This window comes from Blautia difficilis, from assembly GCF_014297245.1.
Taxonomy (GTDB): Bacteria; Bacillota; Clostridia; order Lachnospirales; family Lachnospiraceae; genus Blautia_A; species Blautia_A difficilis.
In genome coordinates this window covers 1-53,946 of the sequence record NZ_JACOQG010000024.1, presented here as the reverse complement: position 1 = coordinate 53,946, position 53,946 = coordinate 1, and the positions used below count along the sequence as shown (strand labels likewise).

Genomic DNA, 53,946 nt, shown 5'->3' with positions numbered 1-53,946 from the left:
TGGCCGTGGAATAAATGTTTCATAAACATAAATACCCGCCACATCAAATCAGACATGGCGGATACATTTAGAAATTCATTTTGAATATTTTGCTTGTCTACTTGACAAGGGGCAGATCAAAGCAGGTGCTTTTTGTTTTCAATATTTTATTGAGAAAAGCCTGAGAAAAGTTTAAAATAGGAAATAATAAAAAATAAACGAAAGGAGTTTTTATCATGAATAAACGAACAGAGAGAATGAGCCGGAGTGCAGCTGAGAGAATTAACCGCAAAGATACAATGATCAGACAGAATAATGCAGAACTTGAGGAGCTGAGGAGTCAGTATGAGAATCTGGATATCTGTGAGGAGGATAAGCAGGTGATTGATGATTATATTGCCTGCAAAGATGCCAGAGCTGACAGGATGGCAGAGAAGCTCTATGAAAAGGGAAGAAAAGATGTAAAGAGATGTATCCGTATTCGAAAACTGATCCGCAGATGCATAATTCTGTCTGCCATTGTTACGGTGGTGCTGGTCCAGTATAATAAGAATGAAAAGCTGAGAGAAAGTATGGAGGAGCTGCTGAAAAGGTTACGGGATGGAGTGTCTGGTGAAGATTTATAACTGATATAAATAATGCAGATAAAAATGTACTCTCGGAATCTTTTTACAAAAGCAAATACAAGGAAGACTCCGAGAGTGCATAAACGAAAAGGAGCAAGACAGCATGGAAACACAAAGATATTCAATTTTGTACAGCAGTAAAACAGGGAACACAAAGAAGCTTGCGGAGAAGATCAGGGAGGTACTGCCTGAGGAAAACTGTGACTATTTTGGAACAGAAGGAGCAAAGGCTCTCTCTTCCGACATATTATACATTGGATTCTGGACAGATATAGGGAATGCAGATCCTGCAACACTTGAACTGTTAAAGAGTCTGAAAAACAAGAAGATCTTTCTGTTTGGAACAGCAGGTTTCGGAGGCAGTGAAGCCTATTTCCAGCAGGTTCTCGGGAAAGTTAAAGAATCTGTGGATGAGAGTAATACAGTGATGGGAGAATTTATGTGTCAGGGGAAAATGCCCCAGTCAGTCAGGGACAGATACGTAATGATGAAGGAGAAGCCGAATCATGCGCCGAACCTGGATGAACTGATCCAGAATTTTGACAGGGCGTTGTCTCACCCTGACAATGAGGATCTGGACAGACTGGAAGAAATAATCAGAAGAGACCTGAAAAAATAATTAAGTCTTGACTAACAGAGGGAACTGCGGTATAGTGCTCGTTACTAAAAAAGGTAATTCATAAATTTTTATAGATTTTCGCGAAAGAGAGGTAACGAGATATGACATTTTATCAGGAATTACAATTGAGTTCGACCGGCTCCAAACAGCTGATCAGAAGCACCACAGACCCAAAAGAGAAAAGACGACACATTTTAATCTATAATTTTAAAGTGTATCTGGTCATGGCTTTTTGCGTAGCAGTGGTGAGCATGTACAGCAAGCTTACAGGAAGCAGCAACAGTGTAGTTGGTGTTACTGTTCTACTGGCAGTGCTTGTGCTGCGACAGGCAGATTTCGGGATCAGGACGACACATGGACTGCTTTCCATTGCAGGGATCTTCGGTATACTTATGGCAGGCCCCCGTCTGGCAAATATGGTGCCTCCGTTAGCTGCGTTTGCAGTGAATGTTGTGTGTATTTTATTGCTGATGATACTGGGCTGTCACAATGTGATTATGTACAATCATTCCACCTTTGTGCTGGGATATCTGCTGCTTCTGGGCTATGATGTGACAGGAAGGGAATACACCTTCCGTGTGATCGGGCTGCTGGTGGGAATGGTGATCTGTATGATCGTATTCTATAAGAATCAGAGAAACAGAGCTTATCGAAGAACCTTCCTGGATCTGTTCCGGGAATTTGATCTTAAGTCAGCAAGAAGCAGATGGTATGTGAAACTGACACTGATCGTATCCAGCGCAATGCTGTTTATGAATCTTCTGGGACTTCCCAGAGCAATGTGGGCAGGAATCGCCTGTATGTCCGTATGTCTGCCTTTTACAGAGGACTGTATCCCAAGGTCTGTGAGCAGAGGAATGTTTAATGTTGTGGGCTGTCTGCTGTTTATTGTGCTGTATCTGGTACTTCCGGAATCCATGTATCCGTACATTGGAATGATCGGAGGAATCGGAGTTGGATATTCAGCAGGATATCCGTGGCAGACTGCATTTAATACATTTGGAGCGTTGTCTATTGCAGCAGGAATCTTCGGAATGCCGGCAGCAGTAGCACTTCGTATAGGTGCCAATGTTCTGGGAGCAGCCTATACGGTGATCTGCAATAAAGTGACAGATAAAGTAGCAGAATACATAGGTGCAAACAGATGCACAGAAAGTCTCCAGGGATAAAGGGAACATTAATATATAATTAGCAGAGGGAGGAGAAAGAACATGAAACAGAATACCCTGGAAGGCAGGGCGAAAACGAAAAATGGTGTAAAACGATTATGCTTTTCTGTAGTATGTATTTTATTGGAAGCAGCTTTTATCATTGCTATGCTTACAAAGCTGAATCAATATGCGGAGATTGTCAATCTGATGACAAGACTTCTGGCAGGTGTGCTGGTTCTTAAGCTGTATGCATCAGACCAGACCTCATCTATGAAAATGCCCTGGGTTATTTTGATCCTTGTATTCCCCATTATGGGAGTAGGATTGTACTTACTGATCGGTCTCAACGGCGGCACTCATAAAATGCGGGAGCGCTATGACCAGATTGACAGGGAACTTCTGCCGCTGCTTCCTGATGACAGTGAGTGCAGAGAAACGCTTGGCAGGAAGATTCCAAAGGCAGGCAATATCGCTGATTACATACAGAGAAATGCCTTCTATCCGGTCTATCAGAATACAGATGTTATTTATTATGATGAGGCAGTTAAAGGGCTGGAGGCTCAGCTTGCAGACTTGGCAAAGGCAGAGAAATTTATTTTTATAGAATATCATGCCATTGAGGATGCACAGGCTTGGCATAAAATCCAGAGGGTTCTGGAAGACCGCGTAAAGGCGGGAGTGGAAGTCAGAGTGTTTTATGACGACATGGGTTCCATTGGATTTATCAATACAGACTTTATTAAGAAAATGGAAAATGTGGGAATCCACTGCAGAGTGTTCAATCCTTTTACTCCGGGTCTGAATGTGTTTCTGAATAACCGGGATCACCGCAAGATCACAGTAATCGATGGAAAAGTAGGATTTACCGGCGGTTATAACCTTGCTAATGAATATTTTAATTTCACACATCCTTATGGACAGTGGAAGGACACAGGTATCCGTCTGGAGGGGGAGGCTGTCCGTTCTCTGACAGTAACATTCCTGGAGATGTGGAATGCTGTCAGTGATAAGGATAAAAATGACAGTGATTTTACCGAATTTCTGGTTCAGACAGATTATCAGGCAAAGCAGACAGGATTTATCCAACCCTATGCGGACAGTCCTATGGATCATGAACAGGTAGGTGAAGAAGTGTATATCAGTATGGTGAATAAAGCGGAAAAATATTGCTGGTTTATGACTCCGTACCTGATCATCACAGATGAAATGACCCATGCTCTGTGTCTGGCAGCCAAGCGAGGGGTAGATGTAAGGATCGTTACACCTGGTATTCCGGATAAAAAGATGATCTACAATATCACACGATCCTTTTACCATGGACTGGTAAAGCATGGAGTGCGTATTTACGAATGGACACCTGGTTTCTGTCACGCAAAGATGAGTGTGGCAGATGATTGTATGGCAACCTGCGGAACCATAAATCTGGATTACCGAAGTCTGTATCATCATTTTGAAAACGGCTGCTTTATGGCAGACTGTCAGGCAGTTCTGGATATCCGAAATGATCTTGCAGCAACCATGGATGAATGCCGTGAAGTGACAGAACAGTACAGTACCGGACGTAGCGCGTATCTGCGCCTGGGACAGCTGTTTATGAGATTATTTGCGGGATTGTTATAACGTTACTGCTTACTCCGTTCACAGTAACATTATAACACTTGGAAAAAAGCAGAATATCGTGTACAATGGAATGAGTAATAGCAAAACTATTAAAATATGGGAGGAATTTTAACTATGGATCTTTCAACCTTAGTAAAAATGTCAAATACTTATGGAAGCAACCCTGCTTATGTTCTTGCAGGCGGTGGTAATACTTCAGTAAAAGACGACACCACACTGTATGTAAAAGGCTCTGGTACACAGCTTGCCACAATCAAGGCAGAGGAATTTGTGGAAATGAGCAGAGCACGTTTGAATGAGATCATGAAGACAGATTATCCTGAAGATGATGTCAAACGTGAATCACTGTATCTTGCAGATGTTATGGCTGCAGTAACAGATGCTGACAAAACAAAACGTCCAAGTGTGGAAGCACTGCTTCACAACTTATTTGCTTATACTTATGTACTGCATGTTCATCCTACACTTGTCAACGGACTGACCTGCGGAAAAGGCGCAAAGGAACTCAGCGAACAGCTCCTTGGAAAAGATGTACTCTGGATCGATATCTGCAAACCAGGTTATACACTTGCGCGTATCTGTTATGAGAAAATGAATGCTTATAAAGAAGAATTCGGAAAAGATGTTCAGGTTCTTCTGCTTCAGAATCACGGAATTTTCGTTGCAGCAAATACTGTAGAGGAAATTGGAGTTTTATTTGACGATGTAATTGGCAAGTTGGAGAAACAGGTGAAGAGAACTGCTGATGTCAGTGATGCTGTTACACCTGAAAAAGAGCAGGCAGCAGAGAAGCTTTCCCAGTTACTGGGACATGCAGTAGAAGTGGTACCTGTAGCAGAAGCTGATCATTTTGTAAAAGATAAAGCAGCGGCTGCACCCCTTCTGAAACCATTTACACCGGATCACATTGTATACTGTGGACCATATCCGTTATTTGTAGAAAATATTGATCAGGCAAAAGATGCGCTGGACACATTTATGAAAGAGAATGACAAAGAGCCAAGACTGATCCTGGTACAGGGAGTTGGCGCCTTTATTATGGAAGATGATAAGGGAAAAGCTGCAAAAGCACAGCTTCTTGTAAAAGATGCGATCAAGCTTGCAGTATATGCAGAAAGCTTTGGCGGACCGCTTCACATGACAGATGATATTACATACTTTATCACACATTGGGAAGCAGAAGCATACCGCAGTAAGAAATGATATAATAAGGGAGTGTGAAAATTTTTTCACACTCCCTTTTAAATTATTTTCAGGCTTTTCTGAAAGCTGCTCTCTTACGTTCTCTGGAATCCAGCAGTCTCTTACGGATACGGAGAGACTCCGGTGTAACCTCCAGAAGTTCATCCTGGTCGATGAAGTCGATAGCCTGCTCCAGGCTGAGAACTCTAGGCGGGGTTAATTTCAGCGCATCATCAGCGGAAGAAGAACGTGTGTTGGTCAGATGCTTTGTTTTACATACGTTCAACTCAATATCTTCAGCTTTGCCATTCTGTCCGATAACCATACCACTGTAAACCTTTGCTCCAGGTCCTATGAATAAAGTACCACGCTCCTGAGCTGCGAACAGACCATAAGTAACAGCTTCGCCAGCCTCGAATGCGATCAGAGATCCCTGTTTTCTGTACTGGAAATCTCCCTTATAAGGAGCATATCCGTCAAACATAGTATTGATAATACCGGTACCCTTGGTGGAAGTAAGGAATTCACCGCGGAATCCGATCAGTCCACGTGAAGGGATGTGGAATTCCAGACGGACAGTACCATCACTGGCGGTACTCATACCCTGCAGTTCACCCTTACGTTCGCTGAGCTTCTGGATTACAGTACCGGAAAATTCTTCCGGAACATCTACATAAGCAATTTCCATTGGCTCAAGCTTTTTGCCACGCTCGTCTGTTTTGTACAGAACCTCCGGTTTACTTACTGCGAATTCATAACCTTCACGTCTCATGTTCTCGATCAGGACAGACAGATGAAGTTCACCACGTCCGGAAACCTTGAATGCTTCTGTTGTCTCAGTATCTTCTACTCTCAGGCTGACATCAGTGTTCAGCTCGCGGTAGAGACGGTCACGGAGATGACGGGATGTGATGTATTTACCTTCCTGGCCTGCCAGAGGACTATCATTTACGATGAAGTTCATGGCAATGGTAGGCTCGGAAATCTTCTGGAAAGGAATTGCTTCAGGGTTCTCTCCACCGCAGAGAGTATCACCGATGTGGATATCTGCGATACCGGAAATAGCAACGATGGAACCAATCGTAGCTTCCTTTACTTCAACCTTGTTCAGACCGTCAAACTCATAAAGCTTGCTGATCTTAACTTTCTTACGTTTGTCCAGATCATGATGGTTTAACAGAGTCAGCTCCTGATTTACTGCAATTGTACCATTCTCAACTTTACCTACACCGATACGTCCAACATATTCGTTGTAGTCAATGGTACTGATCAGAACCTGAGTATCTGCATCAGGATCTCCCTCCGGAGCCGGGATATATTTCAGGATAGCGTCAAACAGCGGAGCCATATCCTTAGGAGTATCATTTAAGTCGATCACAGCATGACCTGCTTTTGCAGAAGCATACAGGAACGGACAGTCAAGCTGCTCATCAGAAGCACCAAGATCCATAAGAAGTTCCAGAACTTCATCTACAACCTCGTCAGGACGAGCCTCCGGACGATCGATCTTGTTGATACAAACGATTACATGGAGATCAAGTTCAAGGGCTTTCTTAAGAACGAATTTAGTCTGAGGCATAGCACCTTCGAAAGCATCAACGAGAAGAATAACACCGTCTACCATCTTAAGTACACGTTCTACCTCGCCACCGAAATCAGCATGTCCTGGTGTGTCGATAATGTTGATCTTTGTATCTTTGTAATGAATAGCTGTATTCTTGGATAAAATAGTGATGCCACGTTCACGTTCGATGTCATTGGAGTCCATGACACGTTCCTGAACTTCCTGGTTCTCACGGAATACACCGCTCTGCTTCAGAAGCTGGTCAACCAGAGTTGTTTTACCGTGGTCAACGTGTGCGATAATGGCTACGTTACGGACGTCTTCACGTTTTGTTCTCATAAAATGATTTCCTTTCCTCTTTAAATCTGAATGATTGGTAATGTATTTATTCCTATTATATGTGTTTTTTTCTTCAATAAGTTACCCGATTTTCCAGTTTACCACATTTTCCACAGATTACAAGGTGTTAAAATAATTTTTTTTATTTTTACCGATTCTGGTTCTAAACAAGAAAGCCTGTACATAACCTTATAAAGAACAATATAAGGTACGCCAGGGCAGGAGAACTGAAACTGCAGTCTGTCCTGAGAGGAAGGAGAACAAATTATGGCAGATAAAATTATTGAAAACAATCAGGTATCAATGATGGGCAAGATTGCAGCAGGATTCACCTTCAGTCATCAGGTGTTTGGTGAAGGCTTTTATATGACAGAGCTTATGGTAAAAAGGCTCAGTGATTCAGAGGACAGGATTCCGGTAATGGTTTCGGAACGGCTGATCGATGTGACACAGGATTATATTGGAGAGTATGTAGAGATTCACGGACAGTTTCGTTCCTATAACAGGCATGAGGAGAAACATAACCGTCTGGTGCTTTCTGTGTTTACCAGAGAACTGAAATTTGTAGAGGAAGAAGATGATACAGTTCCGGTAAACCAGATTTTTCTGGATGGCTATATCTGTAAACCTCCGGTATATCGGAAAACTCCTCTGGGACGGGAGATTGCGGATCTGCTTCTGGCTGTGAACAGACCTTATGGAAAATCTGATTACATACCTTGCATCTGCTGGGGCAGAAATGCCCGATATGCTTCTGCCTTTGAGGTGGGCGGCCATGTACTGATCTGGGGCAGAATCCAGAGCAGGGAATATATGAAACGGACAGGAGAAAATGAGACAGAGAAAAGAGTGGCTTATGAGGTATCTGTGAGCAAATTGGAATATATAGAATAAAAAAGAGGTTTTGTGAACAGCGCCGGGAAATAACATTTACTTGCAATTATTCAGAAACTGAGGTAATATAAGCGTATTCAAAAACAATTCAGGTCAGAGGCAGATACCTTTTGACTCTGACCTTATTTTATTAGATTAAGAGGAATTGTCTGTCATGGAAAAGGAATTTACAGAAGTTTACTGTGGAAGTGGGAAAGGCAAGACTACTCTGGCAGTTGGCCAGTGCCTGAGAGCTTCTGCCAACGGTAAGAGTGTGATCATTATTCAGTTTCTGAAAGGTAAGGAGCGGCGAGAACTGGATTTTCTGGAGGAGCTGGAGAATCAGGATATCAAGATTTTCCGGTTTGAAAAGATGGAGAAATGCTATGAGCAGCTTAATGACCAGGAAAAAGAGGAAGAAAATAATAATATCCTGAATGCATTGAATTTTGCGAGAAAGGTAATCGCTACTCAGGAGTGTGATTTTCTGCTGCTGGATGAGATTCTCGGACTGCTGGATTATGGAATTGCCACAGAGGAGGCACTGGAGGAGATCCTGAAGCTGAAGGATGACAGTATGCATATTATTCTTACAGGAAGAGTTTTACCGGAGGGACTGCGTAAATATGCAGACAGTGTAACCACGCTGACTACAGAACTTCTGCATTGCGAAGCGGGGTGCTGGGAACGGAGTGAACAGTAACGTAAAAAGGCTATTGAGACAGAAAGTCGATAATAAAAATAATAGATACAGAAGAACAAGGAGGAAAGCAAATGGCAATTTTTAAAGGTGCGGGCGTTGCGATTGTAACCCCTATGTATGAGGATGGTAAGGTTAATTATGATAAGCTGGAGGAGCTTCTGGAGTTCCAGATCGCCAACAGTACAGATGCCATTATCATCTGTGGAACTACAGGTGAATCATCTACTATGACTCATGGAGAACATCTTAAAACAATCAAATTTGCAATTGACAAAGTAAATAAAAGAGTGCCTGTTATTGCAGGTACAGGTTCCAACTGTACAGAAACTGCGATCATGATGTCAAAAGAGGCTGCTTCCTATGGTGCAGATGCACTGCTGGTGGTAACTCCTTATTATAATAAGGCAACACAGAAGGGCCTGATCGCCCATTATACAGCTATCGCTGAGGCTGTACCGGAAACTCCGATCATTATGTATAATGTACCAAGCCGTACCGGATGTAACATTCAGCCTGCAACAGCAGTAGCTCTTGCAAAGAACGTAAAGAACATCGTTGGTATCAAGGCTGCAAGCGGAGATCTGTCACAGATCGCAACGATGATGTCCATGGCTGACGGATGCATTGAACTGTATTCCGGAAATGATGACCAGGTACTGCCGATCCTTTCCCTTGGCGGACTTGGAGTGATTTCCGTACTTTCTAACGTGGCTCCAAAGGAAACTCATGATATGGTCATGAAATTCCTGGAAGGAGATATCAAGGGTGCGGCTGAGATCCAGTTAAAGGCAATCCCACTGATCCATGCATTATTCAGCGAAGTAAATCCTATTCCTGTAAAAGCAGCCCTGAACCTGATGGGTAAGGAAGCAGGCCCGCTTCGTATGCCGCTGACAGAAATGGATGATGCAAATAAAGCAGTTCTGGCACAGGCTATGAAGGACTTCGGTATCAAACTGGCATAAGGAACAGGACAACGGAATTTGAAAGGAAATTACAAATGGTAAAGATTATTATGCATGGCTGCAACGGCCACATGGGGCAGGTGATTTCCGGACTTGTAGCACAGGATCCGGATGCGGAGATCGTAGCTGGTATTGATGTAGCAGACCAGGGTAAGAACAGCTATCCTGTTTACACAAATATGAAAGAATGTCAGGTAGAAGCAGATGCTCTGATCGATTTTTCTTCTGCCAAAGCGACAGATGCACTTTTGGATTATTGTGCAGAACGTAAGCTTCCGGTAGTTTTATGTACTACGGGATTAAGCGAGGAGCAGCTTGCGAAGGTGGAAGAGACAGCGAAGAAAGTAGCTGTTCTGAAATCTGCCAATATGTCTCTGGGTATTAATACATTAATGAAACTGCTCCAGGATGCGGCAAAAGTTCTGGCTACAGCAGGTTTCGATATGGAGATCGTGGAGAAACATCATCGTCTGAAACTGGATGCACCCAGCGGAACAGCACTGGCTCTGGCAGACAGCCTGAATGAGGCTATGGATAACCAGTATCATTATACTTATGACCGCAGCCAGAGACGTCAGATGCGTGATGATAAAGAAATCGGTATTTCTGCTGTACGAGGCGGTACGATCGTGGGAGAGCATGAAGTGATCTTTGCAGGTCCCGATGAAGTGATCGAGTTTAAGCATACTGCATATTCCAAGGCCGTATTTGGCAAGGGAGCAGTTGAAGCAGCCAAGTTCCTGGCAGGTAAACCGGCAGGACGTTATGAAATGAGCGATGTGATCAGCGCTAAATAATACAAAAGAGGAAATACATTTATGTTATCTGTAAATGTATTTCCTCTTTTTTTATTAATTTTTATTTTTGGCAAGAGCACGAAAAAGTAAGTTTTTCCAGTATAGTACAAATTTTTTTGCACATATTAAACATACAAAGGTTACTGTTCACTCTGTGATCGGTAACGTACAATATTAATTCCGGAAGAATCTGTCCTGTCAGGGTGGAAGACCCGGAGAAAGGGAGAAAAATATGAGAAAAAATGCAAAAAAAATTTTAGTGGGCGCTGTGCTGATTCTGACTCTGGCCATTTTTACAGCCTGTGGGAGCAGTAATAATAATGCGGACGAGGTGGAAAAAGAGAATAACAAGACAACAGAGGAAAATATGGCAGAAAATGAGAGTGTAGATAAGAAGGATACAGACAGCAGTGAAAAAGATGAGAAGGGTACAGATGAGAAGCCTTCAGATGACAGGGAAACAGGTGAGAATGGGGAAGAACAAAAGAAAGAAGACAGCAACAATGATGGCACCGTATCCGGTGAGCTTGGAAACAGTGTAAAGGATCTGGGCGAAGGCGTGGGAAATGCTGTTGAGGATGTGGGAGATGCAGTGGGAAATGCCACGGAAGGAAGGTAAGCCCTAAGCTTTTTGGAACGGTAGTGCGGATTTATGGGATGGGATCGTTGCTGGGAACGAAGTGAACAGTAACACAATAAATCCGCACTGTAAGTCCCGGGTTGCGGTATTGAGATAATTTATGGTATTATCATGATAAAGTGTAAGGCGGCAGCCACTGCAGATAAAAATATACGGAGGTAGAAAAGAATATGAGATTTCGCCCATGTATTGATATACATAATGGAAAAGTAAAGCAAATAGTAGGAGGAAGCCTGACAGATGTGCAGGACCAGGCAGAGGAGAATTTTGTGTCAGAGCAAGATGGGGCATTTTATTCCAGGTTATACAGGGAAGCCGGCTTAAGCGGTGGGCATGTGATCCTTCTTAACAGCCAGGATTCCCCATATTATGAGGCAACCAGGGCACAGGCATTTCTGGCGCTGAAGGCTTATCCCGGAGGTCTGCAGCTTGGAGGTGGGGTGAATCCTCAAAATGCAGGTGTTTATCTGGATGCAGGAGCCAGCCATGTGATCGTTACCTCTTATGTATTCAGGGATGGCAGGATTTCCTGGGAAAAACTGGAGGAAATGGAGCAGGCTGCAGGACGGGAACATCTTGTCCTGGATCTAAGCTGCAGAAAAAAGGAAAACAGCTATTATATAGTTACAGACCGCTGGCAGAAATTCACAGATGTACCGGTAACTCTGGAGACTATGGAAGAGCTGGGTGAACACTGTGATGAGTTCCTGGTACATGCAGTGGATGTAGAAGGAAAAGCCCATGGAGTAGAGACGGAGCTGGCGGAGCTCCTCAGCGGATATACAAAGCGGCCGGTTACCTATGCCGGAGGTGTTGGTTCTATGGCTGATATTGAACTGCTGAGAAAATATGGGAAAAATAATCTGGATGTTACGGTAGGTAGTGCACTGGATCTTTTTGGAGGGAAAATCCCGTTCAGAGAGCTTGCAGAACTGCGCTAAAAGGTATACTGAATCTGCATGACCTTTATAATTGCGGCAGGAATTAGAGAATACATAGGAAAATAACAGAAAAAATGTGAAATTTTTATAAAATGATGTTAAAATTCGGAAAGGTGTGTTATAATAGGTTCATCAAACAGCAAAGGGGATGGAAGCATGAAATTTATCATCAGCGGAAAAAATATAGCAGTTACCGAGGGACTGAGAACGGCGGTAGAGGATAAGCTCGGCAAACTGGAAAGGTATTTCACTCCTGACACCGAGGTTGTAGTAACTTTAAGTGTTGAAAAAGAAAGACAGAAAATTGAAGTGACAATTCCTGTAAAAGGCAACATCATCCGTTCTGAGCAGATCAGCAATGATATGTATGTATCTATTGATCTTGTGGAAGAGGTCATTGAACGTCAGCTTCGCAAATACAAAAATAAACTGGTAGACAAACAGCAGGCAGCAGCCAATTTCCAGAAAGCATATCTGGACAAGGATTACGAGGAAGACGAAGAAGTTAAGATCATCCGTACCAAGAAATTCGGCATCAAGCCAATGTATCCGGAGGATGCATGTGTACAGATGGAGCTTCTGGGACATAATTTCTTTGTATTCTATAATGCAGAGACAGATCAGGTAAATGTAGTGTACAAACGTAAAGGTAATACTTACGGATTGATCGAGCCGGAATTCTAGAAATTTTACAAGATTATAAAAATTCAGCCAGGTTTGGAAAGGGAAATTTCCCAGGTTCCGGCCTGGCTGTTTTTATTTATCTGTGAGTTTTGACGTAGTATGGAAAATATGATAAAATGTAAGGAAATTGCAGCTGTGAAAATGGGTAGCTGCAAAAATCCTGAAAAGAAAAGAGGAACATAACATTATGAGAGAAGCCGGAGTATTAATGCCAGTTTCCGCACTCCCATCCCGTGTAGGTGCAGGAGAGCTTGGCGAAGCAGCATTTCATTTTATAGAATTGTTAAAGAGAAATCATGTCAGGATCTGGCAGATTCTTCCCTTGAACCCTGTAGGGTATGGAAATTCTCCCTATCAGCCATATTCTTCCTGCGCAGGAGATGATATTTATATCAGTCTGGATACTCTGGCAGAGGAGGGGTTGCTCAAAAAATCACCAATGCCTTTTTTGGAAAAGTGTAAAAAAGTGGATTATGAAAGAGTACGTCAGTACAGAGAGCCCTATCTGAGAGCGGCATTTATGGCTTTTGTGGAGCAAAAGGGCTATGAGAAACCAGAGTATAAAGAGTTTGCTGCTCAATCCTGGGTCTATGAATATGGTGTCTTCCGTGCATTAAAGGAAGCAAACAACGGAGCCTGCTGGAATGAATGGCCAGAGGAAGACCGTACCTGGCCTGAGAAGAGACACGTACTGGGTACAGAGGCAGAAGCAGAAGCAAGATACCAGATGTTCCTTCAGTATATTTTTTATACCCAGTGGATGAAAGTAAAGAAAGCTGCCAATGAAGCAGGAATCCAGATTATGGGAGATGTTCCTTTCTATGTGGGACAGGACTCTGTGGATGTGTGGGGCGGAAAGGATAATTTCCTTCTGGACACAGATGGACGTCCGATTTTTATTGCAGGGGTACCACCGGATTATTTCAGCGCAGTAGGACAGAGATGGGGAAATCCAATCTATGATTGGGAGCATATGAAAGAGCAAGGCTATCAGTTCTGGATAGACAGGATCGGATATAGTAATAAACTTTTTGATATTATCCGTATTGACCATTTCCGTGCATTTGACACATACTGGAAGATTCCTGCTTCCTGCCCTACTGCCATTGAAGGGGAGTGGATCGAGGCACCGGGTTATGAGGTTATTGATATTCTGCAGGAGAAGATTCCGGGACTGAACCTGGTGGCTGAGGATCTGGGAGATCTTCGCCCGGAAGTACTTACCCTGAAGGATCATTACCATCTGAAGGGAATGAAGGTCTTCCTTTTCTCTGTTGAAACAGGTGGAAAATATGCCCGAGATATTTTCCATGATGTGGAAAATATGATCTTCTATACAGGAACTCATGATAATGATACAGTGATGGAATGGTATGGCAGACTTAGCACAGCAGCCAAGAGAAAATTCCGCAAATTCCTGAAGCGCAACGGAGCAAAACAGGGATCTGTAAAGGACAGAGTGCTGGCTTATACTCTGGGTAATCAGGCAGAATATGCTATTATTCCGCTGGCGGATATTCTTGGACTTGGAAAAGAGGGCCATATTAATACACCTGGAACTATCGGTTCCCCTAACTGGGAATGGCACCTGCCGGATTTTGTACAGGCAGAGAAGGAACTGGCTTCTTATGGCCGTCTGATTGTAAAGACAGGCAGAAGTTAAGTCCCTGGCTTGTGGTTTTGTTCTTGGTTTGTTCATGAAATATTTATTGTGTTCCACCATGGAAAGTGTTAAAATGGTCATTGTTGTGTATTAAATGAGATAGTGTATGCTCTAAAAAAGATAAACAGGAGTTAAATTTATGAATATGTTTTCAAAAGTATTCGGGAGCCGCAGCCAGCGAGAGGTAAAGCGTATTATGCCGCTGGTGGACAAGATTGAAAGTCTGCGCCCGGAGATGCAGAAGTTAAGTGATGAGGAACTGAAAGGAAAGACCAGAGAGTTTAAGAAACGTCTGGAAGAGGGAGAGACATTGGATGATCTTCTTCCGGAGGCATTCGCAGTTGTCCGTGAGGCCGGCAAGCGTGTTCTGGGCATGGAGCATTTCCGTGTACAGCTTATCGGTGGTATTATTCTCCACCAGGGTCGTATCGCAGAGATGAGAACCGGTGAAGGTAAAACTCTGGTAGCTACTCTTCCCTCTTACCTGAATGCCCTGGAGGGCAAAGGTGTGCATGTCGTAACTGTCAATGATTACCTGGCAAAGCGTGATGCAGATGAGATGGGACAGATCCACAGATTCCTGGGACTGACAGTAGGCGTTGTACTGAATGATATGAAGCAGGACGAGCGTCGTGCTGCATATAACTGTGATATTACTTATGTCACCAATAATGAGCTTGGTTTCGATTATCTGCGTGACAACATGGTTATCTATAAAGAACAGCTGGTTCAGAGAGATCTGCACTACTGTATCATCGATGAGGTGGACTCTATTCTCATCGACGAGGCACGTACCCCGCTGATCATTTCCGGACAGAGCGGTAAGTCAACCAAGTTATACGAGGCTTGCGATATTCTTGCACAGCAGTTAGAGCGTGGTGAAGCCAGCCATGAGATGACCAAGATGGCAGCTATTATGGGCGAGGAGGTTATCGAGACCGGTGACTTCGTTGTAAATGAGAAGGATAAGATCGTCAATCTGACAGAGCAGGGTGTTCATAAGGTTGAGAATTTCTTCCATATTGAGAACCTGGCTGATCCGGAAAATCTGGAGATCCAGCACAATATCACTCTTGCACTTCGTGCACATAACCTGATGCACAAAGATCAGGATTATGTTGTAAAGGATGATGAGATCCTGATCGTTGATGAATTTACCGGACGTATCATGCCGGGCCGTCGTTATTCCGATGGACTTCATCAGGCGATTGAAGCAAAAGAGCATGTTAAGATTAAACGTGAGAGTAAGACTCTGGCAACTATTACCTTCCAGAACTTCTTTAATAAATATGACAAGAAGGGCGGTATGACAGGTACAGCTATCACAGAGGAGAAAGAGTTCCGTGATATCTATGCAATGGACGTTGTAGAGATCCCGACTAACAGACCGGTTATCCGTGTTGATCATGAAGATGCTGTTTATATGACAAAGAAAGAGAAATTCAATGCAGTTGTCAATGCTGTAGTGGAGGCTCATGCAAAACAGCAGCCTGTACTGGTTGGTACAATTACAATCGAAACTTCTGAATTACTCAGCCGCATGCTGAAGAGACAGGGAATCAAGCATAATGTATTGAATGCCAAGTTCCATGAACTGGAGGCAGAGATCGTAGCACAGGCAGGTCAGGCAGGGGCAGTTACCATCGCCACTAACATGGCTGGTCGTGGTACGGATATTAAGCTGGATGATGTGGCAAGAAATGCCGGTGGCCTGATGATCATCGGTACAGAGCGTCATGAATCCAGACGTATTGACAATCAGCTCCGTGGACGTTCCGGTCGACAGGGAGACCCGGGTGAATCCCGTTTCTATATCTCTCTGGAGGATGACCTGATGCGTCTGTTTGGTTCTGAGAGATTGATGAAGATCTTTACTTCTCTGGGCGTTGCCGAGAATGAGCAGATCGAGCATAAGATGCTTTCCAATGCTATTGAGAAAGCACAGGAGAAGATTGAGTTTAATAACTTTGGTATTCGTAAAAATCTTCTGGATTATGACCAGGTTAATAATGAACAGCGTGAGATCATTTACAAAGAGCGTCGTCAGGTGCTGGATGGTGAGAACATGCGGGATGCTATTTACAATATGATCCAGGATACAGTAGACAGCTATGTGGATATGTGCTTCTCTGATGATGTAGATTCTGAAGAGTGGGATCTGAATGAATTCAACGGAGCTATCAGCCCGATCATTCCTCTCAAACCTCTGACACCGGAGAGTGTAAAAGGCAAGAGAAGAAATGAGATCAAGCATGAACTGAAGGAAGAGGCTGTGAAGCTTTATGAAGCAAAAGAAGCTGAGTTCCCGGAACCGGAGCAGCTTCGTGAGCTGGAGCGTGTAGTTCTGCTGAAGAGCATTGACAGCAAATGGATGGATCATATTGATGATATGGAAATCCTTCGTCAGGGTATTGGACTGGCAGCTTATGGACAGAGAGATCCGGTTGTTGAGTACAAGATGAATGCCTTTGATATGTTTAATGAAATGATCAATTCTATCCAGGAGGATACTCTCCGTATGCTGTATCATGTACATGTAGAGCAGAAGATAGAGAGAGAGCAGGTTGCCAAGGTTACCGGAACCAATAAGGATGACAGTGGTGTGAAGAAGCCGGTTCAGAGAAAAGAAATCAAGGTATACCCAAATGATCCGTGTCCATGTGGAAGCGGAAAGAAATATAAACAGTGCTGCGGACGCAAGAAACCAGCCTGATGCTGATGTGTTAAATCATATCAACAGGGGGAAATTATTATGAAAAGAGAGTCTTTTGGCTCCCGCCTTGGCTTTATCCTGGTGTCTGCAGGATGTGCCATTGGTATAGGAAACGTGTGGAAGTTTCCATATATATGTGGAGCATATGGCGGAGCGGCCTTTATTCTGATCTACTTGTGTTTTCTGGTGATCCTGGGAATTCCGGTGTTGGTGTCAGAGTTCGCTGTAGGCCGTGGAAGCCATGTCAGTGTTGCAAAATGTTTTGACAGGCTGGCACCGGAGGGAACCTGCTGGAAACCTCTGAAATACATAGGCATTATCGGCTGCTATATGCTGATGATGTTTTACACTACTGTAGGCGGATGGATGTTGTATTACTGCTTTAAAAGCCTGCGGGGAGATTTTGTGGGAGCGGATACCGAGGCTGTTACAGGGGCTTTTTCCAATATGATGGGAGATGCACCTACCATGGTTCTGTGGATGGTGATCGTCTGTGTAATAGGCTTTATCGTCTGCTTCATGGGATTGCAGAATGGTATTGAGAAAATTACCAAGGTAATGATGAGCGCTCTGCTGATCATTATGCTGGTTCTGGCAGTTCATTCTGTAATGATGGACGGAGCCGGTGAGGGAATTAAATTCTACCTGATTCCTGATTTTCAGAAAATCAGAGATGCAGGATTGGGAAATGTGATCTTTGCGGCATTGAGCCAGTCGTTCTTTACTCTGTCCATAGGCATCGGTGCCATGCTGATCTTCGGAAGCTATCTGGATAAATCCAGAAGTCTGACAGGGGAGGCTGTAAGCATTACAGTGCTGGATACCTTTGTGGCACTGACAGCAGGATTTATTATTATCCCGGCATGCTTTTCTTATGGAATCCAGCCGGATGCAGGCCCAAGCCTGATCTTTATCACTTTGCCCAATATTTTTGCGAAAATGAGCGGAGGGGCGCTGTGGGGAAGCCTGTTTTTCCTTTTCCTCAGTTTTGCAGCGATTTCAACGATCATTGCTGTATTTGAGAATCTGATCGCATTTAATATGGAGCTGTTTGGATGGAATCGTAAGAAAAGTGTATTGGTGTGTGCGGTTCTGGTAATATTGTTAAGTCTTCCATGTGTGCTGGGATTCAATGTATGGTCTGGCATTCAGCCTTTGGGAGAGGGAAGCACCATTATGGATCTGGAGGATTTTATTGTCTCCAATAACCTTCTGCCACTGGGCAGTCTGGGATATCTTTTGTTCTGTACCAGAAAAAATGGCTGGGGATGGGATAATTTTATTGCAGAAGTCAATGCAGGTGAAGGAATGAAATTTCCCAAGAGCCTGAGAGGTTATGTAGCTTATGGCATTCCCGCTATTGTAATCGTCATTTATCTGAAGGGATATTATGATAAATTTGCAGGTATGGGAACAGGAGTGCTGACTGGCTGGATGATCGTAGCACTGGCACTGCTTGGTTTTGTGTTTTACTGTGCATTTGGTACAGGTAAAAGGAAAAGATAAGATAAATAAGTGTAAGAAAAAAGCAGCAGATCACTCTGGGATTACTCAGAGAGTCTGCTGCTTTTTAGATGCTCCGGGAGACTGCTGAAATTGTTTGCGATAGGCTCTGGAAAAAGTACTGTATTCTGCAAACCCGCTTTCCTGGGCAGCCTTGATCACAGGCATTCCCTGGTCAATAAGGGACCTGGCCATGAGAAGTCGTTTGTTTACGATGTAGTTGTGAAGGGTATATCCGGTTTCTTCTTTAAATTTGCGCATAAGATGATATTTACTCACATAATATCTGGCAGCAAGCTTTTCCACAGACAGGTCTGCCTGCAGATTGTGATTGATATACTGAAGAATGCTGGCAATCTGTGAGTCGTAGGAATAGGACTTCTTGTCATAAATATATTGTTTTTCCAGAAAAATCCGGTTGAGATATACCATAAATTCCTGAAATAGCGCCTGGGTCAGGATCTCCTGTCCGAAGGCCTGGGTTCTGGCAGAATCCTCAAGCTGGAAGAGAGTTTCCTTTAATTTTTCCTGGAGATCGGAGCTCAGGCGGATAAGGTTGTAGCTGCGGTCTCTGGCCTTCTGGAAGCAGCTGAGTAGTTCCTGATGGGGAAGATCATTCTGGATCCAGAGGATAAAGCGTTCATAAGGAACAGAAGAATCTATCTCCGGTCTGTGAATGGCATGTCTGTCTACAAGAAGAATATCCCAGGGCTTCAGAGGGTAAGACCTGCCTTCAATATGGTAGGTGGCTTTGCCGGAGAGAAAGATCACTACTTTATGAAAATCATGATAATGCCAGGAAAACTCTCGGCTGGTCTGATCCCTGAGATGAAAAAGGCGGAAGGCTTCGTTGAGATATCCTGTTTTTTCGGATGGTTCATTTTGATCTGTGAAAAACATTTATCAATCCTCCTTTCCATATCATATCATTTGCCCTTGTAATACTGCAAGAGTAAGATGAAAAAATATGCTATAAAAATATTGACATTAGATAAAGATAATAGTATCATAAAAACACAAAGTTAATAGAAAAGCTTTGTAACTATTTCGAATGGGTAAAGAAATAGAAAACTGAATAGGCAGGTGATGCGTATGGGAAAGACTGTGATATCAGGAAGTTGGTATGGCAGTCTTTTTTTGTGCTATTACAGCACTATTTGCAATATAAAGCGCAGTTTAATCTATATACATAGTAAAAAATTAAATATATAATAATAGAAAATAAAACTGGATGCAAAATATTTTTTGACTTTTTTTTCATTGTTAAGGCAAAGGGGAATAAAATTATGAATCATACAATTATTATGAGTAAATATCAAGGACTTGGAAATGATTATCTGATCCTGGATCCAAAGAAAAATAAAGTAGAGCTTCAGGGGAAAAAAGTGGCACTTCTCTGCCAGAGAGGTTTCGGACTTGGCGCAGATGGTGTGTTGTATGGACCGGTGGAGATGGAAGGAAAGCTGGGTGTCCGCATTTATAATGCAGATGGAAGTGAATCTGCGATCAGTGGCAACGGAGTCCGCATTTTTGCCAAATATCTGATGGATCAGGGATATGTGACAGAGAAAAAATTTGATATTGAAACTCTGTCAGGAACCATTCATGTTGAATGTCTGAATGGCCGTGCCACGGAATTCAGGGTAAATATGGGAAAGGCTTCCTTTGTTTCCAGGGAAATTCCTGTAACAGGGGAAATGCGAGAAGTGATTAATGAATCCTTTATTTTTAATAAGAAGGAATATAAGGCTACCTGCCTGACAGTAGGAAATCCCCACTGTATTATTTTTACAGATCAGGTCAGTAAAGATCAGGTAAAGAACCTGGGACCTTATGTAGAAAATGCAGATGAATTTCCGGAGAGAATGAATCTGCAGATCTGCCATCAGATTGATAAAGGAAATCTGGATATTGAGATCTGGGAGAGGGGCTCCGGATATACCAAGGCATCCGGTACCGGAAGCTGTGCGGCGGCAATGGCAGCCTATAAGCTGGGACTGGTAGAATCCAGGATTAATGTAAACCAGCCTGGCGGTATGATACAGATCGACATTGCAGAGGATGAGACCATCTATATGACAGGAACTGTAGGGTACATTGCAGATGTCAGTGTGGCAGAAAGCTTTTTCTCATAAGGATTGATATTTTCCATACAGATTTCATTTGTATTTTTTTCAATGGTATGCTATTATCTTTGGAGAGTTACCACCAGAGAGTGAGTAAATTGAAATAAAATAAGAAAGTGGGTGAAGCTGTGGTTGAATTAGATCAGTTCAAGAGCATTCTTGCAACATACACAGAACCATTAGTGGAAGTGAGGGATTCACTTTGACCTGGCTAATAAAGAGCAGAAGGTCGAAGAATTAGAGCGTGAGATGGAAGCGCCGGATTTCTGGGATGATGCAGAAGTTTCCCAGAAGAAGATGAAAGAATTAAAAGATATGAAGGATGACATGGAGACCTATCAGAGTCTGGTAACGCAGATGGAGGATATGGAAACCATGATTGAAATGGGTTATGAGGAGAACGATCCGGAATTGATTCCTGAGATCCAGGAAATGCTGGATGAATTCCAGAGGAACTTTGACAGTATCCGGATCAAGACGCTTCTTTCCGGAGAGTATGACAGTGAGAATGCCATTATCAAGCTGAATGCCGGAGCAGGTGGTACAGAGGCCTGTGACTGGTGTAGTATGCTTTACCGTATGTATTGCCGTTGGGCAGATAAGAAGGGATTTTCTATGGAGGTACTGGATTATCTGGACGGAGATGAGGCTGGTATTAAGTCAGTAACCTTCCAGGTGAACGGAACCAATGCCTATGGATATCTGAAATCTGAGAAGGGTGTACATCGTCTGGTACGTATTTCTCCTTTTAATGCTGCAGGTAAGCGTCAGACTTCTTTTGTATCCTGTGATGTTATGCCGGATATTGAGAAGGATCTGGATGTGGAGATCAATGATGAGGATATCCGTATTGATACCTACCGAAGCAGTGGCGCCGGCGGTCAGCATATCAACAAAACGTCTTCTGCTATCCGTATTACACATTTTCCTACAGGAATTGTGGTACAGTGTCAGAATGAACGTTCCCAGCATATGAATAAGGACAAAGCCATGCAGATGCTGAAAGCCAAACTGTATCTTCTCAAACAGCAGGAAGCGGAAGCAAAGCTTTCCGGTATCCGTGGAGAAGTGACAGATATCGGCTGGGGCAACCAGATCCGTTCTTACGTTATGCAGCCATATACTATGGTCAAGGATCATCGTACCAACGAGGAAACCGGAAACGTGGATGCAGTGCTGGATGGAGGCATTGATCTTTTCATCAATGCATATCTGAAATGGATCGCACTGAAAAAATAAGCGCATTTAGAGATTGAGTGTCTGAAGCTGCTGTCAATGTGTCTGTTGCGGCAGCTTCTTTTATTTATAAAATGATTGCAGATTTAAGTTGTGTATGGTAACATATCCAGTGTATAAAAACAAATGTCTTTAAGAAACAGACAGGAGAGAGATATGTCAAAAACTCCAGCAGAAAAGAAGAAATATTATGTAGTGAGGGAGCGGGCAGTGCCTGAAGTCCTTCTGAAAGTAGTAGAGGCGAAAAAGCTTCTGGATTCCGGCAAAGTCAGCACAGTTCAGGACGCAGCAGAGCAGACCGATATCAGCAGGAGCTCCTTTTACAAATATAAGGATGATATATTCCCTTTCCATGAGGAAACCAAGGGAAAAACCATCACATTTATCATCCAGATGGATGATGAGCCCGGACTTTTGTCCGTTGTCCTGCAGACAATTGCCCGGTTTCATGGAAATATCCTTACCATTCATCAGAGTATTCCCATTAATGGAGTGGCAACACTTACGTTGAGTGTGGATATTCTTCCGGGCGAGGGAGATGCAGAGGGAATGGTGGATACCATTGAGCATAGTGAGGGAATTCACTATCTGAAAATATTAGGCAGGGAGTAAAAAAATGATCAATGTAGCAGTTTTGGGATACGGCACAGTAGGTAGCGGTGTGGTAGAGGTTATCAATACAAACCACGAGAGTATTAACAAACGTGCCGGACAGGAAATCAATGTTAAATATGTTCTTGATCTGAGGGATTTTCCGGGAGACCCGGTGGAGAAAATCCTGGTTCACGATTACGAACAGATTGTTAATGATCCGGAAGTGGATATTGTTGTGGAAGTAATGGGAGGCGTGGAGCCTGCGTATACTTTTGTCAAAAAAGCACTTCTGGCAGGGAAAAATGTCTGCACCTCCAATAAGGCACTGGTTGCAGACAAGGGACGGGAGTTGATGGAGATTGCCAGAGAGAAGAGCATTAACTTCTTATTTGAGGCAAGCTGCGGCGGCGGTATTCCGATTATCCGTGTGATCAATTCTTCTCTTACCGGAGATGAGATCGATGAGGTAACAGGTATCCTTAATGGTACTACGAATTATATGCTTTATAAAATGAGTACAGAGGGATGCGAGTTTGATACTGTTTTGAAGGAAGCACAGCAGAAGGGCTACGCGGAGGCAGATCCTACAGCAGATGTGGAGGGCTATGATGCATGCCGCAAAATAGCAATCCTGTCTTCTCTGGCATACAGTGAATATTTTGATTATAAGGATATTTACACAGAGGGCATCACTAAAATTACACCTGAGGATATGGAGTATGCTGCAAAGCTGGGCAGAACCATTAAGCTTCTGGGTACAAGCCGCAGAAATGAGGATGATACCTGCTATGCAATGGTAGCTCCTTTCCTGATTGGCAGGGACAGTCCTCTTTACAGTGTGAATGATGTATTTAATGCAGTCTTTGTACATGGAAATATGCTGGGAGATGCCATGTTCTATGGAAGTGGTGCAGGTAAGCTTCCTACTGCAAGCGCAGTAGTGGGAGATATTGTAGACGCTGCCAAGCATCTCCATACTAATATTTTTACCAACTGGAACAGTACTCCTGCAAAGCTGAGACCACTGGATCAGGTATCCGGAAGATTTTTTGTAAGAGTCAAAAGAGAAGCTGCAGAGGAAGCGAAGGAAGTATTTGAAAATGCAGAGATGATCTGTCTGGATCAGCTGCCGGAGGAATGTGCTTTTATTACAACGGACATGACACAGGGAGAATTTTGTGCGAAGGCTGAAAAGCTGGGGGATAAAGTCCTTGCAAAAATCAGAGTGAAAGACTGATATAGGGATAATGGAGGAAGTAAGAAATAATGTTGATTGTCAAGAAATTTGGCGGAACTTCTGTTGCAAATAAAGAACGTATTTTCAATGTGGCTGCCCGCTGCGTGGAAGAGTACAGGAAGGGAAACGATGTGGTGGTAGTTCTGTCTGCAATGGGAAAATATACAGATGAACTGATCACTATGGCAAAGGATGTAAATGAGAAACCTCCTAAAAGAGAGATGGATATGCTTTTTACCATCGGAGAGCAGATGTCTGTGGCATTGATGGCTATGGCACTGGACAAACTGGGAATTCCCGCTGTATCCCTGAATGCTTTTCAGGTTTCCATGCATACTACCAGTACCCATGGGAATGCAAGACTGAAAAGAATTGATACAGAACGTATTAAAAGAGAACTGGAAAACAGGAAAATTGTAGTTGTCACCGGTTTTCAGGGAGTCAATAAATATGATGACTATACTACTCTGGGAAGAGGCGGTTCCGATACAACAGCAGTAGCTCTGGCAGCAGCACTCCATGCAGATGCCTGCGAGATCTATACGGATGTGGATGGTGTATACACTGCAGACCCGCGTAAGGTTCCAAAGGCGAGAAAGCTTAAGGAGATCACTTATGATGAGATGCTGGATCTGGCAACTCTTGGTGCAGGGGTACTTCATAACCGTTCCGTGGAAATGGCCAAAAAATATGGAGTGCCGCTGGTTGTGCGCTCCAGCCTGAATAACAGCGAGGGAACTGTAGTAAAGGAGGAAGTTACAGTGGAAAGAATGTTGATCAGCGGTGTGGCGCTGGATACAGATGCAGTGCGGATCGCAGTAATCGGATTGAAGGACACCCCCGGTGTTGCTTTTAAATTATTTGATACACTTGCAAAAAAGAATATCAATGTAGATGTAATCCTGCAGTCTATCGGACGTGCGGGTACCAAGGATATCTCCTTTACGGTCAATGAGAATGATCTGGATGATGCCATGGCAGTGCTGGAAGCAAATCAGGCACGTCTGGGATATGTGGAGCTCCATGCAGAGAGAAATATCGCCAAGCTTTCTATCGTAGGTGCGGGGATGATGAGTAATCCCGGTGTTGCCGCAAAAATGTTTGAAAGCCTTTATAATGAGGGCGTGAATATTAATATGATCTCCACCTCTGAGATCCGTGTAACTGTGCTGATCAGTGAGAAGGATGGAGTACGTGCCATGAATGCTGTACATGATGCATTTAATCTGGCAGACTGACAGAACTGAATCAGGCAAATAGCGAAGCGGATGATTTTATCCGCTGATGATAAGAATCCTGCAAAACCTGCGGCGTTATAAAGATTATGACATCGCAGGTTAGTTATTGAAGAGGAGTTTTTCATGACACCAACAAAAGAATTAAAGAAACGTGCCCGGGAGGCATTGGCGGAAAAGATGGGAACCGTGATCCTGGCATTTGTTGTATTGATCATTTTAAGTTTTGGAAGCGGATGGATTTCCAGCGTATTATTTCCGGAAAATTCTAAGCTGAATGTAGCTTTGGGATATGTATTCAGTTTTATTATCAGTATTCTGATCAATGTGATTTCGGCAGGAATGATCTATATGTACTTGAACATTGCCAGAAACAAAGAGTATTCACTGAATGATCTGTTTTATTTCTTTAAGAAATATCCGGACAGAGTGATCACAGCAACCTTTGTGCTGGCATTTATCAATGTGCTGACCATGCTTCCGTATACGATTTATGAATATTCACTTCCTACAGATATCCCAGATATGAATCTGCTGATGGAGATGGCTGCGAAAAGTGGGGTGCTGATGATCATCGGAACTGTTGTTTATGAGATCATTACGATTCCGCTGGAAATGACCTATTATATTCTGGCCGATAATCCTCAGACAAAGGGGATGGATGCACTGAAGGAAAGCATAGAGATGATGAGAGGAAATTTCTGGAGATATTTTCTGCTGAAGCTTAGCTTTGTTCCACTTATGTTCCTTTCTGTTTTTACATTTTATATTGCACTTTTATGGATCCTGCCTTATATGACTATGACAGAGACCATGTTCTACCGTGATCTGAAAGGGGAATTGAAGAAACCGGGAGAAACTGAGTCTTCGACTTATGGTTATCAGCCGGAACCATACTTTAAATCCGTGGATACAGAGGCAGATGCAGTTGTAAATTCAGAGGCAGACCAGGACAACAGAGCTGAGAAGGCAGACTTATGGAATATACAGCCGGATCCTGAACCTCAGGAAAGTGCGGATAACGAAAGCACAGAACAGCCACAGGCAGCAGAGAAAATTCAGGAGGAAAAGAAACCTCAGGAAGAACAACCGGAGGAAGAGGACAACGAGCCAAAACCCTGGGATGAATACTTTAACCGAATCAAGTAAGCATTATACAGTAAACCGATAAGAGGAGAATAGAAGAAACTATATGGATATTATTCAGGTAATTACACAGGAATTAAAAGTAGAAAAATGGCAGGTGGAAGCTGCAGTTAAGCTGATTGACGAGGGAAACACGATCCCCTTTATTTCACGATATAGAAAAGAGGCCACAGGTTCTCTGAATGATGAGCAGCTCCGTACCCTTTATGAGAGGCTGTCTTATCTGAGAAATCTGGAGGATAAGAAGAATCAGGTATTAAAGAGCATTGAGGATCAGGGTAAACTGACAGCTGAGCTGAAGAAACAGATTTTGGATGCCCAGACCCTGGTAGTGGTAGAGGATCTTTATCGTCCATACCGTCCGAAACGCCGCACCCGTGCTACCATTGCAAAAGAGAAGGGACTGGAGCCTCTGGCTGATATTATCCTGCAGCAGATGACAGACAAGACAGTGGAAGAGGAAGCAGAAGCCTATGTTTCTGAAGAAAAGGGCGTTAAGAATGTAAAAGAGGCTTTAAACGGCGCAAAAGATATTATTGCAGAGCGTATTTCCGATGAGGCAGATTACCGTATTTATATCCGTAATCTGACAGCGAAAAACGGAAGCATTTCCTCCACAGCCAAGGATCCGGAAGCGCAATCTGTATATGAAATGTATTATGATTTCGAAGAGCCGGTGAAAAAGCTTGCAGGTCACAGAATTCTGGCATTAAACAGAGGAGAAAAGGAAAAATTTATCACTGTAAAGGTGAACGCACCGGAGGAGGATATTCTCCGCTATCTGAACAAAAGAGTGATCACCGGTGATAATCCTAATACTACCCCGATTCTGAAGGAAGTGACAGAGGACAGCTATAAGCGTCTTATTGGTCCGGCAATTGAGAGAGAAATCCGCAGTGATCTTACAGACAAGGCAGAGGATGGTGCTATCCATGTATTTGGCAAAAATCTGGAGCAGCTTCTCATGCAGCCTCCAATTGCAGGGAAAGTTGTGCTGGGCTGGGACCCTGCATTCCGTACAGGCTGCAAGCTGGCTGTTGTAGATGCAACCGGAAAGGTTCTGGATACTACAGTGGTATATCCTACAGCGCCTACCACAGAGAAGAAAATCCGCGCTGCCAAAGATACGGTAGAGAAAATGATTGATAAATATGGGGTTTCCCTGATCTCTGTAGGTAACGGAACTGCCTGCCGTGAATCTGAGCAGGTGATCGTAGATATGCTCAAGGAGATTCCGGAGAAGAAGGTACAGTATGTGATCACTAACGAGGCAGGGGCTTCTGTATATTCTGCAAGTAAGCTTGCCACAGAGGAATTCCCTAACTTTGATGTGGGACAGAGAAGTGCAGCTTCCATTGCCAGACGAGTACAGGATCCGCTGGCTGAGCTGGTAAAGATCGACCCAAAATCCATTGGTGTAGGCCAGTATCAGCATGATATGAACCAGAAAAAGCTGGATGAGGCTTTGAGCGGTGTGGTAGAAGACAGCGTAAATAAGGTTGGCGTTGATTTGAATACAGCGTCTGCTTCCCTGCTGGAGTATATTTCAGGTATCAGTAAGGTGATCGCAAAGAATATTGTAGCTTACAGAGAGGAAAATGGACAGTTTACAGACCGAAAAGAGCTTCTCAAGGTTGCTAAATTAGGACCAAAGGCATATGAACAGTGTGCCGGTTTCATGCGTATTTCAGGAGGAAAGAATCCGCTGGATGCTACCAGCGTACATCCTGAAAGCTATGCGGCTGCAGGTGCACTTCTGGATAAGCTGGGCTACAAGACAAAGGATGTTGCAGCAGGAAATCTGCTGGGGCTTTCACTTCTGGTAAGGGATTATAAGAAGATGGCCAAAGAACTTGGAATCGGTGAGATCACCCTCAGGGATATTGTGAAGGAGCTGGAGAAGCCGGCCCGTGACCCTCGTGAGGATATGCCCAAGCCAATTCTCCGCTCTGATGTGCTGGAAATGAAAGACCTGAAGGAAGGAATGATTCTGAAGGGAACCGTCCGTAATGTTATTGATTTCGGTGCTTTCGTAGATATTGGCGTACATCAGGACGGTTTGGTACATATTTCCCAGATGACAGAGAGATTCATCAAGCACCCACTGGAAGCAGTGAGCGTGGGAGATGTTGTGGATGTAAAGGTAATTGGCGTGGACCTGAAGAAGAAACGTATCAGCCTGTCTATGAAGGGGCTGAATGAATAAAAGCTTTGCTACCTGTGTATTTGTTATTCTGCCTTTTCACGGTGTGAGGTAAGGTGCTCTTCCAGGCAGCGGGCAGCAATACTCTGGGGACGTTTTACATTGCGGATCAGACAGATTTTTCGTTCGGGCAGAGCTTCCAGAAGTGGAATCTGCACAACTTTTCCCATGGCAATATGTTCGGCAGCCAGAGCCTCCGGAAAAAAGCCAATGCCCAGGTTGTGCTGGATCAGGGGGAATACCTGATCCGTGGTGGCAACCTCCATATCCGGTGAAAAAGGCAGATTGTGACGCATAAAAAATTGAGTATAGAGCTCATGAGTGCTGGTACCGGGACCGATTCCCACCAGAGGGATATCCTGGAGATCTGCCAGGTGATGAGGAGTGGAGGCTATATCTGCAAATTCCGGTCCTCCCAGCAGAACCTCGCGGAAAGAAAAGAGGGGGATTCTCTGCAGTGGCTTTTTCAATGCGATAGGTGTGGTGATCACTGCAAAATCCACCAGACCATTTTCCAAAGCCTGTATTGCCTGTGGGGTAGAGTGGTTGGAGATGCGCAGCTTTACATGGGGATACTGGTGATGAAAGGATTCCAGCTCTGTCAGCAGGATCAGGCGGAGGGCAGTTTCGCTGGCTCCGATATTTACCAGACCGCTTTCCAGCCCCTTTTCTTTCAGAAGTTCATTTTCTCCGGCCACAAGCTGCTCCATGGCGATGGACACATGGTTATGAAGGCGTTCTCCTTCTACTGTAAGCTGGACACCTCTGTTGGAGCGGATGAACAGTTTGCAGCCCAGCTCATTTTCCAGAATGTTCATACAGCGGGTAATATTGGGCTGATTATTTCCCATTACCTCCGCAGCTTTGGAAAAGCTTTTATACTGAGCAACATAGTAAAAAATACGATAATAATCAAGGATCATGCGTGATAAACTCCTTCTTAAATATATAAATTTGCGATAACTGATATAGAAATTTTATGTTGGTATTCAGATGTGGTAACAAGTATAATACCACGTGGACGAAAAAGCAACAAAAAAGTATAAGATCAGGAGATTATGAAATATGAAAGAGACAAACAAAATGATCAGGATCAATGATGTGGAAGAAGCAAAGAAGCTGGTAAGTGCGGCAATGAAATGTCCCTTTGATATTGATATTGTAGCAAAAGGAAAGTTTTTTATTGATGCCAAGTCTATCCTGGGCGTGTTAAGTCTGGGTGTGGAAGAGCCTCTGGAACTGAAATACGACGGTTTTGACGAGAATTTTGAGGCAGTTGTCCTGAGCCTGCAGAGCTGACGGAAACTGTTCGGACAGGAGGGATTATGACAGGAATAACAGTAGCACAGCCAATCTGGGTGTATCTGATCGCTGTTAATATCTGTACGTTTTTGGTCTATGGTATAGATAAGCAGAGGGCGAGATCGGGCAGATGGCGCATTCCTGAATCCCGGCTACTGCTTCTGGCAGCAGTAGGAGGTTCCCTGGGAGCCTGGATGGGAATGTATATTTTTCACCACAAAACAAGAAAAGCAAAATTTTATCTGGGTATCCCCCTGATACTGGTTATCCAATGTGCATTAACATTTATATTGGAGAGATAGAGAGTGAATCCCCCGCCGGGCTGGCGGGGATTTTCTCTCTTCAGATTATTTCAGTACAGGTTCCCGAACAGAAATAAATTCTTGTTACATAGTATGGTCCGTGTTATGCTATCATATTGGAATCAAAAGTTGGCTGATTTTGAAGAACAGGAAAGGGGAGTAGATCGTTTGGAACAGGAAGTGCAGCAGGCAGTTAATACATTAGATAATTACAGACAATATTTTACGGATTATATGCCTGAGCTTACGAAATTTGGACTGAAGGTTGTAGCTGCGATCCTAATTTTTATAGGAGGCAGGAAAGTGATCCAATGGATCATCTATCTGATCAAGGCCTCTATGGAAAAGGCTTCTGTAGACAAAGGAGTTGTGCAGTTTATCGGCTCTCTGCTGAGGGTTTGCCTCTATATTCTGTTGGTATTTACCATTGCTACGCATTTTGGAGTGAAAGAGTCCTCAGTGGCGGCCCTTCTGGGTACTGCCGGTGTAACTGTAGGTCTGGCTTTGCAGGGTGGACTGGCAAATATTGCAGGCGGTATCCTTCTTCTTACGTTTAAGCCATTTCAGATAGGAGATTATATTATCATTGCCCAGCAGAATGGATGTGAGGGTACCGTATATAAAATTGAAATCTGTTATACTACTCTGATTTCTATTGATAATAAGCATATTGTGATCCCAAATGGAACCCTGTCAAGCAGTATTATTACCAATGTGACTGCCAGGGATCTGCGAAAGCTGGAGATTAAGGTTGGAATTTCCTATGATGCAGATATCCATAAAGCAAAAGAGCTTCTGGAGGATATTCTCCACAATGATGAAGATACTAAGGATGACAAAGGAATGGTGGTATTTGTGGATGAGCTGGGAGAAAGTGCTGTGATCATGGGATTACGGGTGTGGGTGGCCACAGATAAATACTGGCCGGCAAAATGGCGCCTGAATGAGCTGATCAAGGAATCCTTTGACGCAAATGGTATTGAGATTCCCTATAATCAGCTGCAGATTCATGTTAAAAAACAGAAAACAGAAGAATAAGATGATGGATAATCATTAACAACGGTTTCTTTTATTTACAAAGTAGTTCAGGATGCCTCCGCCTATTATGATCACCAATGCCACTGCAACCACTCTCTTGGCTGCTTCCTGGGGCATCTGGCTTTTGGAGCCGATGGAGGCAGAGTAGAAGGTAAGAGTATACTGGATTTCCCTGGGAGCACCCATAGCTACAGTGTCTGCAATCACCGGCATTTCCTCATCTACAGCCAGGATCGGTATTTCAAAAACAGAATTTCCGCCATCCTCATTGACAGGCAGATATTTCTCACCGTCTACGATCATATAATCATAATTAGAGCTGCTCCACTGGATTCTGGCGGTGGCAGCTTTATTTTTTACAGTAATAAGAGTGGGAGAGGTGACGCTGGCCTTGCCACTGCCGCCCTCCAGCTCCACTTCTATAGAATATTCACCATCATCCTTGTCGAATTCTATTCCCTTTGCTTCGGAAGCGCCAAAGCACAGGCTCGATGAGATCAGAATATAAAAAAATATGGAAGCCATACACAGTATGGAGTAGAATTTATGGGATCTTTTGATCATTTTTTAATTCCTCTTTTCTTTGTATTTCAGATTTTCAGATTCCGGACTGTAAGAAAATTGCCGGAAGCCGTGGTGCTTTCTACTATAACATACCTGAATGGTTATGTAAATGTTACTGTGAACGGAGTGAACAGCAATATATTTGGAAATATATAGAGAAAAACGGGTGCCTTATTGAAAAAAAACTGCTGTTTTAGTATAATGGAGAATACGTGCGAATATGAAAACTGAAAACACAGGAGGAAAAGATAGATGAGAGGAATTTTATATGGTGTAGGAGTTGGCCCTGGAGATCCGGAACTTATGACATTGAAGGCAGTCCGTATGATCAGGGAAAATGAGGTGATTGCAGTTCCGGGTGCAGATGTGAAGGAAACAGTGGCATACAAGATCGCAGTCCAGGCAGTACCGGAGCTTGCAGACAAGGAACTTCTGCCCATTTATATGCCAATGACTCATGACAGACAGGAGCTTGAAATCAATCATGAGAAGGGAGCCAAAGCTCTGGAGGCTGTTCTGGATACAGGAAAGAATGTGGTATTTCTGACTCTTGGGGATCCTACCATTTATTCCACATTTACTTATGTACAGAAGAGAGTAGAAGCTGATGGCTATGAGACCGGACTTGTGAGCGGCATTACTTCTTTCTGTGCCACAGCAGCCAGACTGAATATTCCTCTCACAGAGTGGAATCAGCCATTACATGTACAGCCGGCAGTACACCGTCTGGATAGTGAGCTGGATCAGCCGGGTACCTATGTGCTGATGAAATCAGGTAAAAAGATGAATCAGGTAAAGGAAATTCTGGCAAAAAGCGGACGCAATATCCGTATGGTGGAGAACTGTGGAATGCCGGATGAGCATATTTACAACAGTGTAGAAGAAATTCCGGATGATGCAGGCTATTATTCCCTGATCATTGCAAAGGAACAGGATGGAGGATTATGATCGAGACCAGAGATCTGACAAAAACCTTTGACAATTTTACAGCCGTGGATTCTTTGAACCTGAAAATTGAAAAAGGGGAGTTTTTTGGTCTTCTCGGGCCGAACGGAGCAGGCAAGACAACGACCATCAGCCTGCTGTCAACCCTTCTTCTTCCGACAAAGGGAGAAATCCTTATAGACGGTCAGCAGCTTACAAGAAAACGTCCTGATCTGAAGAGAAAGATCAGTGTGATCACCCAGGAATATTCCATGCGTCAGGATATGAATATGGATGAGATCATGGAATACCAGGGACGGCTCTATTTTATGCCGCGGAAGCAGATAAAAGAAAGAACAGAAGAACTTCTGGAGTTCTGCGATCTTCTGAAGTTCCGCAAACGTACAGTCCGCAAGCTTTCCGGTGGAATGAAGCGTAAGCTGATGGTCTGCCGGGCATTACTGACAGATCCGGAGATCCTGCTTCTGGATGAACCCACAGCAGGTATGGATGCTCTTTCCAGAAGACAGATGTGGAATCTTCTGCGAAAACTGAATGAGAAAAACCTGACCATTCTGCTGACTACGCATTACATGGAAGAAGCACAGAGTCTCTGCAATCGTGTGGCACTGATGGATCATGGTAAGCTGGAGGAGGTAAGTACTCCGTCAGCACTGATCGAGAGTCTTGGTGCTTATGCAGTGGACGAAATGACAGCGGATGGAACACAGAATCACTATTTCCATACACGACAGGATGCTATCCGGTATTTGGAGGGACTTACAGGGCAGGCTTCTCTTCGTGAGACCACATTGGAAGACGTCTTTGTAGAAAGAGCCGGGAAGCATTTGAATACAAAATAACCGGAGAGAAAGAACATGGGAATTATAACAATATTATGGGAGAAGTGGGTAGAATTCCGCCGGGATTTCTATAAGATCACACTGGCGGCAATGATCGCACCGTTAATGTATCTGATCGTATTCGGAATGGGAATCCAGACCACTTCTCATGGACAGCCATACCTGAACTTTCTGATTCCGGGTGTGGTATCTCTGACAACTATGAATGGAAGCTTTAATGCCATTGCGCAGAACCTGAATGTGCAGAGACTGTATGAGAAGGCTTTTGATCAGGTGATGATCTCCCCCACACCCTTATGGCAGTTTATCGCAGGCCAGATTATCGGAGGAAGTCTGCGTGGACTGTATGCAGGAGGAATTATCCTGCTCCTTACAGCACCAATCGAGACAGGCCTGATCTTCAACGGCTGGTCATTTCTTGTGATGTTCCTGAACGGAGCAGTATTCTCAGCCGTTGGTGTGGTGGTGTCCTTTCTGGCAAAAAACCACGCAGATGTGCCGAGATTTTCCAACTATATCATTATGCCTATGGCATATTTATGTAACACCTTTTTCTCAACAGAGAAACTTCCAGGATTTGTAGGCAAGTTTGTATCAGCCTTGCCATTATCCCAGACCAGCCATCTGATGAGAAGCATTTCATCAGGTGAGGCGGTGAATTACACCGGTATTGGGATTCTGCTTCTTTATCTGCTGGTGTTTACTGTAGCAGCATCATGGTTTATTTATAAGAAGAAAAACCTGTAATAAGAAGAAAAAAATCTGTAACTGACTGACAAGGAGGAGCCTGTGCTCCTCCTTGATCTGGTTATGCATTATATATCAATGTGAATGCATATATAGATAAAGCGACATTGGCAGGTGAACTGGAGGACAGCGGACATATTTCCGAACTGGATCTGGATATTCTTCCTTTGGAATGCTCCAGAATTACAATTTTGATATTATGAAAATTGATATGAGTTTTGTGCGGCAGATAACAGTTACATATAATAGTCTCGCGCAAACTGCACAAATTGCTTTACATAGGGTTTCAGAATCCTGTTTTTGCTGTAGACAATATAGAAACTGCGCTTATGAGCAGATTCCTCCAGCGGAAAGACAAGAATCTGCTTTGTCCTCTGCAGGTCAGTGACAGAGCGTGATGAAAGAATAGAGATTCCCAGACCATTAACAATGGACTTTTTGATGCTTTCCAGGTCATTCATGCGGGCGATCACATTCAGATTGCCTGTTGTGATGCCTATGCGATCCAGAAAAAGGTCCATTTCTTTTTTTGTGCCGGAGCCTTTTTCCCTGAGGATAATAGGATCTTTCAGGAAATCATGAAAAATAGAGGGTGTTTCCCTGTCCTTGAGTGCAAGATAGTGATCTGTTACAGGAGTTGCAATGACCAGCTCATCATGGCAGAAAGGAATAAACACGCAGCTCTCATCACGTGTATTCTGGCCTACCAGAGCCAGATCTACAGTTCCGTCCAGTACCCGGCTGATGGATTCTGAACTGTCTGACTGTATGGAGTGAAAATAAACATCAGGATGCGTTTTTCCGAAAGCAGCAAGCAATTCCGGCAAAAGATAAGAAGAAGGAATGGTAGATGCAGCCAGATCTATCATATGTTTGTGGGCACCTGTAAAATTCTCAAGCAGATTATTTCTGATCTCCAGCATACGGACTGCACTGTCATAAAGCTGGTAGCCTTTGGCTGTAATCGTTGTTTTCTTTGTAGTGCGGATGATCAGTTTCATATGCAGTTCATCTTCCAGAGAACGTATATGAGCACTGATCGTAGGCTGAGTCAGATAGAGGCGGCGGGCCGCCTCTGAGAAGCTGCCGTAATCCACGACAGCGACGAATGCTTCTAACTGTTTAAATTCCATTGTGAAAATCTCCTTTTATGTACGAAAACGATGTACGAGGATTGCTATAGTAATGCGGATAATGCATCTAAAGCAATATCCAGTTCCTGCTTTGTATTCTCAGGTCCGAAAGAAAAACGGAGAGTACCCTCCGGGTATGTTCCAAGAGTTTTATGTGCGTTTGGTGCACAGTGAAGGCCGACTCTTGTCATAATTCCATAAGTACTGTCCAGCTCAAAGGCGGCCTGAGCCATGTCCATATGTAAGGTCTGGACGGATACAACTGCACAACGGTTTTCAATATTTTTTTTACCGATAATACGCAGGAATTTTTCCTCAGGATCCAAATTCAGGATACCATCTATAAAGTATTGTGTCAGCATTAATTCATGTTGGCGGATTTCTTCCATGGACTGTTTCTCCAGATCACAGAGTGCGGCATGAAGTCCCAGAATCCCCGGGATATTGGGAGTTCCGGGTTCGAAACGATCCGGAAGAAATGCCGGTACTTCCTCAGAATGAGAGGCGCTTCCTGTTCCGCCGCTGATAAGAGGATCGATCTGCGCTGCCAGTTCATTGCGGATCAGAAAGCCACCTGTTCCCTGTGGCCCTCTGAGTCCCTTGTGACCTGTAAATGCCAGTGCGTCTATGTGATATTTCTCCATATCAATGTCAATGGTTCCTGCCGTCTGTGCAGTGTCCAGAATAAAAAGAAGTTCATGTTCTTTGCAGAAATTCCCGATTTCCTGTGCAGGCATGACAGTTCCGCATACATTGGAAGCATGAAGACAGACCACAAGCTTAGTCTCAGGACGAAGGAGTGCAGCTGCTCTATCAAGCAGAAGACTGCCGTCAGAAGCGCATGGGATCCTGTCAAAAGAAATTCCGTGTTTCTCCAGCTGTACAAGAGGACGCATCACTGCATTATGCTCCATGGCAGTTACAAGTACATGATCGCCGGGGTTCAGAAGTCCTTTCAGAAGAACATTCAGACTGGCAGTGATATTTTCTGTAAAAATAACATTCTTACCCTTTCCGGAAGTAAAGTGAAAGAGCTTCAGAAGCTGTTCTCTTGTCTCAAAAATCTGCTCCTCCACAGAATAAGCTGCCCGGTATCCTCCCCGATTCACATTCACAGCAGAGCCTGACAGGTAATCATAAACTGCCTGTGCAACAGATGGTGCCTTGGGAAAAGACGTACTTGCCTGATCCAGATATATTTTATTCATAGTAACAAATCCCCCGATTTTTATATATAGCAATTTGTGGATATCAAGTTAGGAAAAAAATACTTTTTGACCCTAACATCATATCATATCTTATCTGTAGTATAGCACAACTTATAAAAGATTTCTATAAATAACTATAAAATATGGCTATAATGAATTAGTGATTTCAGCATAAAAATGATAAAATAGATACAAAGAAATTGTGCTGACAACAAAAAAAGTCAGTGTAAAAGGAGGAAAGAAATAAATGAAAAACGAAAAGGGAACCATAGTTCTGGCAGGAGGCGTGATCGGTCTGATTGCTGCAATTCTGGTGTTTTTTGGAAATCCGGCAAATATGGGCTTCTGTATTGCCTGTTTCCTGAGAGATACCACAGGTGCGCTGGGACTTCATTCAGCGGCAGCAGTTCAGTATATCCGCCCGGAGATCATTGGTCTGGTGCTTGGAGCATGTATCATTTCACTTGCTAAGAAAGAATTTCGTCCAAGAGGCGGCTCTGCACCTGTGACCAGATTTACACTTGGCGCATTTGTTATGATCGGATGTCTGATGTTTCTTGGATGTCCATTCCGTATGATTCTGCGTCTGGCAGGCGGAGACGGAAATGCTCTGTTTGGACTTGTTGGATTTGTAGCCGGTATTCTTACAGGAACTGTTTTCCTGAAGAAAGGTTACACACTGAAACGTTCTTATAAGATGCCGAAGCTGGAAGGTGGTATTTATCCTGCATTCCAGATCGTGATGCTTCTGTTGCTGGTAGCTGCACCTGCATTTATCCATTTCACAGAGCCGGAAGGCGGACCTGGAGCAAAACATGCTGCAATCATTATCGCACTGGCAGCAGGAATTATTGTTGGTATCCTGGCTCAGAGAACCCGTCTGTGTATGGTCGGCGGTATCCGTGATGCGGTACTTTTCAAAGAATATAAATTACTGTTCGGCTTTGCTGCAATTCTTGTGACAGCATTGGTAATGAATCTGATTCTCGGTGCAGTTACAGGAACATCCTATTTCAATCCGGGATTTGCGGGACAGCCGATTGCACACACAGATGGACTGTGGAACGCACTGGGAATGTATCTGGCAGGCTTTGGATGTATTCTCCTCGGTGGATGTCCGCTTCGTCAGCTTATTCTTGCAGGCGAGGGAAATACAGACTCCGCTGTGACTGTTCTCGGTCTGATGGCAGGTGCCGCTTTTGCCCATAACTTCGGACTGGCATCTTCCGGTGAAGGTCCTACAGCAAACGGAAAGATTGCAGTTATTATTGGGATTGTGGTAGTTGCTGTAATTGCGACAGTGAACTCCATGAGAAAAGAAGAAGCCTGATTGTCGGAATGCAGACATCATTTCCGCAATTAATACGCTCATTTTGCGGAAAGTATTTTTTTAGACACACTCTAAAAGGAGAGAGACGAATGAAGAAAGTAGATGCAAGAGGTTTATCCTGTCCGGAACCAGTGATCCGTGCAAAGAATGCAATGGAATCCGGAGACAAAGAATATGAGATTCTGGTTGATAACGTAGTTGCAAAAGAGAATGTATCCAGATTTGCAACACATCAGGGATATCAGGTACAGGCAACAGAGCAGGGAGATGATATCCTGCTGAAACTTAAAAAATGATCACATATATAGCAACCTTCTATTCCCATTATGGAGCTATCCAGTTTCGAAGAAACTGCCAGGCAATGAATCTGAGTGCAGAAGTCATGCCGGTCCCAAGAGATTTAAGCTCCTCCTGCGGAACCTGTGTGAGATTTCATACAGAAGCGGACTTCCCAGAGAAAACGGAGGAAGTCGAGCAGATTGTCAGAGTAGAACCGCAGGGCTATGTGGGGATTTATCATGCGGATGAAGAATAAAAATATCATTCAGTTCATCCTTTGAATAACTGCGCGTCGCATTCTCGTTATTTTCCAATGATGAGAGTCAGACGCGCAATTTTGTTTCAATGTGGGAAATAACTATACCATTCGCTTGTCTGCAAATCCGACTACACAGGTATAAAAGCCTCAGTTAGGGTCATTGATATCTACGAATTGCTCCGCTGCAAAGCAGCTCCCGCAATTCTTATATCATAATATAAAAACGGAAGTTTACTTAAAAACATATATATGGTATAAACATTTTATAGAAAAGGATATCTTTAACACTATTGTATGAATCTATAAAATATCGTAAAGCAGGAGGCGTTTAAATGATCAGACTTCAGGATATTGCAGATATGGCGGGGGTGAGCCGGACTACGGTTTCCAATGTAATCAATGGAAATACCAAGAGAGTGTCTCAGGAAACCATAGATAAGATTACCCGTATTCTGAAAGAACAGAATTATGTTCCACATATGGGATCTGTGATGTTGTCAGGTCATGGCTCCAGAATCATCGGAGTAGTTCTTGGATTTGCCACTGCCCATGGAATGCAGTCTCTGCAGGATTCCTTTGTGGGAGAGCTGATCGGAACCATACAGACAGAAGCAGAACGGAAAGGTTATTTCGTCATGCTTATCGGCGGGGAAAAAATTGAAGATGTAGTAGACATGGCTTCCAGGTGGAATGTTGAGGGTCTGATCATTCTGGGATATGATGAGGAACGATACAGACAGCTGTCCAGAAAACTGAACAAGAAGATGATATTGATCGATGCATATCCGGAAGGGGAATACACCTTCCAGAATGTAGGAATTGACGATTATTCCGGTGGATATCAGGTTGGAGAATACCTGTATTCATGTGGATACCACAGGGCATTGTTTATCGCAGAGACAGATAAGGACAGTGATTCCCGCAGATGGAACGGATTCAAACAGGCTATGGAAAAGCAGGGCGGTTTCTGCAGCAAATCCCGTCTGATCGTAGTTCCGGGGGAGAAGAGACAGCGCCTCAGCAGGTATGAAGAATTGCTTCCCCGTTTCCTTGAAGTAAAGGCGCTGGCGTTTTCTTCGGATTACGGAGCGATTGAGGCTATGAACTATTTCTTTGACCATGGGATTAAGGTTCCGGATCAGATTTCCATAGTAGGTTATGATGACAGTATTTATGCGGAGTTTGTCCGTCCCAGGCTGACTACGGTTCATCAGGATATCCACCAGAAGGGCGTGATCTCCCTGCGTCGTCTGCACCGGATGATAGAGGGAGAAACTTTAAAAGAAATGAATATCAAGAGCCCGGTGCGGCTGATAAAAAGAGAGTCTGTGAAAGAATAGAAGGCTCTCTTTTACAATTTACAGAACTTATCCAGTTGGGTTAACAGTGTAAAAACATACTGATTATTGTATGATATGCACAAAAATGGATCGTGAATTTTGTGTGAAATTTAAGTTTCCCGAGAAACCTGTTGATTTTTACAGGCAGGCTGCGTTATGATAAAGTCACCAAGGGAAAACAGAGGTTGCGCAGCCTTCGTAGTTAATGAAATGAAAAGAAAATTAAATTATGGAGGAGAAAAAATGTATAAAAAAATAATAAGCACATTGGTAATTGGTACTTTGCTTGCCGGCACATTAACAGGATGCGGCGGTTCGTCTGACGCAGGTTCCTCAGCGAAAAGCTCAGGTAAAACAGAACTGGAGCTTTTTTCCACAAAACCTGAGAACAAGGATACGATTCAGAAACTGGTAGACAAATATAATGAAAGCCATGACGATGTGACAGTAAAGGTTACTGCTCCGCCGGATGCAGGAACAGTATTAAAGACCAGAATGGCAAAGAATGATATGCCTGACATTGTAGCAATGGGCGGCGATAACAACTACACTGAGGTTGAAGGTGCAGGTATGCTGCTTGATCTGGGTGATCAGGATTATATCAAGGATGTACAGGAAGCCTATATTGACATGGTTTACGATGTAAATAAGGACAAAGAAGAGACAATATATGGTGTTCCATTTGCTACAAATGCTTCCGGTGTCATCTACAATACAGAGAAATTCGAAGAGCTTGGGCTGGAAGTTCCGAAGACCTGGGATGAGTTTATAGATACTCTTCAGAAAATCCAGGATGCAGGCGAGCAGCCATTACTGATGACTTACAAAGATGCATGGACAGCAAATGCACCATGGAATTCCATAGCAGCAGACCTTGCACCGGAGAGCTTCGCAGATGACCGCAAAGCAGGCAAGACAACATTTGTGGGAACTCATGAGGAGATTACAGAGAAATATCTGACACTTCTTGATTATGCACAGGATGATTTCATGGGACTTAGCTATGATGACGGAAACAAGAAATTTGCCAACGGTGACGCTGTAATGATCATCAACGGAAACTGGGCAATCAGCCAGTACCGTAATGCTAACCCGGATGTAAAAATAAACATGTTTGCATTTCCGTCTTCCAATGATGAATCCCAGAATAAGGTTACCTCAGGTGTGGATGTGCTTCTGGGCGTAAGCAAGAGCAGTTCCAATGTAGATGCAGCTAAAGATTTCGTTTCCTTTATGATGGAAAAAGAAAATGTACAGACTTATATTGATGAGCAGTTCTCATTCTCCGCATTAAAGGGTGTAGAGCAGAGTGATGAAGCAGTATCAGGTGTACAGGAAGACATCAGCAATGGTAAAGTTGCCAACTTTGAAGACCACTACTACCCATCAGGATTTAATATGTCTGTACTGCTTACTGAACTTAGTTTAAATCGTGCAAATGGAATGGATGATAAGGAAAACATCGAACAGTTCCTGAAACAGTGTGACGAAAAATATGATGTTGCGAATGTAGATTAAGTGAGGGGATGAGCCTATGAAGAAAGCAGCGAATCGTAAAAGACCTGCTGTCAATAAAGTTTACTATATTTATGTTGGTATTCTTGCAGTATTATTTTTCATCTTCCATACAATTCCTTTCCTGAAAGGTGTATTCTACAGCTTTACTGACTGGAGAGGATATGGAGACTGGAATTTCGTAGGGCTGCGTAATTACCTGCATATGTTTGTAGATGCAGATACAGGAAATGCTTACATTTTCACCTTTAAATTTGCTGTGATCACTACGATCCTGGTTAATGTGATCAGCCTTGTGCTCGCATGCGCATTAAATGCAAAGATTAAATTCAAAAATACCATTAAAGCATTTTATTTCCTGCCGTATATGCTGGGAAGTCTGATCGTGGGATTTATCTTCAACTATATTTTTGCAAACCTGGTTCCGGAGCTTGGAAAAGCTCTGGGAATCAAGGCTCTCAGTGTGAATATTCTGGGTACTAACAATGCGATGTGGGGAATCATTGCAGTATCTCTGTGGATCGGATGTGCATTCAATACACTGATCTATATTGCAGGACTCCAGTCTATTGATACAGATGTATATGAAGCTGCTGATCTGGACGGAGCTACAGGATTTAAGAGGTTCAGTAAGATCACATTCCCTCTTCTGGCACCTTCCTTTACCATTAATATGGTGCTCTCGGCCAAAGGTTACCTGATGGTTTACGATCAGATCATGGCCATGACAGATGGTGGACCCGGAACCGCAACTACTTCCATTGCAGTCCTGATTTATAAGAAGGGATTCGGCGGAGGACAGTTTGCCTACCAGTCAGCCAATGCAGTTGTGCTTTTCATCGTAGTTGTGCTGATTTCTGTATTCCAGCTGCGTATACTTGAGAAGAGAGAGGAGAAGTTAGGATGAAACAGGGTGTAGCGAAGGTAAAAGAACGTTACAACTGGCCTGTAACGATTCTTCTTATCATAGGAATTGTGCTGATCATTCTTCTGCCTCTGTATATGGCACTGATGATCGCAATTAAGGATCCATCTGACATGAATAACGTACTGGCACTGCCCAGAAAGCTGCGTCTGCAGAACTTCGTAGATGCCTGGGTAATGACCGATTTTCCGCGGAAATTTTTTAACACTGCATTTATTACAGTGATCAACCTGTTCTTTACATTGATCACAAACTCCTTTGCAGCGTATGCCATAACCAGAAACAGGAAAAAGAGTAAATTCTTTTCCATTATGTATTACTACTTTATCAGTGCCATGTTTATTCCGTTCCAGGTAATCATGCTTCCATTGGTTGTACAGGCGAATGCCTTCCATCTGGATAATATTTACGGTATTACTTTTCTGTATGTTATCTTCGGTCTGCCCATGAACACTTTCCTTTATACAGGTGCGATCAAGGCGATACCGGAAGCACTGGATGAAGCAGCAATGATCGATGGTGCCAACCCCATCCAGATTTTCAGCCGGGTCATTTTCCCGGTATTAAAACCAACTACTGCAACAGTAGCGATTCTTTCCTTTATGTGGACATGGAACGACTTCAGCATGCCACTGGTACTCTTAAGTGATGAGAGCCAGCAGACCTTACAGCTTGCACAGTATGTATTCAAGAGCCAGTTCTCTGTAGATTATAACCTGGCATTTGCCTCTTATCTGCTTGTACTGGCACCTGTACTGATCGTATATATCTTCTGTCAGAAATGGATCATGAACGGTGTTGTTGCCGGTGCAGTAAAATAACACAACAATAAACTTGAAATGCAAACAGGAGGCTTAAGTTATGAAAAAAACCTGGTGGAAAGAAAGTGTTGTATATCAGATCTACCCCAAAAGTTTTAAAGACAGTAACGGAGACGGCATCGGGGATATCAGAGGAATTATAGAAAAGCTTGATTATCTGAAAGAGCTGGGTGTAAATGTACTTTGGATCTCGCCTATGCTTGAGTCTCCGCAGGATGATAACGGCTATGATATTTCTGATTACAGAAAAATCTATAAAGATTACGGAACTATGGAGGATTATGAAACCCTCCTTGCAGAGGCACACAAAAGAGGAATCAAGATCCTTATGGATCTGGTTGTAAATCATACTTCCGACGAGCATTCCTGGTTTATTGAGAGTCGTAAATCCAAAGATAATCCTTACCGCGACTATTATATCTGGAGAAATCCGGTGAACGGTAAGGAGCCAAATAACTGGGGCGGAGTATTCGGCGGTTCAGCCTGGGAATATGACGCACAGACAGATATGTATTATCTTCACCTGTTCTCCAAGAAGCAGCCGGATCTGAACTGGGAGAACGAGAAGGTTCGTCGGGAAGTTTATGATATGATGAACTTCTGGTGTGAAAAAGGAATCGATGGTTTCCGTATGGACGTAATCAGTATGATCTCCAAGGATCAGGCATTTCCGGACGGAGAGACTCACGGAGGACTTTATGGGGATTTTGGACCTTACAGTGTCCATGGACCAAGAGTGCATGAATATCTTCAGGAGATGAACCGGGAGGTGCTTTCCAAATATGATGTAATGACTGTGGGAGAAACGTCAGGAGTTACCATTGAGGAAGCACAGAAATATGCAGGTGATGACCGAGAAGAACTGAATATGGTATTCCAGTTTGAGCATGTAGAAATCGGTGGTGGTGATTATGGCAAATGGACCACAGAACGGTATGATTTCAAAGAGTTCAAGAAGATCATGATCAAATGGCAGGAAGAACTGGCAGGAAAAGCATGGAACAGTCTTTTCCTTGGGAACCATGACCAGCCAAGAAGTGTATCCAGATTTGGAAATGATAATCCTGCTTACCGGGATATTTCAGCCAAGATGCTGGCGACCTGCATTCATATGATGCAGGGAACCCCCTATGTATATCAGGGTGAAGAGCTTGGAATGACTAACATCTATTTTGACAAGCTGGAGGATTACCGCGATATCGAAAGTCTTCATTATTTCACTGAGCTGACAGAATCAGGCAGACTGACACCGGAGTATATGATGAAATGCCTGATGCTCAGAAGCCGTGACAATGCCAGAACACCTATGCAGTGGGATACTTCCGCAGGTGCAGGTTTCACCACAGGGGAACCGTGGATTAAGGTAAATCCAAACTATCAGCAGATCAATGCCGCAGATCAGTTAAAAGATCCGGACTCTGTTTTCCATTATTATCAGAAGCTGATCCGTCTGCGTAAAGAAATGGATATCATCGTATACGGAGAATTTGAGGCTCTGTACCGTGACCATGACCAGATCTTCGCTTACACAAGAAAGCTTGGAGCAGAGAAGCTGCTCACAGTATGCAATTTCAGTGCGCAGGAAGCGGAAATGGAACTTCCGGAAACATTTGCAGAAGGAGCTCAGTGCCTGATCACAAATATGGGCAGAAAAATGTTTGACAGGAAAATTGTCCTGAATCCATATGAAGCATTTGTGCTTTATAAAAAAGACTGAAAAATTAATAAAATCTCTTGAAATGAGTATGCGTATATAGTATAATCGGTTTCAGTTAAAAGAAAATTCTTCGGGGTTGGGTGATCGCAGTTGCGAAATTCCCTACCGGCGGTATAGTCCGCGACCCGCTTCGGCGGCTGATTTGGTGAAATTCCAAAACCGACAGTAAAGTCTGGATGAGAGAAGAACACGCAGTATACAAAAGTACGTGCTCAGTGCCCCGGATGGATATCCGGGGCTTTTTATGTTGTTGTAACAGCATTCTTGTGGAATTTTCTTTTGCAGAAAGATGTGGGGCTTTTGTCTGACATCTGCAAAAAAATATTTCAAAGGAGAGAAACAGTATGAGTGAACAGGTATTGAGAAACGGCAATGTAGTGGCCAGGAGCAAGACGAGGACAATTACACAGATTGCTATGTTAGGAGCAATTGCAGGTGTATTGATGAATCTGGAGTTTCCACTTCCATTTCTGGCACCGTCTTTCTATCAGTTGGATTTTTCTGAGATTCCGGTGCTGGTAGGATCTTTTGCCATGGGACCTATTGCAGGCGTACTGATCGAACTGGTGAAGATTCTGGTTCATCTGGTGACCAAGGGTTCTATGACAGCAGGTGTAGGAGATTTGGCTAACTTTATTTTTGGATGTACCTTTGTGGTTCCGGCTGGTCTGATCTATCGCTTTCATTCTGTCAAGAACAGAAAGCATGCAGTAATAGGTATGGCTGCAGGTACAGTGCTGACAGCTGTTGTAGCTTGCTTTATGAATGCATTTGTGCTGCTGCCGGCTTATGGCAAAGCTTTTGGAATGCCGATTGAGGCATTTATTGAAATGGGAGGAGCTGTGCATAGCTCTGTGAACAGTCTGCTTAGCTTTGCAGCACTGATTATTTTCCCATTCAATATCTTTAAATATACACTGACATCTCTGATCGTATTCTTTATTTATAAGAGAATCCGTGTAGTGCTTAAAGGGGACTGATGGCAGACATGTCCGACGGAAGGGGAGCAGTGAAAGTCATCTTCTGTCCTGTGATGGGATGGGGGAATTCCATGTGGTAGGAATGTAGGGCCTGGCGGGTAATGTGTTCCATGTCAGGGTTGTAGAGGTAGTCTCCGATAAGGGGATAGCCCAGGTATTTCATATGGATACGGATCTGATGGGTGCGGCCGGTTTCCAGCTGAAGGGAGACCAGGCTGTGCCCATTTTCTTTTTTTACCAGTTTATAATGGGTGATGGCTTCTTCACCATGTTCAAAATCTACGGTGCGTTCAATAATGGAGCCTTCTTTGCGGGAAAGAGGGGCTGTGATGGTTCCTGCGGGTGGGGTGAGGTCACCTTTTACGATGGCCAGGTATTCCCTGTGTACCAGGCGTTTTTTGGTCATATCGGCCATGATGCTGGCGCTGACCAGGTGTTTGGAAATTACAGTGAGCCCGGAGGTATCCCGGTCCAGGCGGTTGCTGCAGCGGAAGATAAAAGGCTTTCCCTGATCCTGATAGTACCATGCCAGGGCATTGGCCAGAGAATTATAGTAGTTTTTCATGGAGGGATGGATGGGCATTCCTGCAGGCTTGTTGATCACCAGGATGTCTTCATCTTCATAAACAATGTTCAGGGGAAGCTTTACCGGCGGGATTTTCTCCGAGGATTCTGTCTCGCAGATACAGACCTGTAGATGGTCACCTGCAGCCAGGGTTTGACGCATATAGTAGTGGATTCCGTTTACCAGGATGCTCTGGGGCATCCGTTTGATTTCTGTGAGATTCTGCCGGGAGTATCCCTTTCTTCTGAGAAATTGTTCTACCCGGAGTCCGTTCTGGGATTCCGGGATTGTATATTCTATGGTTCGGTTCATTCGGGTTCTCCTATTGGGTGTGAAATATCAGATGTGAGATGATTCCCATCTCTGTAGGTGGCGGGTAACAAATTAGTATCAGGATTCAAGAGTTATACAAACAGCAGATCATGATTAATGGTTTTATAAAATAACCTTCTGCATTCCCGGAGATCCTGTGTCTGACCCAGCACCCACATCATTTTGGTAACAGAAGCTTCCAGAGTCATGTCATAGGATTCCAGTATGGGAAATTTCTCCTTGATCACTTTTCCAACCTGGTAGACTTCCATATCGCTGCCCTCATGGGTTACCTGAGTAGCCATGCATACCAGTTTACCGGCAGAGATCCAGTCTGAAAGTGCATTCAGAAAACTGTCATTGCCATAGTTTGGAAGACCGCCTACGCCAAAGGACTCGATGATAAGTCCGTCATAGGAGTCTGCCAGAGTGTCCAGAATCCGTCCGTCAGTTCCGGGAATCAGTTTCATGAGAAAGATGTTGGTATTCATCTGATGATAGAAAACCAGCGGACGGGTATTCTGATCTTTATCATCAATATAAAAGATAATTCTGTTATCGTGAACAGAAGCAATATCAGGGTAATTAATACTGGAGAAGGCATTGTAGCTTTTGGAAAATTCCTTCTTGGCTCTGGTACCGGCAATTACTTTGCCTCCAAATACAATGGAGATACCGTGAGCCCGGTCGTGGGAAGCAAAACGCAGGCTGTCCAACAGATTGGAGCGGGCGTCTGTGATGGCCAGATCAATTGGTTTCTGAGCGCCTGTGATCACGATAGGACGGCGATTATTCTGGATCAGATAGGACAGGGCTGCTGCAGTGTAAGCCATGGTATCAGTGCCGTGGCAGATCACAAATCCATCGTAGAATTCATATTTTTTCTCAATGAGCTGTGCCAGCTGCAGCCAGTGGTCAGCACATACATTGGTACTGTCCAGAGAAAAAGGCTGCAGGGTGTCGATGGTGCAGAACTCTCTGGCAGTGGGGATATATCCCAACAGTTCTTCTGCGGAAATCTGAGGGGAAAGTCCTTCTTTGGTATATTTGGAAGCGATTGTACCGCCGGTGGCGATCAGTAGGATTTTTTTCATAATAGTGTACTCCTGAGTTTTGATTATTATAAAAAATTTCAGAATCGTAATATTTCCTATTATACACAGAGGACGTAGAAAGGGCAAGATAAGGAATTTCTCTGTTTTGGGAGTTTCTTTTTGTGGTTATGAAAGATATTGACTTTTGGAAATTTTAAGTGTAAATTATCTGTTGTGTCAGGTGTCTTGTCAGGTGAAATGACAGATACAAATATAAAATGACCATATGCGTGCAAAGCTTCGCATAAGAGGAGAAAAAATGGGAAAAATTTTTAAAACAAAATTCACAACGGCTACGATTGTATTAATTCCAGCCTGTATTGGAATTAATTACCTGGGAAAACTATTTGCATCCCTGTTAAAGCTGCCACTTTGGCTGGACTGTATCGGAACCTGTATTGGTGCATGTCTGGGAGGACCTGTGATCGGAGCTGTCTGTGGAGCGGCCAATAACCTGATCTATGGGCTGACAACCGGTGATAATATTACTCTGGTTTATGCATTTACCAGTCTGTGTATTGGATTGGCGGTAGGTATTCTGGCCAGAATGGGATTTATGTCCACATTCCCCAAGTCCTTTGTCTGCGCACTTGGCGGCGGACTGGCTGCAGTACTTGTATCTACTCCACTGAATATTATATTCTGGGGCGGTACAACCGGTAATGTATGGGGAGATGCTGTATTTGCTGCTACACAGGCTGGTGGAATGTCAGTGGGAATTGGTTCTTTATTAGATGAGATTGTAGTAGATGTACCGGATAAGATCATTACAATTATTATTGTTTATTTTATCTTACAGGGACTTCCCAGAAAGCTTACTGCATTGTATGATGTAAATGCAAAAACAGAGAGACTTGACTAATGAACAGTATAAGTTTATATATAAATAAGGGATCATGGCTGAACCGGCTTCACCCTTATACAAAACTGCTGTACATTTTGACAGCAATCCTGGTTCCGCTGATCGGGGGAAAGCTCTGGCTTTTCCCTGTTATGATCACAGCCAGCTTATGTATCCTTGCCAGTGGCAGGATTCTTGGGAAAGCAATGCCGCTGGTGTTGTTTTCTTTTACTTTGATTCTTGTGATTTTTCTGATCCAGGGTCTGTTTAATCATGATAACAGAACGGTTATGTTTTCCATAGGAGTAATTACCTTTTACAGAGAAGGAGTTCTGTTTGCAGTCAGAATCGGATGTAATATTCTGAACATGCTCCTTTCTTTTGGAATTTTTGTGCTTACCACCTCTCCACAGGAACTGGTGGATGAGCTGGAAAAAAGTGGCTTTTCTCCAAGGTTTGGTTATATTATCAATTCTGTATTTCAGATATTGCCACAGATGCTGGCTGCCAGGGATGTAATTGCCGATGCACAGCGAAGCCGCGGTATGGAAACAGAAGGAAATATGCTGGTGAGGATAAAAGCATTCCTGCCATTGATTTCTCCGGTGGTGATGAGTTCGCTGATCAATACCAGGGAACGTGCGATTGCACTGGAGGTACGCGGATTTGGTAGAAAGCAGAAAAAAACCTGGCTCTATGACCGGCCAAAATGCAAATGGGATCCGGTAGTCAGAGGAATTCTGGTATTTTTACTGGTACTGGTTATAGTCTGGAGGATATGGTAATGCCCATGATAAATATTGAAAACCTGAAATATAAATACCCGGATACGGACAGATTGGCACTGGATGGGATTTCCCTTTCTGTTGCTCCCGGAGAGTTTATCGGAATTGTGGGACCTAACGGAGCAGGGAAAAGTACTCTGTGTCAGGCAATGGTAGGGTTAGTCCCTCAGTTCTATCATGGAGCCTACGGTGGAACTCTAAGGGTGGCAGATTGTCTGGCGGATCAGGTGCCTGTCCAGAACCTGTGTGAAAAGGTTGGGCTGATTTTCCAGAATCCTTTTAATCAGCTGTCAGGTGCCAGAGATACTGTCTATGGCGAGGTGGCATATGGATTGCAGAACCTGGGTATAGAGCGGGAAGAAATGAAGACCCGGATTGAGAAAGTGCTGCGACAGCTTGATATCTGGCAATACCGGGATCGTAACCCCTTTGATCTGTCAGGCGGCCAGATGCAGAGAGTGGCTATTGCCAGTATTTTGGTAATGGAGCCGGAGGTGGTTATTCTGGATGAACCTACTTCTCAGCTGGACCCTGAGGGAACCGAGGAAGTATTCAAGGTAGTGGATGACCTGGCACGTACAGGCAGGACTATTATTATGGTAGAGCAGAAGCTGGAAAAAATGGCAAAATACTGTGACAAGCTGGTGCTGATGCAGAAGGGAAAGGTGGTTGCCTTTGATATTCCGGAGAAAATTTTTGCCAGAGAGGATTTGGAGGAGATAGGGATGGAACCTCCGGTGTTTGTAAAAATCTGTAAAATGTGTGGACTGACAAATTCGGACGGTACCTATCCTGTGACTCTGGAGGCAACCGTCAGATTATTTGAACAGCAGGAAAGACAGATGAAACCGGACATAAGCTTCAAAGGCAACAGGAATCCGCACATATCTGCAGAGAAGAGCGGAAAAGTATTTCAGATGAGAGAGGTTTCTTTTGCTTATGGGAAGAAGGTACCTGTGTTTGAAAACCTGAATCTGTTGCTGGATCACAGGACAACCGCGATCATTGGTCAGAATGGTGCCGGAAAAACTACTTTGGTACGTTTGCTGAAGGGACTTCTGAAGCCTATTTCCGGAAGTATTTATTTTGGAGAAGAGGATATTTCCCAAAAAACGGTTGCTATGCTTGCCGGAAAAGTGGGATATGTATTTCAGAATCCGGATGATCAGATTTTTAAATACAATGTTCTGGATGAGGTTATGTTTGGACCGCTTAATATTGGGATGAACCCGGAGACTGCAAAAGAAAAGGCTCTTAAGGCTTTGGAGCTTATGGGACTTTTCGGAAAGGAAAAAGAAAATCCCTATGATCTGGACCTGCATGAGCGGAAAATGGTAGCCATTGCCTCTGTGCTTGCAATGGATACAGAGGTGATCATTCTGGATGAGCCTACCATTGCACAGGATGATACCGGCAAAAAGAGGATTGCCAGCATGATCAAGCAGCTTTCAGATCGTGGAAAGCTGGTGATCGCGATTCTGCATGATATGGATTTTGTAGCTGAAAATTTTGAACGTGTGATTGTTATGGCGCATGGAACAGTTCTGGCAGATGGAGTGCCTGAGGAGATTTTTGGCCAGGATGAAGTCCTGAAGAAAGCCAGACTGCAAAAACCATCTATGACACAGCTGCTTGAAAGGTTGGGTATGGAATGAATGGAAAAGAGAGAAGAAATAAAATAGTCCGGATGTTGTCAGACAGTGAAGTACCTATTTCAGGGAAAGAACTGGCAGGGATCCTGGATGTGAGCAGGCAGGTAATTGTGCAGGATATGGCCCTGCTGCGTGCCCAGGATTATAAGATCATTTCGACTAATCAGGGCTACCTTCTTTCAGGGGAAAAGAAAGCCAGCCGTGTGTTTAAGGTCTTTCACAGTGACAGCGAGGTAGAGGAAGAGCTGAAGCTGATCACTGATTGTGGAGGATATGTGGAGGATGTATTTGTATATCATAAGGTATATGGAATTGTCCGGGCAGAACTGAACATCGGCAGCAGGAAGGATATCAGCGAATTTCTGGATGAACTGAAAAAAGGACATTCTACATTGCTGAAGAATATAACATCGGAATACCATTATCATACCGTAAGTGCCCCTTCTGCGGAACGTCTGGATTTTATACAGACAGAACTGCAGAAGAGGGGGTTTTTGGCTAAGCTGAAGGAATATGAGCCTATTGATTTTGGTGAGGGGGAGAAAAATTAGGGGAATTCAGGATTTGCCCAGTAGGTAGTGATCAATACCATTAGCGATTCCGTATACCATTTTTTTCTGGTAGGAGTCCTGCTGCATTTTTCTGTCTTCTGTGGGGTTGCTCATATATCCCATTTTAATGAGGGTGGTAGGAGCCTGACTCCAGTTATTGCCGGTCATGGTGTCTGTCTCCCAGATGCCGAGTAATTCACATAACAGATACCCATATAAAATGGACATAGGCGTGCAAAGCGCAGTTTATTTTTACAATTGTATATATTACACAAAAACACCTATCTATAATTGTAAAATATATATAAATTATCTCTTGATATTTTATAAAAAAAAGAGTAAAACTTTAGATAAATAAAAAAGAGAAATGCATAGAACAGGACAGGTCACAGAAGGAACCGGATTACAGAGAGTCGCAGGCAGGTGAGATGCGGCAGATGGTGTTTTGTGATATCACCCGGGAGCATCCCGCTGAAATCTATAGTAAGCCGGGACGTGGTCTTCACGTTACAGGAGAAGCTGTTTGGTTTAGACAGTGTTAAGAGATTGTATCTGGTGACAGGTATAATAATACAAAGTGGTACCACGGAATATTCCGCCTTTGTTATCCAATTGGAAATTGGATAGCAGGGGCGTTTTTTTATATATAAATATAAAAGAAAGAAGAGGGAAGACATTATGAGTGGAATAGTAATGATGATAATAGCTATCGTAGTGCTTGGTGGAGCATATCTTCTGTATGGTCGTTATCTTCAGAACAAATGGGGCATTGATCCAAAAGCAAAAACACCGGCATATGAGATGGAGGATGGAGTGGATTATGTACCGGCTGATACCAATGTGGTATTTGGTCATCAGTTTGCATCTATAGCAGGTGCAGGTCCTATCAACGGACCGATCCAGGCAGCAATTTTCGGCTGGCTTCCGGTTATGCTCTGGATCCTGATCGGTGGTGTATTTTTCGGAGCAGTTCAGGATTTTGCATCTATGTATGCCTCTGTAAAGAACAAAGGCCGTACAATCGGATATATCATTGAAGCTTATATCGGAAAACTGGGAAAGAAATTATTCCTTTTATTCTGCTGGCTGTTCTGTATTCTGGTTGTTGCAGCATTTGCAGATGTTGTGGCAGGAACCTTTAACGGATTTGTGACAGATAACGCAGGAACCGTTACCAAGGTAGCAGCAAACGGAGCAGTTGCAACAACTTCCATGTTATTTATCATCGAGGCAGTGGGACTGGGATTTTTCCTTAAATATTCCAAGTTTAATAAATGGATCAATACTGCAGTGGCTATTTTATTATTAGTGCTCGCAATTGTGCTGGGACTTAAATTCCCGGTATATGTAAGTCTTGGTACCTGGCATATTATTATCTTTGCATATATTCTGGTAGCCAGTGTTGCCCCTGTATGGGCATTGCTCCAGCCCCGTGATTATCTGAACAGTTATCTGCTGATCTTTATGATCGTTGGTGCGGTTATCGGTGTATTTGCAGCCAACCCATCCTGTAATCTTAAGGCATTTACAAGCTTTAATGTGGACGGACAGTATATGTTCCCTATTCTTTTCGTGACAATTGCCTGCGGTGCAGTTTCAGGCTTCCATTCACTGGTATCCTCCGGCACTGCGTCAAAACAGATCAAAAATGAAAAGAACATGCTTCCGGTTTCCTTTGGTGCAATGCTTATGGAAAGTATGCTGGCAATTATTGCACTGATCGCTGTTGCATCCTTTGCAGATGGTGAGGCAGCAGCACAGGGACTTACCACTCAGCCACAGATATTTGCAGGTGCTATTGCAAACTTCCTTTCTGTGATCGGTTTGCCACATTCACTTGTATTTACACTGATCAATCTGGCTGTATCAGCCTTTGCACTGACCTCTCTTGATTCAGTGGCCAGAGTAGGACGTCTGTCATTCCAGGAATTTTTCCTTGATTCTGATACAGACGAGGAAAATATGAGCCCGTTCTTAAAAGTAGTAACCAATAAATATTTTGCAACAATCATTACACTGGTACTTGCCTATCTGCTTACAAAGGTTGGATATGCAGAAATCTGGCCGCTGTTTGGTTCTGCCAATCAGCTGTTATCTGTACTTGCCCTTGTAGCCTGCGCAGTATTTCTTAAGAAAACAAAACGCCAGGGCTGCATGCTCTGGATCCCTATGGTATTTATGATGGCAGTTACCTTTACTGCACTGGGTATGACCATCAGCAAGCTTACAAAAGCATTATTTACCACAGGCCTTGATCTTGGAAATACCTTACAGCTTATCTTTGCAGTGTTACTGCTGATCCTTGGTGTGCTGGTAGCAATCCAGGGAGTGAAGAAGCTTTTTGAAAAAAATGATGAAAAACAGACTGCATAATCTAAGAAGGATAGCGGTTGATATTCTTACATAAAAATAAAAATCTGAAAAAAGACACTTTGGGAGTTTGATCTGCCCCTTGTCAAGTAGACAAGCAAAATATTCAAAATGAATTTCTAAATGTATCCGCCATGTCTGATTTGATGTGGCGGGTATTTATGTTTATGAAACATTTATTCCACGGCCA

At 43.5% G+C, this 53,946-nt stretch carries 51 protein-coding genes, 1 riboswitch and 1 other annotated feature; of the genes, 42 read left to right on the top strand and 9 right to left on the bottom strand.

Features of this window, described 5'->3' with window-relative positions:
- Positions 1-215 precede the first annotated feature (215 nt).
- From H8Z82_RS13135 to H8Z82_RS13115, 5 genes are all read left to right on the top strand, one after another.
- Positions 216-605, top strand: a complete 390-nt coding sequence (locus H8Z82_RS13135; protein WP_019162929.1) for a hypothetical protein — start codon at positions 216-218, stop codon at positions 603-605.
- Between the two features lie 103 nt (positions 606-708).
- Complete coding sequence (gene bilS, locus H8Z82_RS13130; RefSeq protein ID WP_186995368.1) at positions 709-1,224, top strand: flavodoxin family protein BilS; 516 nt, start codon at positions 709-711, stop codon at positions 1,222-1,224.
- Between the two features lie 101 nt (positions 1,225-1,325).
- Positions 1,326-2,393 (top strand): FUSC family protein, encoded by a 1,068-nt coding sequence (locus H8Z82_RS13125; protein WP_186995367.1) that lies wholly within the window; start codon positions 1,326-1,328, stop codon positions 2,391-2,393.
- 42 nt (positions 2,394-2,435) lie between these two features.
- Positions 2,436-3,995 carry a cardiolipin synthase gene (cls, locus tag H8Z82_RS13120; RefSeq protein WP_186995366.1) on the top strand — a complete coding sequence of 520 codons (1,560 nt, stop codon included), beginning with the start codon at positions 2,436-2,438 and terminating at the stop codon, positions 3,993-3,995.
- A gap of 114 nt (positions 3,996-4,109) precedes the next feature.
- The gene (locus H8Z82_RS13115; RefSeq protein ID WP_186995365.1) at positions 4,110-5,198 is read left to right on the top strand and encodes a class II aldolase/adducin family protein; all 1,089 of its coding nucleotides are present in this window, start codon (positions 4,110-4,112) and stop codon (positions 5,196-5,198) included.
- 49 nt (positions 5,199-5,247) lie between these two features.
- Here H8Z82_RS13115 and typA read toward each other — a convergent pair whose 3' ends face one another.
- Positions 5,248-7,080, bottom strand: a complete 1,833-nt coding sequence (gene typA / locus H8Z82_RS13110; RefSeq protein ID WP_055150693.1) for a translational GTPase TypA — start codon at positions 7,078-7,080, stop codon at positions 5,248-5,250.
- A gap of 267 nt (positions 7,081-7,347) precedes the next feature.
- Here typA and H8Z82_RS13105 point away from each other — a divergent pair, with 267 nt between their 5' ends.
- The 10 genes from H8Z82_RS13105 (at position 7,348) to H8Z82_RS13060 (ending at position 18,565) form a co-directional block, all read left to right on the top strand.
- Complete coding sequence (locus H8Z82_RS13105) at positions 7,348-7,974, top strand: single-stranded DNA-binding protein (RefSeq protein ID WP_173743602.1); 627 nt, start codon at positions 7,348-7,350, stop codon at positions 7,972-7,974.
- Between the two features lie 154 nt (positions 7,975-8,128).
- Positions 8,129-8,656: a cob(I)yrinic acid a,c-diamide adenosyltransferase gene (locus tag H8Z82_RS13100; protein WP_186995364.1), complete on the top strand. Its 528-nt coding sequence runs from the start codon at positions 8,129-8,131 to the stop codon at positions 8,654-8,656.
- 71 nt (positions 8,657-8,727) lie between these two features.
- Positions 8,728-9,621, top strand: a complete 894-nt coding sequence (gene dapA / locus H8Z82_RS13095; RefSeq protein ID WP_173743601.1) for a 4-hydroxy-tetrahydrodipicolinate synthase — start codon at positions 8,728-8,730, stop codon at positions 9,619-9,621.
- A gap of 35 nt (positions 9,622-9,656) precedes the next feature.
- Positions 9,657-10,418 carry a 4-hydroxy-tetrahydrodipicolinate reductase gene (gene dapB / locus H8Z82_RS13090; RefSeq protein ID WP_019162920.1) on the top strand — a complete coding sequence of 254 codons (762 nt, stop codon included), beginning with the start codon at positions 9,657-9,659 and terminating at the stop codon, positions 10,416-10,418.
- Between the two features lie 232 nt (positions 10,419-10,650).
- Positions 10,651-11,037: a hypothetical protein gene (locus tag H8Z82_RS13085; protein WP_186995363.1), complete on the top strand. Its 387-nt coding sequence runs from the start codon at positions 10,651-10,653 to the stop codon at positions 11,035-11,037.
- A gap of 191 nt (positions 11,038-11,228) precedes the next feature.
- The gene (gene hisA / locus H8Z82_RS13080) at positions 11,229-11,999 is read left to right on the top strand and encodes a phosphoribosylformimino-5-aminoimidazole carboxamide ribotide isomerase (protein WP_186995362.1); all 771 of its coding nucleotides are present in this window, start codon (positions 11,229-11,231) and stop codon (positions 11,997-11,999) included.
- A 156-nt stretch (positions 12,000-12,155) separates the two neighbouring features.
- Positions 12,156-12,683 (top strand): ribosome hibernation-promoting factor, HPF/YfiA family, encoded by a 528-nt coding sequence (hpf, locus tag H8Z82_RS13075; protein WP_186995361.1) that lies wholly within the window; start codon positions 12,156-12,158, stop codon positions 12,681-12,683.
- 160 nt (positions 12,684-12,843) lie between these two features.
- The gene (gene malQ, locus H8Z82_RS13070; RefSeq protein ID WP_279289728.1) at positions 12,844-14,346 is read left to right on the top strand and encodes a 4-alpha-glucanotransferase; all 1,503 of its coding nucleotides are present in this window, start codon (positions 12,844-12,846) and stop codon (positions 14,344-14,346) included.
- A gap of 139 nt (positions 14,347-14,485) precedes the next feature.
- Complete coding sequence (gene secA / locus H8Z82_RS13065; protein WP_019162914.1) at positions 14,486-17,059, top strand: preprotein translocase subunit SecA; 2,574 nt, start codon at positions 14,486-14,488, stop codon at positions 17,057-17,059.
- 39 nt (positions 17,060-17,098) lie between these two features.
- Positions 17,099-18,565, top strand: a complete 1,467-nt coding sequence (locus H8Z82_RS13060) for a sodium-dependent transporter (protein WP_186995359.1) — start codon at positions 17,099-17,101, stop codon at positions 18,563-18,565.
- A 45-nt stretch (positions 18,566-18,610) separates the two neighbouring features.
- Here H8Z82_RS13060 and H8Z82_RS13055 read toward each other — a convergent pair whose 3' ends face one another.
- Positions 18,611-19,462: a helix-turn-helix domain-containing protein gene (locus H8Z82_RS13055; protein WP_186995358.1), complete on the bottom strand. Its 852-nt coding sequence runs from the start codon at positions 19,460-19,462 to the stop codon at positions 18,611-18,613.
- A gap of 386 nt (positions 19,463-19,848) precedes the next feature.
- On the opposite strand from H8Z82_RS13055, the gene dapF reads away from it, so the two are divergent.
- From dapF to H8Z82_RS13020, 7 genes are all read left to right on the top strand, one after another.
- The gene (gene dapF / locus H8Z82_RS13050) at positions 19,849-20,697 is read left to right on the top strand and encodes a diaminopimelate epimerase (protein ID WP_186995357.1); all 849 of its coding nucleotides are present in this window, start codon (positions 19,849-19,851) and stop codon (positions 20,695-20,697) included.
- Positions 20,698-20,816: 119 nt separating this feature from the next.
- Positions 20,817-21,927, top strand: a protein-coding gene (gene prfB, locus H8Z82_RS13045; protein ID WP_173743590.1) for a peptide chain release factor 2 whose coding sequence is annotated in 2 segments (ribosomal slippage) — positions 20,817-20,891 and positions 20,893-21,927 — 1,110 coding nt in all. Because the reading frame shifts where the segments join, the coding sequence is not laid out codon by codon here.
- A 153-nt stretch (positions 21,928-22,080) separates the two neighbouring features.
- Complete coding sequence (locus tag H8Z82_RS13040) at positions 22,081-22,536, top strand: ACT domain-containing protein (RefSeq protein WP_019162909.1); 456 nt, start codon at positions 22,081-22,083, stop codon at positions 22,534-22,536.
- A gap of 4 nt (positions 22,537-22,540) precedes the next feature.
- On the top strand, positions 22,541-23,755 hold the full coding sequence (locus tag H8Z82_RS13035) for a homoserine dehydrogenase (protein WP_186995356.1): 1,215 nt from the start codon (positions 22,541-22,543) through the stop codon (positions 23,753-23,755).
- A gap of 29 nt (positions 23,756-23,784) precedes the next feature.
- Positions 23,785-24,993 (top strand): aspartate kinase, encoded by a 1,209-nt coding sequence (locus H8Z82_RS13030; RefSeq protein ID WP_186995355.1) that lies wholly within the window; start codon positions 23,785-23,787, stop codon positions 24,991-24,993.
- A 123-nt stretch (positions 24,994-25,116) separates the two neighbouring features.
- Positions 25,117-26,139 (top strand): DUF975 family protein, encoded by a 1,023-nt coding sequence (locus H8Z82_RS13025; protein WP_186995354.1) that lies wholly within the window; start codon positions 25,117-25,119, stop codon positions 26,137-26,139.
- Positions 26,140-26,182: 43 nt separating this feature from the next.
- Positions 26,183-28,342: a Tex family protein gene (locus H8Z82_RS13020; RefSeq protein WP_186995353.1), complete on the top strand. Its 2,160-nt coding sequence runs from the start codon at positions 26,183-26,185 to the stop codon at positions 28,340-28,342.
- A 23-nt stretch (positions 28,343-28,365) separates the two neighbouring features.
- On the opposite strand, the gene H8Z82_RS13015 is transcribed toward H8Z82_RS13020, so the two are convergent.
- A complete protein-coding gene (locus H8Z82_RS13015) occupies positions 28,366-29,262 on the bottom strand; it encodes a LysR family transcriptional regulator (RefSeq protein WP_019162904.1) in 897 nt (298 codons plus the stop codon).
- A 142-nt stretch (positions 29,263-29,404) separates the two neighbouring features.
- On the opposite strand from H8Z82_RS13015, the gene H8Z82_RS13010 reads away from it, so the two are divergent.
- The 3 genes from H8Z82_RS13010 (at position 29,405) to H8Z82_RS13000 (ending at position 30,981) form a co-directional block, all read left to right on the top strand.
- Positions 29,405-29,638, top strand: a complete 234-nt coding sequence (locus tag H8Z82_RS13010) for an HPr family phosphocarrier protein (RefSeq protein WP_186995352.1) — start codon at positions 29,405-29,407, stop codon at positions 29,636-29,638.
- 26 nt (positions 29,639-29,664) lie between these two features.
- Entirely contained in the window at positions 29,665-29,943 is a 279-nt protein-coding gene (locus H8Z82_RS13005; protein ID WP_186995351.1) for a DUF1294 domain-containing protein, read from the top strand.
- A 129-nt stretch (positions 29,944-30,072) separates the two neighbouring features.
- Positions 30,073-30,981 carry a mechanosensitive ion channel family protein gene (locus H8Z82_RS13000; RefSeq protein ID WP_330607967.1) on the top strand — a complete coding sequence of 303 codons (909 nt, stop codon included), beginning with the start codon at positions 30,073-30,075 and terminating at the stop codon, positions 30,979-30,981.
- 15 nt (positions 30,982-30,996) lie between these two features.
- Here H8Z82_RS13000 and H8Z82_RS12995 read toward each other — a convergent pair whose 3' ends face one another.
- A complete protein-coding gene (locus tag H8Z82_RS12995; protein ID WP_186995349.1) occupies positions 30,997-31,545 on the bottom strand; it encodes a hypothetical protein in 549 nt (182 codons plus the stop codon).
- 252 nt (positions 31,546-31,797) lie between these two features.
- On the opposite strand from H8Z82_RS12995, the gene cobI reads away from it, so the two are divergent.
- The 3 genes from cobI to H8Z82_RS12980 are packed head-to-tail and all read left to right on the top strand — an operon-like array spanning position 31,798 to position 34,079.
- Positions 31,798-32,493, top strand: a complete 696-nt coding sequence (cobI, locus tag H8Z82_RS12990) for a precorrin-2 C(20)-methyltransferase (protein ID WP_186995348.1) — start codon at positions 31,798-31,800, stop codon at positions 32,491-32,493.
- On the top strand, positions 32,490-33,332 hold the full coding sequence (locus H8Z82_RS12985) for an ABC transporter ATP-binding protein (protein WP_019162898.1): 843 nt from the start codon (positions 32,490-32,492) through the stop codon (positions 33,330-33,332). Before cobI ends, H8Z82_RS12985 begins: the two co-directional genes overlap by 4 nt.
- Before the next feature lie 15 nt (positions 33,333-33,347).
- Positions 33,348-34,079: an ABC transporter permease gene (locus H8Z82_RS12980; RefSeq protein WP_186995347.1), complete on the top strand. Its 732-nt coding sequence runs from the start codon at positions 33,348-33,350 to the stop codon at positions 34,077-34,079.
- Between the two features lie 236 nt (positions 34,080-34,315).
- Here H8Z82_RS12980 and H8Z82_RS12975 read toward each other — a convergent pair whose 3' ends face one another.
- A complete protein-coding gene (locus tag H8Z82_RS12975; RefSeq protein WP_186995346.1) occupies positions 34,316-35,212 on the bottom strand; it encodes a selenium metabolism-associated LysR family transcriptional regulator in 897 nt (298 codons plus the stop codon).
- Between the two features lie 44 nt (positions 35,213-35,256).
- Positions 35,257-36,420 (bottom strand): aminotransferase class V-fold PLP-dependent enzyme, encoded by a 1,164-nt coding sequence (locus tag H8Z82_RS12970; protein WP_186995345.1) that lies wholly within the window; start codon positions 36,418-36,420, stop codon positions 35,257-35,259.
- A gap of 247 nt (positions 36,421-36,667) precedes the next feature.
- Here H8Z82_RS12970 and yedE point away from each other — a divergent pair, with 247 nt between their 5' ends.
- The 9 genes from yedE (at position 36,668) to H8Z82_RS12925 (ending at position 45,586) form a co-directional block, all read left to right on the top strand.
- Entirely contained in the window at positions 36,668-37,750 is a 1,083-nt protein-coding gene (gene yedE, locus H8Z82_RS12965) for a YedE family putative selenium transporter (protein ID WP_120062029.1), read from the top strand.
- An 89-nt stretch (positions 37,751-37,839) separates the two neighbouring features.
- Positions 37,840-38,046 (top strand): sulfurtransferase TusA family protein, encoded by a 207-nt coding sequence (locus H8Z82_RS12960; RefSeq protein ID WP_117674275.1) that lies wholly within the window; start codon positions 37,840-37,842, stop codon positions 38,044-38,046.
- On the top strand, positions 38,043-38,285 hold the full coding sequence (locus H8Z82_RS12955) for a DUF3343 domain-containing protein (protein ID WP_008706323.1): 243 nt from the start codon (positions 38,043-38,045) through the stop codon (positions 38,283-38,285). The genes H8Z82_RS12960 and H8Z82_RS12955 overlap by 4 nt, the downstream gene beginning before the upstream one ends.
- Before the next feature lie 335 nt (positions 38,286-38,620).
- Positions 38,621-39,628, top strand: coding sequence for a LacI family DNA-binding transcriptional regulator (locus H8Z82_RS12950; RefSeq protein ID WP_118136749.1), 1,008 nt, complete (start codon positions 38,621-38,623; stop codon positions 39,626-39,628).
- Positions 39,629-39,871: 243 nt separating this feature from the next.
- Positions 39,872-41,146, top strand: coding sequence for an ABC transporter substrate-binding protein (locus H8Z82_RS12945; protein WP_243176477.1), 1,275 nt, complete (start codon positions 39,872-39,874; stop codon positions 41,144-41,146).
- A 16-nt stretch (positions 41,147-41,162) separates the two neighbouring features.
- Positions 41,163-42,050 (top strand): carbohydrate ABC transporter permease, encoded by an 888-nt coding sequence (locus H8Z82_RS12940; RefSeq protein ID WP_118330819.1) that lies wholly within the window; start codon positions 41,163-41,165, stop codon positions 42,048-42,050.
- Positions 42,047-42,889, top strand: coding sequence for a carbohydrate ABC transporter permease (locus H8Z82_RS12935; protein WP_186995344.1), 843 nt, complete (start codon positions 42,047-42,049; stop codon positions 42,887-42,889). Before H8Z82_RS12940 ends, H8Z82_RS12935 begins: the two co-directional genes overlap by 4 nt.
- A 40-nt stretch (positions 42,890-42,929) precedes the next feature.
- Entirely contained in the window at positions 42,930-44,606 is a 1,677-nt protein-coding gene (locus H8Z82_RS12930) for a glycoside hydrolase family 13 protein (protein ID WP_186995343.1), read from the top strand.
- Positions 44,607-44,668: 62 nt separating this feature from the next.
- Positions 44,669-44,798: riboswitch (FMN riboswitch) on the top strand.
- A 152-nt stretch (positions 44,799-44,950) separates the two neighbouring features.
- Positions 44,951-45,586, top strand: a complete 636-nt coding sequence (locus H8Z82_RS12925) for an ECF transporter S component (RefSeq protein WP_173743570.1) — start codon at positions 44,951-44,953, stop codon at positions 45,584-45,586.
- On the opposite strand, the gene H8Z82_RS12920 is transcribed toward H8Z82_RS12925, so the two are convergent.
- Both H8Z82_RS12920 and H8Z82_RS12915 read right to left on the bottom strand, forming a co-directional pair.
- Positions 45,573-46,463, bottom strand: coding sequence for an RluA family pseudouridine synthase (locus tag H8Z82_RS12920; RefSeq protein WP_173743569.1), 891 nt, complete (start codon positions 46,461-46,463; stop codon positions 45,573-45,575). The two genes, H8Z82_RS12925 and H8Z82_RS12920, sit on opposite strands and share 14 nt — an antisense overlap.
- Positions 46,464-46,555: 92 nt before the next feature.
- Positions 46,556-47,557, bottom strand: coding sequence for an asparaginase (locus H8Z82_RS12915; RefSeq protein ID WP_186995342.1), 1,002 nt, complete (start codon positions 47,555-47,557; stop codon positions 46,556-46,558).
- A 259-nt stretch (positions 47,558-47,816) separates the two neighbouring features.
- Here H8Z82_RS12915 and H8Z82_RS12910 point away from each other — a divergent pair, with 259 nt between their 5' ends.
- From H8Z82_RS12910 to H8Z82_RS12895, 4 genes are read left to right on the top strand one after another with little or no spacing between them, the layout of a single operon-like run.
- Positions 47,817-48,419 (top strand): ECF transporter S component, encoded by a 603-nt coding sequence (locus H8Z82_RS12910; RefSeq protein ID WP_186995341.1) that lies wholly within the window; start codon positions 47,817-47,819, stop codon positions 48,417-48,419.
- The gene (locus H8Z82_RS12905) at positions 48,419-49,183 is read left to right on the top strand and encodes an energy-coupling factor transporter transmembrane component T family protein (protein WP_186995340.1); all 765 of its coding nucleotides are present in this window, start codon (positions 48,419-48,421) and stop codon (positions 49,181-49,183) included. The genes H8Z82_RS12910 and H8Z82_RS12905 overlap by 1 nt, the downstream gene beginning before the upstream one ends.
- Complete coding sequence (locus H8Z82_RS12900) at positions 49,183-50,838, top strand: ABC transporter ATP-binding protein (protein ID WP_186995339.1); 1,656 nt, start codon at positions 49,183-49,185, stop codon at positions 50,836-50,838. The genes H8Z82_RS12905 and H8Z82_RS12900 overlap by 1 nt, the downstream gene beginning before the upstream one ends.
- Positions 50,835-51,386 carry a transcription repressor NadR gene (locus H8Z82_RS12895; RefSeq protein ID WP_019162884.1) on the top strand — a complete coding sequence of 184 codons (552 nt, stop codon included), beginning with the start codon at positions 50,835-50,837 and terminating at the stop codon, positions 51,384-51,386. The genes H8Z82_RS12900 and H8Z82_RS12895 overlap by 4 nt, the downstream gene beginning before the upstream one ends.
- Positions 51,387-51,392: 6 nt before the next feature.
- Here H8Z82_RS12895 and H8Z82_RS12890 read toward each other — a convergent pair whose 3' ends face one another.
- Positions 51,393-51,554 (bottom strand): N-acetylmuramoyl-L-alanine amidase, encoded by a 162-nt coding sequence (locus H8Z82_RS12890; protein ID WP_330607965.1) that lies wholly within the window; start codon positions 51,552-51,554, stop codon positions 51,393-51,395.
- A 195-nt stretch (positions 51,555-51,749) separates the two neighbouring features.
- Positions 51,750-51,992 (top strand) — a binding site (T-box leader).
- Between the two features lie 72 nt (positions 51,993-52,064).
- On the opposite strand from H8Z82_RS12890, the gene H8Z82_RS12885 reads away from it, so the two are divergent.
- The gene (locus H8Z82_RS12885; protein ID WP_173705040.1) at positions 52,065-53,759 is read left to right on the top strand and encodes a carbon starvation CstA family protein; all 1,695 of its coding nucleotides are present in this window, start codon (positions 52,065-52,067) and stop codon (positions 53,757-53,759) included.
- Positions 53,760-53,946: the final 187 nt, after the last annotated feature.

Bases quoted from the DNA above. Each gene is read 5' to 3' on its own strand.
- H8Z82_RS12910 (WP_186995341.1), top strand. From the start codon at position 47,817: ATGGGAAAAATTTTTAAAACAAAATTCACAACGGCTACGATTGTATTA.
- dapA (WP_173743601.1), top strand. From the start codon at position 8,728: ATGGCAATTTTTAAAGGTGCGGGCGTTGCGATTGTAACCCCTATGTAT.
- cls (WP_186995366.1), top strand. From the start codon at position 2,436: ATGAAACAGAATACCCTGGAAGGCAGGGCGAAAACGAAAAATGGTGTA.
- cobI (WP_186995348.1), top strand. From the start codon at position 31,798: ATGAGAGGAATTTTATATGGTGTAGGAGTTGGCCCTGGAGATCCGGAA.
- H8Z82_RS12895 (WP_019162884.1), top strand. From the start codon at position 50,835: ATGAATGGAAAAGAGAGAAGAAATAAAATAGTCCGGATGTTGTCAGAC.
- H8Z82_RS13010 (WP_186995352.1), top strand. From the start codon at position 29,405: ATGAAAGAGACAAACAAAATGATCAGGATCAATGATGTGGAAGAAGCA.
- H8Z82_RS13125 (WP_186995367.1), top strand. From the start codon at position 1,326: ATGACATTTTATCAGGAATTACAATTGAGTTCGACCGGCTCCAAACAG.
- H8Z82_RS13025 (WP_186995354.1), top strand. From the start codon at position 25,117: ATGACACCAACAAAAGAATTAAAGAAACGTGCCCGGGAGGCATTGGCG.
- H8Z82_RS12890 (WP_330607965.1), bottom strand. From the start codon at position 51,554: ATGACCGGCAATAACTGGAGTCAGGCTCCTACCACCCTCATTAAAATG.
- H8Z82_RS12925 (WP_173743570.1), top strand. From the start codon at position 44,951: ATGAGTGAACAGGTATTGAGAAACGGCAATGTAGTGGCCAGGAGCAAG.
- yedE (WP_120062029.1), top strand. From the start codon at position 36,668: ATGAAAAACGAAAAGGGAACCATAGTTCTGGCAGGAGGCGTGATCGGT.
- H8Z82_RS12915 (WP_186995342.1), bottom strand. From the start codon at position 47,557: ATGAAAAAAATCCTACTGATCGCCACCGGCGGTACAATCGCTTCCAAA.
- H8Z82_RS12930 (WP_186995343.1), top strand. From the start codon at position 42,930: ATGAAAAAAACCTGGTGGAAAGAAAGTGTTGTATATCAGATCTACCCC.
- H8Z82_RS12900 (WP_186995339.1), top strand. From the start codon at position 49,183: ATGCCCATGATAAATATTGAAAACCTGAAATATAAATACCCGGATACG.
- hpf (WP_186995361.1), top strand. From the start codon at position 12,156: ATGAAATTTATCATCAGCGGAAAAAATATAGCAGTTACCGAGGGACTG.
- secA (WP_019162914.1), top strand. From the start codon at position 14,486: ATGAATATGTTTTCAAAAGTATTCGGGAGCCGCAGCCAGCGAGAGGTA.
- H8Z82_RS12975 (WP_186995346.1), bottom strand. From the start codon at position 35,212: ATGGAATTTAAACAGTTAGAAGCATTCGTCGCTGTCGTGGATTACGGC.
- H8Z82_RS12940 (WP_118330819.1), top strand. From the start codon at position 41,163: ATGAAGAAAGCAGCGAATCGTAAAAGACCTGCTGTCAATAAAGTTTAC.
- H8Z82_RS13055 (WP_186995358.1), bottom strand. From the start codon at position 19,462: ATGTTTTTCACAGATCAAAATGAACCATCCGAAAAAACAGGATATCTC.
- H8Z82_RS12935 (WP_186995344.1), top strand. From the start codon at position 42,047: ATGAAACAGGGTGTAGCGAAGGTAAAAGAACGTTACAACTGGCCTGTA.
- H8Z82_RS12960 (WP_117674275.1), top strand. From the start codon at position 37,840: ATGAAGAAAGTAGATGCAAGAGGTTTATCCTGTCCGGAACCAGTGATC.
- dapB (WP_019162920.1), top strand. From the start codon at position 9,657: ATGGTAAAGATTATTATGCATGGCTGCAACGGCCACATGGGGCAGGTG.
- bilS (WP_186995368.1), top strand. From the start codon at position 709: ATGGAAACACAAAGATATTCAATTTTGTACAGCAGTAAAACAGGGAAC.
- H8Z82_RS13105 (WP_173743602.1), top strand. From the start codon at position 7,348: ATGGCAGATAAAATTATTGAAAACAATCAGGTATCAATGATGGGCAAG.
- dapF (WP_186995357.1), top strand. From the start codon at position 19,849: ATGAATCATACAATTATTATGAGTAAATATCAAGGACTTGGAAATGAT.
- H8Z82_RS12955 (WP_008706323.1), top strand. From the start codon at position 38,043: ATGATCACATATATAGCAACCTTCTATTCCCATTATGGAGCTATCCAG.
- H8Z82_RS12885 (WP_173705040.1), top strand. From the start codon at position 52,065: ATGAGTGGAATAGTAATGATGATAATAGCTATCGTAGTGCTTGGTGGA.
- H8Z82_RS12920 (WP_173743569.1), bottom strand. From the start codon at position 46,463: ATGAACCGAACCATAGAATATACAATCCCGGAATCCCAGAACGGACTC.
- H8Z82_RS13030 (WP_186995355.1), top strand. From the start codon at position 23,785: ATGTTGATTGTCAAGAAATTTGGCGGAACTTCTGTTGCAAATAAAGAA.
- H8Z82_RS13040 (WP_019162909.1), top strand. From the start codon at position 22,081: ATGTCAAAAACTCCAGCAGAAAAGAAGAAATATTATGTAGTGAGGGAG.
- H8Z82_RS12905 (WP_186995340.1), top strand. From the start codon at position 48,419: ATGAACAGTATAAGTTTATATATAAATAAGGGATCATGGCTGAACCGG.
- H8Z82_RS13060 (WP_186995359.1), top strand. From the start codon at position 17,099: ATGAAAAGAGAGTCTTTTGGCTCCCGCCTTGGCTTTATCCTGGTGTCT.
- H8Z82_RS12950 (WP_118136749.1), top strand. From the start codon at position 38,621: ATGATCAGACTTCAGGATATTGCAGATATGGCGGGGGTGAGCCGGACT.
- H8Z82_RS12970 (WP_186995345.1), bottom strand. From the start codon at position 36,420: ATGAATAAAATATATCTGGATCAGGCAAGTACGTCTTTTCCCAAGGCA.
- H8Z82_RS12980 (WP_186995347.1), top strand. From the start codon at position 33,348: ATGGGAATTATAACAATATTATGGGAGAAGTGGGTAGAATTCCGCCGG.
- H8Z82_RS12945 (WP_243176477.1), top strand. From the start codon at position 39,872: ATGTATAAAAAAATAATAAGCACATTGGTAATTGGTACTTTGCTTGCC.
- H8Z82_RS13085 (WP_186995363.1), top strand. From the start codon at position 10,651: ATGAGAAAAAATGCAAAAAAAATTTTAGTGGGCGCTGTGCTGATTCTG.
- H8Z82_RS12985 (WP_019162898.1), top strand. From the start codon at position 32,490: ATGATCGAGACCAGAGATCTGACAAAAACCTTTGACAATTTTACAGCC.
- H8Z82_RS13015 (WP_019162904.1), bottom strand. From the start codon at position 29,262: ATGATCCTTGATTATTATCGTATTTTTTACTATGTTGCTCAGTATAAA.
- H8Z82_RS13100 (WP_186995364.1), top strand. From the start codon at position 8,129: ATGGAAAAGGAATTTACAGAAGTTTACTGTGGAAGTGGGAAAGGCAAG.
- hisA (WP_186995362.1), top strand. From the start codon at position 11,229: ATGAGATTTCGCCCATGTATTGATATACATAATGGAAAAGTAAAGCAA.
- typA (WP_055150693.1), bottom strand. From the start codon at position 7,080: ATGAGAACAAAACGTGAAGACGTCCGTAACGTAGCCATTATCGCACAC.
- H8Z82_RS13115 (WP_186995365.1), top strand. From the start codon at position 4,110: ATGGATCTTTCAACCTTAGTAAAAATGTCAAATACTTATGGAAGCAAC.
- H8Z82_RS13035 (WP_186995356.1), top strand. From the start codon at position 22,541: ATGATCAATGTAGCAGTTTTGGGATACGGCACAGTAGGTAGCGGTGTG.
- H8Z82_RS12995 (WP_186995349.1), bottom strand. From the start codon at position 31,545: ATGATCAAAAGATCCCATAAATTCTACTCCATACTGTGTATGGCTTCC.
- H8Z82_RS13135 (WP_019162929.1), top strand. From the start codon at position 216: ATGAATAAACGAACAGAGAGAATGAGCCGGAGTGCAGCTGAGAGAATT.
- H8Z82_RS13020 (WP_186995353.1), top strand. From the start codon at position 26,183: ATGGATATTATTCAGGTAATTACACAGGAATTAAAAGTAGAAAAATGG.
- H8Z82_RS13005 (WP_186995351.1), top strand. From the start codon at position 29,665: ATGACAGGAATAACAGTAGCACAGCCAATCTGGGTGTATCTGATCGCT.